48 protein-coding genes and 1 pseudogene (1 of these 49 only partly in view) are annotated in these 57,671 nt (G+C 51.0%); 24 read left to right on the top strand and 25 right to left on the bottom strand.

What is annotated here, in order from left to right; genetic code table 11:
• Window positions 1-81: 81 nt before the first annotated feature.
• Complete coding sequence (locus BUE76_RS18925) at window positions 82-723, bottom strand: O-methyltransferase (RefSeq protein WP_073045614.1); 642 nt, start codon at window positions 721-723, stop codon at window positions 82-84.
• Window positions 724-844: 121 nt separating this feature from the next.
• Complete coding sequence (locus BUE76_RS18930) at window positions 845-2,320, bottom strand: sodium:solute symporter (RefSeq protein WP_073045613.1); 1,476 nt, start codon at window positions 2,318-2,320, stop codon at window positions 845-847.
• Window positions 2,321-2,546: 226 nt separating this feature from the next.
• On the opposite strand from BUE76_RS18930, the gene BUE76_RS18935 reads away from it, so the two are divergent.
• Window positions 2,547-3,083, top strand: coding sequence for an LOG family protein (locus BUE76_RS18935; RefSeq protein ID WP_073045610.1), 537 nt, complete (start codon window positions 2,547-2,549; stop codon window positions 3,081-3,083).
• Window positions 3,084-3,156: 73 nt separating this feature from the next.
• On the opposite strand, the gene BUE76_RS18940 is transcribed toward BUE76_RS18935, so the two are convergent.
• Window positions 3,157-3,933 (bottom strand): DUF3108 domain-containing protein, encoded by a 777-nt coding sequence (locus tag BUE76_RS18940; protein WP_073045607.1) that lies wholly within the window; start codon window positions 3,931-3,933, stop codon window positions 3,157-3,159.
• Between the two features lie 367 nt (window positions 3,934-4,300).
• Window positions 4,301-4,852 carry a hypothetical protein gene (locus tag BUE76_RS18945; RefSeq protein WP_073045605.1) on the bottom strand — a complete coding sequence of 184 codons (552 nt, stop codon included), beginning with the start codon at window positions 4,850-4,852 and terminating at the stop codon, window positions 4,301-4,303.
• Between the two features lie 16 nt (window positions 4,853-4,868).
• Between BUE76_RS18945 and BUE76_RS18950 the strand changes: the two genes are divergently transcribed.
• Window positions 4,869-5,048: a hypothetical protein gene (locus BUE76_RS18950; RefSeq protein ID WP_073045602.1), complete on the top strand. Its 180-nt coding sequence runs from the start codon at window positions 4,869-4,871 to the stop codon at window positions 5,046-5,048.
• A 15-nt stretch (window positions 5,049-5,063) separates the two neighbouring features.
• Here the strand turns inward: BUE76_RS18950 and BUE76_RS18955 are convergent, their stop codons facing one another.
• From BUE76_RS18955 to BUE76_RS18975, 5 genes are all read right to left on the bottom strand, one after another.
• Window positions 5,064-6,446, bottom strand: a complete 1,383-nt coding sequence (locus BUE76_RS18955) for an FAD-binding oxidoreductase (protein WP_245798396.1) — start codon at window positions 6,444-6,446, stop codon at window positions 5,064-5,066.
• A gap of 331 nt (window positions 6,447-6,777) precedes the next feature.
• On the bottom strand, window positions 6,778-7,818 hold the full coding sequence (locus BUE76_RS18960; protein WP_073045597.1) for a PorP/SprF family type IX secretion system membrane protein: 1,041 nt from the start codon (window positions 7,816-7,818) through the stop codon (window positions 6,778-6,780).
• Window positions 7,819-7,832: 14 nt separating this feature from the next.
• Entirely contained in the window at window positions 7,833-11,438 is a 3,606-nt protein-coding gene (locus BUE76_RS18965; RefSeq protein ID WP_073045594.1) for a DUF7948 domain-containing protein, read from the bottom strand.
• 238 nt (window positions 11,439-11,676) lie between these two features.
• On the bottom strand, window positions 11,677-13,788 hold the full coding sequence (gene recG, locus BUE76_RS18970; protein WP_083596627.1) for an ATP-dependent DNA helicase RecG: 2,112 nt from the start codon (window positions 13,786-13,788) through the stop codon (window positions 11,677-11,679).
• Window positions 13,789-13,877: 89 nt separating this feature from the next.
• Window positions 13,878-14,090: a hypothetical protein gene (locus tag BUE76_RS18975; RefSeq protein ID WP_073045588.1), complete on the bottom strand. Its 213-nt coding sequence runs from the start codon at window positions 14,088-14,090 to the stop codon at window positions 13,878-13,880.
• Between the two features lie 155 nt (window positions 14,091-14,245).
• Between BUE76_RS18975 and BUE76_RS18980 the strand changes: the two genes are divergently transcribed.
• Window positions 14,246-14,449 (top strand): hypothetical protein, encoded by a 204-nt coding sequence (locus tag BUE76_RS18980; protein ID WP_073045585.1) that lies wholly within the window; start codon window positions 14,246-14,248, stop codon window positions 14,447-14,449.
• Window positions 14,450-14,548: 99 nt separating this feature from the next.
• Here BUE76_RS18980 and BUE76_RS18985 read toward each other — a convergent pair whose 3' ends face one another.
• Window positions 14,549-17,389 carry a M16 family metallopeptidase gene (locus tag BUE76_RS18985; RefSeq protein ID WP_073045582.1) on the bottom strand — a complete coding sequence of 947 codons (2,841 nt, stop codon included), beginning with the start codon at window positions 17,387-17,389 and terminating at the stop codon, window positions 14,549-14,551.
• 168 nt (window positions 17,390-17,557) lie between these two features.
• Between BUE76_RS18985 and BUE76_RS18990 the strand changes: the two genes are divergently transcribed.
• Entirely contained in the window at window positions 17,558-18,259 is a 702-nt protein-coding gene (locus BUE76_RS18990; RefSeq protein WP_073045580.1) for a phosphatase PAP2 family protein, read from the top strand.
• 97 nt (window positions 18,260-18,356) lie between these two features.
• Here the strand turns inward: BUE76_RS18990 and mfd are convergent, their stop codons facing one another.
• Window positions 18,357-21,818: a transcription-repair coupling factor gene (mfd, locus tag BUE76_RS18995; RefSeq protein WP_073045578.1), complete on the bottom strand. Its 3,462-nt coding sequence runs from the start codon at window positions 21,816-21,818 to the stop codon at window positions 18,357-18,359.
• A 95-nt stretch (window positions 21,819-21,913) separates the two neighbouring features.
• On the opposite strand from mfd, the gene BUE76_RS19000 reads away from it, so the two are divergent.
• A complete protein-coding gene (locus BUE76_RS19000; protein ID WP_073045575.1) occupies window positions 21,914-24,928 on the top strand; it encodes a T9SS type A sorting domain-containing protein in 3,015 nt (1,004 codons plus the stop codon).
• A gap of 375 nt (window positions 24,929-25,303) precedes the next feature.
• On the top strand, window positions 25,304-26,041 hold the full coding sequence (locus BUE76_RS19005; protein ID WP_073045573.1) for a ferredoxin--NADP reductase: 738 nt from the start codon (window positions 25,304-25,306) through the stop codon (window positions 26,039-26,041).
• A gap of 276 nt (window positions 26,042-26,317) precedes the next feature.
• Here the strand turns inward: BUE76_RS19005 and BUE76_RS19010 are convergent, their stop codons facing one another.
• The 6 genes from BUE76_RS19010 to dtd all read right to left on the bottom strand — a co-directional run bounded on the left by BUE76_RS19010 (window position 26,318) and on the right by dtd (window position 31,207).
• A complete protein-coding gene (locus BUE76_RS19010; protein ID WP_073045571.1) occupies window positions 26,318-27,784 on the bottom strand; it encodes a glycine--tRNA ligase in 1,467 nt (488 codons plus the stop codon).
• 93 nt (window positions 27,785-27,877) lie between these two features.
• Window positions 27,878-28,996: a YihY/virulence factor BrkB family protein gene (locus tag BUE76_RS19015; protein ID WP_073045568.1), complete on the bottom strand. Its 1,119-nt coding sequence runs from the start codon at window positions 28,994-28,996 to the stop codon at window positions 27,878-27,880.
• Window positions 28,997-29,135: 139 nt separating this feature from the next.
• Window positions 29,136-29,462 (bottom strand): nucleotide pyrophosphohydrolase, encoded by a 327-nt coding sequence (locus BUE76_RS19020; RefSeq protein WP_073045566.1) that lies wholly within the window; start codon window positions 29,460-29,462, stop codon window positions 29,136-29,138.
• An 81-nt stretch (window positions 29,463-29,543) separates the two neighbouring features.
• Window positions 29,544-29,930 carry a group III truncated hemoglobin gene (locus BUE76_RS19025; protein ID WP_076026747.1) on the bottom strand — a complete coding sequence of 129 codons (387 nt, stop codon included), beginning with the start codon at window positions 29,928-29,930 and terminating at the stop codon, window positions 29,544-29,546.
• A gap of 83 nt (window positions 29,931-30,013) precedes the next feature.
• Window positions 30,014-30,667, bottom strand: coding sequence for a hypothetical protein (locus BUE76_RS19030; protein WP_073045561.1), 654 nt, complete (start codon window positions 30,665-30,667; stop codon window positions 30,014-30,016).
• A gap of 87 nt (window positions 30,668-30,754) precedes the next feature.
• A complete protein-coding gene (dtd, locus tag BUE76_RS19035) occupies window positions 30,755-31,207 on the bottom strand; it encodes a D-aminoacyl-tRNA deacylase (protein WP_073045559.1) in 453 nt (150 codons plus the stop codon).
• Between the two features lie 174 nt (window positions 31,208-31,381).
• Here dtd and arfB point away from each other — a divergent pair.
• The 3 genes and pseudogenes from arfB to BUE76_RS19050 all read left to right on the top strand — a co-directional run.
• A pseudogene (arfB, locus tag BUE76_RS19040) lies at window positions 31,382-31,759 on the top strand (alternative ribosome rescue aminoacyl-tRNA hydrolase ArfB); the annotation flags it as partial.
• 127 nt (window positions 31,760-31,886) lie between these two features.
• On the top strand, window positions 31,887-32,561 hold the full coding sequence (locus BUE76_RS19045) for an MbnP family protein (protein ID WP_143157383.1): 675 nt from the start codon (window positions 31,887-31,889) through the stop codon (window positions 32,559-32,561).
• 35 nt (window positions 32,562-32,596) lie between these two features.
• Window positions 32,597-33,598, top strand: coding sequence for a cytochrome-c peroxidase (locus BUE76_RS19050; protein ID WP_245798395.1), 1,002 nt, complete (start codon window positions 32,597-32,599; stop codon window positions 33,596-33,598).
• Window positions 33,599-33,800: 202 nt separating this feature from the next.
• On the opposite strand, the gene BUE76_RS19055 is transcribed toward BUE76_RS19050, so the two are convergent.
• From BUE76_RS19055 to gpmI, 3 genes are all read right to left on the bottom strand, one after another.
• A complete protein-coding gene (locus BUE76_RS19055) occupies window positions 33,801-35,993 on the bottom strand; it encodes a TonB-dependent receptor plug domain-containing protein (protein ID WP_073045818.1) in 2,193 nt (730 codons plus the stop codon).
• Between the two features lie 101 nt (window positions 35,994-36,094).
• A complete protein-coding gene (locus BUE76_RS19060) occupies window positions 36,095-36,595 on the bottom strand; it encodes a hypothetical protein (protein WP_073045548.1) in 501 nt (166 codons plus the stop codon).
• A gap of 102 nt (window positions 36,596-36,697) precedes the next feature.
• The gene (gpmI, locus tag BUE76_RS19065; RefSeq protein ID WP_073045545.1) at window positions 36,698-38,221 is read right to left on the bottom strand and encodes a 2,3-bisphosphoglycerate-independent phosphoglycerate mutase; all 1,524 of its coding nucleotides are present in this window, start codon (window positions 38,219-38,221) and stop codon (window positions 36,698-36,700) included.
• A 125-nt stretch (window positions 38,222-38,346) separates the two neighbouring features.
• Here gpmI and BUE76_RS19070 point away from each other — a divergent pair, with 125 nt between their 5' ends.
• The 4 genes from BUE76_RS19070 (at window position 38,347) to BUE76_RS19085 (ending at window position 40,696) form a co-directional block, all read left to right on the top strand.
• Window positions 38,347-38,730 carry a DUF4783 domain-containing protein gene (locus tag BUE76_RS19070; protein WP_073045542.1) on the top strand — a complete coding sequence of 128 codons (384 nt, stop codon included), beginning with the start codon at window positions 38,347-38,349 and terminating at the stop codon, window positions 38,728-38,730.
• Window positions 38,731-39,106: 376 nt separating this feature from the next.
• A complete protein-coding gene (gene nadC / locus BUE76_RS19075) occupies window positions 39,107-39,967 on the top strand; it encodes a carboxylating nicotinate-nucleotide diphosphorylase (protein ID WP_073045539.1) in 861 nt (286 codons plus the stop codon).
• A 187-nt stretch (window positions 39,968-40,154) separates the two neighbouring features.
• Window positions 40,155-40,502: a translation initiation factor gene (locus BUE76_RS19080; RefSeq protein WP_073045536.1), complete on the top strand. Its 348-nt coding sequence runs from the start codon at window positions 40,155-40,157 to the stop codon at window positions 40,500-40,502.
• Window positions 40,502-40,696, top strand: coding sequence for a hypothetical protein (locus BUE76_RS19085; protein WP_073045534.1), 195 nt, complete (start codon window positions 40,502-40,504; stop codon window positions 40,694-40,696). The genes BUE76_RS19080 and BUE76_RS19085 overlap by 1 nt, the downstream gene beginning before the upstream one ends.
• A gap of 211 nt (window positions 40,697-40,907) precedes the next feature.
• On the opposite strand, the gene BUE76_RS19090 is transcribed toward BUE76_RS19085, so the two are convergent.
• Window positions 40,908-42,359 (bottom strand): NADP-dependent isocitrate dehydrogenase, encoded by a 1,452-nt coding sequence (locus BUE76_RS19090; RefSeq protein ID WP_073045531.1) that lies wholly within the window; start codon window positions 42,357-42,359, stop codon window positions 40,908-40,910.
• A 112-nt stretch (window positions 42,360-42,471) separates the two neighbouring features.
• Here BUE76_RS19090 and apaG point away from each other — a divergent pair, with 112 nt between their 5' ends.
• A complete protein-coding gene (apaG, locus tag BUE76_RS19095) occupies window positions 42,472-42,858 on the top strand; it encodes a Co2+/Mg2+ efflux protein ApaG (protein WP_073045528.1) in 387 nt (128 codons plus the stop codon).
• Between the two features lie 174 nt (window positions 42,859-43,032).
• Here apaG and gldB read toward each other — a convergent pair whose 3' ends face one another.
• A complete protein-coding gene (gldB, locus tag BUE76_RS19100; RefSeq protein ID WP_073045526.1) occupies window positions 43,033-44,034 on the bottom strand; it encodes a gliding motility lipoprotein GldB in 1,002 nt (333 codons plus the stop codon).
• 245 nt (window positions 44,035-44,279) lie between these two features.
• On the opposite strand from gldB, the gene BUE76_RS19105 reads away from it, so the two are divergent.
• The 6 genes from BUE76_RS19105 (at window position 44,280) to rsgA (ending at window position 51,115) form a co-directional block, all read left to right on the top strand.
• The gene (locus BUE76_RS19105) at window positions 44,280-45,980 is read left to right on the top strand and encodes an NAD+ synthase (RefSeq protein ID WP_073045523.1); all 1,701 of its coding nucleotides are present in this window, start codon (window positions 44,280-44,282) and stop codon (window positions 45,978-45,980) included.
• Between the two features lie 244 nt (window positions 45,981-46,224).
• Complete coding sequence (locus BUE76_RS19110) at window positions 46,225-47,226, top strand: AAA family ATPase (protein ID WP_073045521.1); 1,002 nt, start codon at window positions 46,225-46,227, stop codon at window positions 47,224-47,226.
• A 148-nt stretch (window positions 47,227-47,374) separates the two neighbouring features.
• Entirely contained in the window at window positions 47,375-48,247 is an 873-nt protein-coding gene (locus BUE76_RS19115) for a DUF58 domain-containing protein (protein ID WP_073045518.1), read from the top strand.
• Window positions 48,244-49,122 carry a hypothetical protein gene (locus BUE76_RS19120; RefSeq protein ID WP_073045515.1) on the top strand — a complete coding sequence of 293 codons (879 nt, stop codon included), beginning with the start codon at window positions 48,244-48,246 and terminating at the stop codon, window positions 49,120-49,122. The genes BUE76_RS19115 and BUE76_RS19120 overlap by 4 nt, the downstream gene beginning before the upstream one ends.
• Window positions 49,123-49,184: 62 nt before the next feature.
• Window positions 49,185-50,186, top strand: coding sequence for a vWA domain-containing protein (locus BUE76_RS19125; protein WP_083596624.1), 1,002 nt, complete (start codon window positions 49,185-49,187; stop codon window positions 50,184-50,186).
• On the top strand, window positions 50,186-51,115 hold the full coding sequence (gene rsgA, locus BUE76_RS19130; RefSeq protein WP_073045513.1) for a ribosome small subunit-dependent GTPase A: 930 nt from the start codon (window positions 50,186-50,188) through the stop codon (window positions 51,113-51,115). The genes BUE76_RS19125 and rsgA overlap by 1 nt, the downstream gene beginning before the upstream one ends.
• 156 nt (window positions 51,116-51,271) lie before the next feature.
• Here rsgA and BUE76_RS19135 read toward each other — a convergent pair whose 3' ends face one another.
• Both BUE76_RS19135 and BUE76_RS19140 read right to left on the bottom strand, forming a co-directional pair.
• On the bottom strand, window positions 51,272-51,613 hold the full coding sequence (locus BUE76_RS19135) for a hypothetical protein (RefSeq protein ID WP_073045510.1): 342 nt from the start codon (window positions 51,611-51,613) through the stop codon (window positions 51,272-51,274).
• Between the two features lie 263 nt (window positions 51,614-51,876).
• Complete coding sequence (locus BUE76_RS19140) at window positions 51,877-52,416, bottom strand: gamma carbonic anhydrase family protein (RefSeq protein ID WP_073045507.1); 540 nt, start codon at window positions 52,414-52,416, stop codon at window positions 51,877-51,879.
• A gap of 281 nt (window positions 52,417-52,697) precedes the next feature.
• Between BUE76_RS19140 and BUE76_RS19145 the strand changes: the two genes are divergently transcribed.
• The 4 genes from BUE76_RS19145 (at window position 52,698) to creD (ending at window position 56,358) form a co-directional block, all read left to right on the top strand.
• Window positions 52,698-53,876 carry an aspartate aminotransferase family protein gene (locus BUE76_RS19145; protein WP_073045505.1) on the top strand — a complete coding sequence of 393 codons (1,179 nt, stop codon included), beginning with the start codon at window positions 52,698-52,700 and terminating at the stop codon, window positions 53,874-53,876.
• A gap of 61 nt (window positions 53,877-53,937) precedes the next feature.
• Complete coding sequence (locus BUE76_RS19150) at window positions 53,938-54,576, top strand: hypothetical protein (protein ID WP_073045502.1); 639 nt, start codon at window positions 53,938-53,940, stop codon at window positions 54,574-54,576.
• Between the two features lie 24 nt (window positions 54,577-54,600).
• Entirely contained in the window at window positions 54,601-54,906 is a 306-nt protein-coding gene (locus tag BUE76_RS19155) for a winged helix-turn-helix domain-containing protein (protein WP_073045501.1), read from the top strand.
• A gap of 75 nt (window positions 54,907-54,981) precedes the next feature.
• Window positions 54,982-56,358, top strand: coding sequence for a cell envelope integrity protein CreD (gene creD / locus BUE76_RS19160; protein ID WP_073045498.1), 1,377 nt, complete (start codon window positions 54,982-54,984; stop codon window positions 56,356-56,358).
• Window positions 56,359-56,836: 478 nt separating this feature from the next.
• Here creD and BUE76_RS19165 read toward each other — a convergent pair whose 3' ends face one another.
• Window positions 56,837-57,671, bottom strand: partial view of a hypothetical protein gene (locus tag BUE76_RS19165; RefSeq protein WP_073045496.1) — the 3' portion only. Its footprint extends 2,591 nt past the window's final position; 835 of the gene's 3,426 nt are visible here — the last part of the coding sequence; its start codon lies beyond the right edge, outside the window; its stop codon occupies window positions 56,837-56,839.

Below are 57,671 nucleotides of genomic sequence, written 5' to 3' on the forward strand. Positions count from 1 at the left end.
GTTTTTGGGTTTTACAGTTTAAGGTTAAAGGTTTCATTCACACACACTATTCCTGCTTCACTGCCTGTTGAACCATCCAACTTATGCAACCTTTCTAATCATCGTTAATCCATCCCGAAGGGGTAGCAACACATACTCGATGCCGGGTACCTGTTGCAGTTGTTCGTTGAAAGCCTGTATGGCCCTGGCATTCTTGCCTTTGATTTCGGGTTCCAATACCTGTCCGTGAAAGAGTGTATTGTCCACGAAAATAAAACCGTTTACCCGCACTTTGGGTAGAATTTCGGTTAAATAAGCCAGGTACCGGGTCTTGTCGGCATCTATGAAGACCAAATCCCACTCCTCCTCCAGTTCTCCAAGCTTTTCCATTGCATCACCTATATGCAGTTTTATCTGCTGGCGGTACGGGGAACGGTTGAAAAAGCCTAAAGCCGTCTGCGCATCGGTTTCCCTTAGTTCTAACGTATGCAGCTCGCCATCTATTGCCAACCCCTTGGCAAGGCAAAGTGCACTATAGCCCGTAAAGGTGCCAATCTCCAGCACCCGCCGCGGCCTGATCATACAGGAGATCATCTTCAGGAACTTGCCCTGTACCTTACCGCTGATCATATGCGCCTTGGGATGGTTGGCCACCGTGAAGGCATGCACTTCCTGCAACAGCTCGTCCTCCGGCGAAGAAAACCGTTCGGCGTATTGCAATACAATATCGGGAAGGATGTCCATGGGGTAATAGGTATTGGTGATTGGGTACTGGTGATTATTGCTTAGTGATTGGTGATTGGGTATTAGGAATTGACTACCAGCAATACCCAAAACCCATTTCCAAATACCTAATATCCAATACCTAAATCTCCTGCTTTCCTTTTCTAGAAATCAGCAAAAGGCCGGCGAAGGTAAGCAAGCCATTGATGAGGATCAACTCCAAACCAATTTCAAAATCTCCGAAAAGCGTTTTTTGGTATTTGTCGATGAAAAAACAAATGAGGGGAGCGGCTACCGCCACATAAGGTACCAGCCTGTCGGCAACCTGGCGTTTGGTAACCAGGCCAAACGTAAAAAGACCCAGCAGCGGCCCATAAGTGTACCCTGCCACTTTAAGGATTACCCCAATCATGCTGGAAGAATTGATCCATTTAAATACCATCACAAGGGCCAGGAAGATCAGGGCAAATACCAGGTGCACTGTTTTACGGGTACGTTTTTGCGCTTTTTCATCCAGGTCCTCGCGTCGTTTTAGGCCCAGTATATCAATACAGAAAGAAGAAGTAAGCGCGGTTATGGCGCCATCGGCAGATGGGAAAAGCGCCGAGATAAGGGCAATGATAAAAATGATGGAAATGATGGCCGGAATGCCTTCACCCAGGGCAATGGTGGGAAAAAGTTTGTCGGGAGCCGTAGTGATGCCCCGCTCGGCAGCATAGAGGTACAGCAGTCCACCCAGGAAAAGAAACAGCAGTACCACCGCAGCCTGTATGAAGGCAAAGCTCAGCATGTTCTTGCGCGAGTCGTGGAGGGTTTTTACACTGATGTTCTTTTGCATCATCTCCTGGTCCATACCCGTCATGGTGATGGTAATAAAAGCTCCCGCCAGCATTTGCTTCAGGAAGAACAGGCGGCTGGATGGGTCAAATACAAACATGCGGGTAAGTCCTTTTCCGGAAAGGGTCTGCAGGCCTTCTCCAAAGCTGATGTTGAGGGATTTGAGGATGTATATCACGCAAATTACCAGGCCCACCAGCATACAGGTGGTTTGCAGGGTATCGGTGTACACAATGGTTTTCACCCCGCCTTCAAAGGTGTACACCAATATCATAATGAGGATGATGAGTGTAGTCAGCCAGAAGGGCACCCCAAAAGAGGCAAGGATTGCTTCCTGGAGAATGGCCACCACCAGGTACAAACGGGCCGTAGCACCAAGCGTGCGGGACAGGATAAAGAAGGAAGCACCGGTTTTATAGGACACAAATCCCAAGCGGGTGCTCAGGTAATTATAGATGGATGTGAGATTGAGCCGGTAGTACAGCGGCAGCAGCACATAGGCAATAACAAAATAGCCCAGCACATAACCGATCACGATCTGGAAATAGGTAAATGCCTCAAAGCCGCCGGCAAAAGGTTTCCCTACCGCTCCCGGAACGCTCACAAAAGTTACCCCACTGAGCGAGGTACCGATCATGCCAAAAGCCACCAGCATCCAGTTGGAGCTTTTGTTGCCAATGAAGAAAGAATCGTTATTGGAGTTGCGCGAAGTAAACCAGGCCACCACCAGCAGGAGCAGGAAATAACCGATTACAAAGGAAAACAGCAGGGTTGCAGACATAGGCCGCAAAGTAAGGAATAAGCGGTTTAGTGTTTGGAGTTAGCGAATAGCGGGTTTTGTGTTTTTGTTTTTTGAAAAGTTTTGAAGTTGGCGGCGGTTCAGGCGGGTCATTCTATGTGTGCTTGCTTAGAATGTCATTCCGGTAACCAAAAAATAAAAACCAAAAACAACAAACACCAAACGCTCCTGCTTTCCCTTTTCTTTGCAAGCAAACAGATGAAAACCAATGGCATTTAATTCAATAGCAGTGTTTTGCGGTTCCAAGCCAGGCGCCAACCCGATGTATGCGGAACAGGCCAGCCAGTTGGGTGGCATCATGGCTGCCCGGGGCATTACCATGATTTATGGCGGTGGCAAAAATGGGTTGATGGGCAGCGTGGCCGATGCCTGCATGGCCGCCGGCGGTACCGTGCGGGGCATTATTCCCACCCGGCTGATTGAGTGGGAGGCACAGCATACGGGTATTTCAGAGCTTACCGTGGTGGAAAACATGCACCAGCGCAAACGCCTGATTTACGAACTCTGCGATGCAGCCATTGTGCTGCCGGGTGGCTTCGGCACCCTCGACGAACTCTATGAAGTGCTTACCTGGAATCAACTAGCCCTGCACGATAAAAAGGTATTTATCCTCAACACGGCTGGCTTTTACAACCACCTGATTGCCCATATGGAAATGCTGATGCGGGAGGGCTTTTTGCACAGCAATCTTTCCGAACAGGTAACGGTGCTGAACAGCCCGGAGGAAATTGCCCACTACTTTTAAATATAAAACCCCGCCTGAAGCGGGGTTTTATATTTAAGTTTTACCTGCTTTTTGCCTGCAATCGCCATTCAATTTAGCGCAGCGCTACCAGGGAGCTCAGCGGGTGTTTCAGGTTCTTATAATGCATCAGGTCTACCTTGATGGTGCCAACTGAAATAGGGCTTTCGATCCGAACGGGTATGCGGTTGGCATCATCCGACACCCAGATGGACATGTCCTCGCCACCATTAAAGGTTTGCCCCTTCAGCAGCAGTGGCTTTATTTTGATGGCCCTGAAAGTGCCGTAGCGGGTTTTTACCTTTTCGTATCCCACAAAGCGGATGTACATATTGTACACTTCATTATCGAGGTACATGCTGAATGGCACTTTATCGCCGGGCTTCATCCTCGAAAAATCAATATTGCGGGCGTAATAGATAGAAGAGATCACATCCTGCACATGGTGGGGCAGCTTTACCTTTCCTTTGCTGGAAACAGCCACCTTGTTGTCGTGGTCGAAAGTTACTTCTTCGTACTTGCGGTAATCGCCTTCCTGCACATTGCGGATAAATTTGACCGGGCGCTGGTTTTCAAGGTCATAATAGCTTTCGTACCGGTCGCGCACCTTGAAGATCCAGTCGTACCGCGAGTTGGTTACCCCCTCGCCTACCAGGTGGTACACGCTTTCGGGTCCCCCGTTTTTTTGCAAAGCGGAAAAAGTGGCACTACCCGCATTTACATAAAGGCCAATAACATTGTAGAAGACGGTATAGGATATCTTTTCTCCCGACTGGAAAGCCACCTCCTGTGCTGCCAGCGGCTGCAACAGTGCGGTGATCCCCACCAGCATTAAACATAAAATTCGCTTCATATCCTGTATTGAATTAACCCGAAACAAAGAGGCTCCGGGACATTTTAGTTACGAAACAACTGAAGAGCAGGTTTGGCTGCAACTCTAATAACGACATTAAGACCGCACTGCCGTGTTTTCGTTTAATAGACCAATCACAGCCGTATTTCGTTGCAATTCAGAGATCAAAGTTAATCGTACCGGCAGGCTAACACCACGGTATTTTCCCCCTTTAACTTCCAGTTGACAATACAAAGTAACAGCGCGACCAACCCATTAAAAGCACTTATACTACGAAACCATGTATAATGCGGATGAATGGAAGAAAGCAGCGGTTCAGTTGCCTGCAGCGGGGCATTTTAAAACAGTACCAATTGCCAGGGATACTTTAAAAGCCGAGGTTATAACCAAAATTGACGATGGGCCTGCGGCCATATGGCGCATCGGGGTCCTGGATAACATCATAAAAAGCCGATATGATGAGGGCATTTCGGCCGGTAGGCAACACAAGTCCGCCACCCAGCAGCAGGCTGGGCACCACCCTGGGATCGAAACGAAACTCCTGGTTGTTGATGAAGTCCTTGTCCTTTCCCCACACATAATTGGCTTCGGGTTGTACCTGTACCATGAACTGCGGTACTGGGTAAAACCGGCCAAATACATTCAGGCCACCCACACCCCTATTGGTTCGGTAAACGGTTTCGCCATTTACCCGGGTGCGGTCCGAAATGTACTGGAAATTAACCCCGCCACCGGCAGCAACCTTGTCGGTAAAGCGGTAACCTATCTGTGGCGAAATATTGACAAACGTATAAGTACCAAAAGAAAGCCCGAAGTTTCCCCCGGTGAACCAGCGGTTTTGCATGGGCTCGTCCTGTGCCTGCACAGCAACACCAACAAAAAGCAGGAAAAAACCAAGAATCAGGTTAAGGTGTTTCATAGGGTAAATCTACTGCATGGAATCGGAGTATTTCAAGGCAGGTATACCTCCGTTTTTACCAGCCCAAATTTCTTTTGTGCACACTTCCATTCTAAACGAAAAAGGTAAAGGCTTGGTTGGTGCTAAAAACAATGCGGCAATCCTTGGGATTGCCGCATTTACAAAATTTAAGCAGGTACTATTAAGCTGGGCTTAGTGACCCCATTTATTCTTAATTAAAAATCTTTCCTGCATTCAGGATGTTGTTGGGATCGAAAGCCTTCTTGATCTCACGGAACAAGCGGAACTGAGCTTCCCTGAACATGATATCCATAAAACCTTTTTGTACCAGTCCAATGCCGTGTTCACCGCTGATGGTACCACCCAGTTCGCGTACCAGTTCAAATAAAGCGCGGATAGCGGTTTGAATTTCCGGATCTTCCTGGCTGTTTTGGGTACCGGGCTTTTTGATGCGGATGTGGAGGTTGCCATCGCCGGCATGGCCATAACATACCGAATGGAAGTGGTACTGTTTTCCCAGTTCCTTTACCCCGTGAATGAGGGCGGGCAACTCGGCGCGGGGTACCACGGTATCTTCTTCGATGGTATAACCTTCCAGTTTTACGGCTTCAGCGGCACGGCGACGGAGTTTCCACAACTCTGCCTTTTGCTGGGCGTCATCGGCAAAATACACTTCACCGCCCTCATACTGCACCATCAATTCGGCAATGGCTTCCATTTCCTGCATCAGCACGTCCACGTTATTGCCATCCACTTCAATGATCAGGTGGGCGGCCGTATCTTCGGTAACAGCCACCACCGAAGCACCTACCATAGCGGCTGTAATCTTCAGTGCGTCAATTTCCACCAACTCCAGTGCACTGGGTGTAAAACCAGCGCGGAAGATGGCACTTACCGCCTCGCCGGCCTTTTCCAGGTTCTGGAAAGGCACCAGCATCAGCAGGTCGTATTTTGGCAGGGGAATCAATTTCAAAACGATCTTGGTGACAATACCCAAGGTTCCTTCCGATCCCACCATGAGCTGGGTAAGGTTGTAACCGGTAGAGTTTTTCAGCACATTGGCACCGGTCCAGATGATCTCACCCGTAGGCAGCACTACTTCCAGGTTGATCACGTAGTCTTTCACTACGCCATATTTTACTGCCTTTGGGCCACCGCTGTTTTCGGCAATATTGCCACCAATAAAGCAGGAACCTTTGGAGGAAGGGTCGGGTGGATAGAACAAACCTTTTTCTTTAACGGCGTCCTGCAATACCTCGGTGATCACACCAGGCTCGGTAGTTACCTGCAGGTTGCGCTCGTCTATTTCCAGGATGGTATTCAGGCGTTCCATGCTCAGCAACACGCCACCCAGGTGGGGCAATGCGCCGCCACTCAGGCCGGTACCGCCACCACGCGGTGTTACAGGAATGCCATACCTGTTGCAAATTTTCATGATGGCGCTGATCTCTTCCGGCGTACGGGGTTTGATCACCACGTCGGGCAAAAAGCTCAGGTGCTCGGTTTCATCATGGCTGTAATTATACAGTACTTCTTCATCCACAAATACATATTGAGCACCTACGATCTGGCGAAAAGTTTCCAATTGTTCCAAAACCGGAAGGGTTTGCGTGGCTGTAGTCATATTGATGGGGAAAATGATCTATGGCGAAGTTCGGGAAACCGCAGATTTGTACGATTATAATTGATAAAAAAGATACCTAATTATTGAAATTTTTCTAAAAACATGGGGCACATAACCGAAAAGAACAAAATTTATAGCCCAAAACCTAAACAAAACCCAACACATCGGCGCAAAGCTTTTTATTAGCTCATTCACCAACAACTGCCTATTTACCTAAAAAAACCTCCAGTCACAAAAACAAAAAGGCGTCCTTATCAGACGCCTCTTCTACAAATCATTTATTAACTATACACATCACTGGTTACATGTTTTTAAACGAAGGACAGATGGTTGCCCTCCTGTCGCCCTGCCACTTATTAAACACCCCTTGTTTTACCAGCGAAAACTCGAAGGCGCCACGGGTATTATTGAAATTGCGCAGGGTAGAGATGGTAGCGTCGTAACTGAAGGTAAAAGCATAGTCCTTATACCCCAGCCCGATCATGGGGATCACCGCTTCCTTGTGGCGGTAGTAGAGGCCACCGATCAACACATTCTCCCCATCGCCTGAAAGGTTGTAGTGCGCATTTGCACCCACCACTAACTGGCTCACCTTGGCCTGTGAAGTAAAGTATGCGTTGGGGTTGATGATCCACTGCTCGTTGAGCAAAAAGCTGCCATTCAAAAATGCAATATACCGGCGGGGCACCCGGTTGTCGATGGAGGGGCCTTCATTGTCAAAGAAGGATTCCCTTGGCTTATTGATGTGGTGCACCGAAAAGCCGGTATTCAGGTAAATTTTATCGGTCGGAAAATAGGCATAGTTCAAACCTGCCTGCAGATCGAGGTAACCTACGTTTGGACGGGCCAGAGAAACAGCTGTTGGCAGTTTATTATCAAAAAAGCGGCCGTCGAACTGGTCGGGAAACTTCAGGTTGGTAACATTGATCTGCTTGCTGGCGTACCCCACGTTAAAGCCCATACTCAACAGGCTGGCTAGGCCCAGCATCTGGTGGTAGGCTATGGAGCCATATACTTTATTGGAAGTAAGGTTGCCACTGCCGGCCACATCGCGCAGCATCACCGCACCAATACCCACCCAGCCATTCTGCATGCGGTCTTTCAGGATTTGCACATCGCCAAATGCGCTCATGGTTTTGTAGGGCACGGTCATCACCGACGACCATTGGTCGCGAAACTGGGCACCCAGCCGGTAGTCGCCATCGGGGATAAAACCCGTATTGGCAGGGTTGGTGGTGAGCGGCGAGTTGAAAAACTGGGAAAAATGCAGGTCCTGGGCCTTTGCCCCAAGCGCCAGCCCCAGCCCCAACAGCGCAATGAACGATTTTAAAATTGAGCTCATATCCAGTTCCTCCTTTATCTGATTAGGGTGATATCGCCTTTCTTCGACAGTTTGGTGCCATCAAAAAATTCAACATTCAGTGTGTAGGCATACACATCTGTAGGCAGCAGGGTGCCTTTGTATTTTCCATCCCAGCCTGTATTGCGGTCATTGGTCTCAAACACTTTTACACCCCAGCGGCTCCAGATGGTAAAGGTCATTTTGGCGATGCCAAAACCACGCACATAAACCACGCTGTTCACATCACCGCTGGTGGGGGTAAATGCCGTGGGCACATCGGCGGCAATACGCACCAAGGTTTCCACGGGCACACATACCGTATCGGAACAACCAACGGCATTGAACACAATCAAGCAGGCATTAAAGGTGCCGGTGCTGTTGTACTGGTGCTGCACCTGTCCGCCCACATTGGTTACCAGGCTGTCGCCATCACCAAAGAGCCACTTGTATTGCACCACATCGGATGAAACACTGGGCGAGAACGTAGTGGGTGTGTTAGGTGTAGGCGGTTGGGGCGATGTAGTGAAGTTTGCAGTGGGTACGCCTGCTACCGTTATGGTGGTAGTAGCCGTATCGAGCACATTACAGGTTGCCGAATCGGTAACCAGCAACCGCACGGTGTAGGTACCCGGAACGGTATAAAGATGAACCGGGCTGCTTTCTGTAGATGTTGCGCCATCGCCAAAACTCCACTGGAAGCTTTGCCCCCCTGCGGAAGTATTGTTGAATACAGCAGTATATGGCGCACAACCTGCACGTGGCGTTTCAAATGCGGCATCCACAAGGGCTGCAACCCGAAGGGTGCGCACTACCGAATCGCCGACATTACAGAAGTTGGAATCTACCAGGAACATACGGACGGTATAGGTGCCGGCATTGGCATAAGTATGGAAAAGCGGTTCGGTACCAGCCTTAACCCTTGGGGTATTGTCGCCAAAATCCCATTCAAACGAATTGGGGCCCAGCGGTATACCTGCCAGTCCTATGGATAGGTTATCGAAGCGGTAGCGGAAAGCTTCACAAGGCTCCAGCTTTACCGGGTTGAAATCAATCCGGGCCTGGTTTTCGGCTACCCGCACAGTCATAAAAGAAGTATCGCGGATATTACAGGTGCTGGAGTCGATGGCCACCAGCATCACCTGGAAGGTACCTACCCGGTTGAACGTATGCGCTACGGTAGGGATGGCGGTAGTTACCTGCGGCGAGCCATCGCCAAACTGCCACTCGTAGCTGAGGGCATTGCGCACTGTATCCAAAAAGTTAACGGTAAAAGGAACACAACCCACAATACTGTTGGACGTACCGGTGAGGCCAGCTTTTACCCCAGAACCTACACCCGAAAAGTTCATTTCAAATTTGATCATCCCCAGGTTACAACCTTTCGATGGGTTGGTTTCGGCCCATGCACCCGGTGTGGTGGGAAAAGGCACCGAACCCAGCTGGAGACAGTTGGCACACATAGCCTGATAGATCACGCCATTGCGGTCAAACCGGCTGGTACCGCCATCCACGTGGTCTGCACCACCGCCGCTTTGCCCGAAATAAGAACCGAACAGTTGGGCAGTAGCATTTTTGCGCAGCACAAAAAAGTAAAAATCGGCACCATCGGTGGTGGGCTGAATAGCATCGCCGGTGATAGGCAATCCACCGGTACCCGAATTGGGATAAGAATTACGCCCCAGCGATCCGCCCCAACCGGAAACATACACGTTTTCGCAGCGGTCTACCAGGAATGCAGTAGGTGAAATACTGGGTTCTGCAGCAGCCTTGCCAAATACTGTGGAGTAAACATAGGCCGACAGATCGGGTTGCAGTTTGGCTATAAACTGCTTGGCGCCGGCGTTATTATAAGTTGCATTTATGATCGGCCAGTTACCCGTTGTTTGCCCCATGATATAAGGAAAACCAAAACGGTCGAACTGGATACCATAGATCTGGTCGATGCCGGATGTACCGGCGTAGGTGGTGCGCAGCAGGTTACCGCCCGGTGTAAAAATGGCTACATAGCCATCGATATTGCCCTGGCTGCCAGGATAGATACTGCCACTGGTATTGCCCGGGAGGTTATTGCTGCCCGTGCCGCCGGCCACATAAATATTACCATCCATGGGGTTGATGGAAAGCACATAAGCCGCATCGTCGCCGGTACCACCAAAGAGGGTGCAAAACAGCACATCACCCAGGTCGGGAGTCATTTTTAATATTACTGCATCCTGGGAACCACTCAATGTTGTTTGCCCGGCATTGCGGGTAAACATATCGGCAGAGCGGCTGCTGGAAGCAACATAAACGTTGCCAGCGCCATCCAGGATCACTTCGCTGCGGCCATCGTCGCCGTAGTTGCGTTGCAGCGAGTTGGCGCCATCACGGCTGGCGTTGATATTCACGCCATCGTCGCCACGACCACCAATACGGCGCGAGCCTACCAGGCCAGTGCCGGTGGCATTGAGCTTGGTTACCACAATATCATATTGCTGGGCAGCACCGAAGTTGGCGCCAGTAGTCGGGTAGTTAACAGAATTGGTACGGCCCGCAATCACAAGGTTGCCTTGTGCATCCACGATCAGGCTGTGTGGCTGGTCATTGCCCGAGCCACCGATATAAGTAGCGTATGCCCGTTGGCTACCGTCGGGGGTCAATTTTATGATGGCAATATCGGAAGGAACAGGATTGCTGCCGCCGGCATAAGTTTGCTGGAAGGCACCCACAGATACGGGAAAGCCGCCTTCAAGGGCGATACCACCGCCGTAGAGCGAACCATCCGGACCATAAGTAGCGGTGAAACCCCAGTTGTCGCGGGTACTGCCACTCAGGGAGCAGAAGATAAGCGTGGGATCTATTACCAGCGGTTGTGCCCGGTCGTAATTGCGGATGTCGAACCGAACCGATTTGTTTTCCACGATGTATTTGTTGGCAATTTCCTTACGGCCTGCGGCCCCAGCCTGGTAGGTATAAGGCGCCATTTCCTTCAGGGTACCAACAGAAGTAGGGATCAGCAGCTCTTTGTTTTTCAGCAGCAGCTGCTCTACACCATCGTACTGCATTTTGATACGGGAAGGATCGCCACCGGGTTTTACAATCAGGTCATATTTCAGCCGTCCTTTCTCCGAGTAATACCGGATATCGATATTGGGATAGAGGTTCTCAATGGTAATACCCTGGTAGATTTTGCAATCAAAAGCCCATTTGGAAGGGTCATTACCGAGAATGTAGTTGTTGAAGGTTTTGATGGCCTTATCTGCTTTCAAGGCTGCTACCGGCGAGGCACCGGCAAAGGCAACACGGTAAGCATGCGACCGAAGGGTAAGGCCACCTGCCTTTACAGCTCCAGGCTTGCCACCTGGGTATTCTCTTCGGGGATCATCCTTATCGTTGCCATGGTTGTGCCCATGTACCAGGCTGGCCATTTCTTCCCAATCCTGCGGGTTGTGCTGCACAACGGTAAAGCCATTGTTGTGGATATAAATTTCACCTGCCGGCACTTCGGCCCTGAACCGGACAGAAGGATCCCACTGCCCCCGGTTTTCCACAAACTGTACGGCTTCATTGTACTGTCCCCAGGTCAGTAAAGTGGAGAGGCAGGCAATCAGGAGGCTAAATATGTAGCGCTTAGGTTTCAAGGTACTTTTGAAATTAACTTAATAATTCGGCAAATATTGCATAGCCTGGCATCCGCTCCTGTTTAGGAATTGCAAATCTTATCCTTTTGCCAAAACTTACCCGTACCCGCCACTAACCCGCAGCACAATAACAGCAAACTGGTACAAGCACAAATGAATAAATTATAGAATGACAGGGATAAAAAACCGGCGAACCGGCAGAACAGGTAAGGCGTTTCAGGGGGTATAGACCAGGACATCAGGAGATCTTGCTCCAAACGGTTTTCCCTTTCAAGGACATCAGGTATTGTTTCAACCGGATGTTCTCGGGGGCTTCCAGTTCGGCATCGGTGCTCACTATTCTTTCGGCGGCTTCTCTGGCCGCCTCCAAAATGGCTTTGTCTTTCAGCAGGTCGGCCAGCTTCAGGTTGAGGGCGCCGCTTTGGCGGGTTCCTTCAATATCACCGGGACCACGAATCTCCAGGTCTTTCTCTGCAATTTCAAAACCATTGTTGGTAGCCACCATGGTCTTGATTCGTTCCCGGGCATCATTACTCAATTTGGGCCCGGTCATCAGGATGCAATAGCTTTTTTCGGCACCCCGGCCTACCCTGCCCCGCAACTGGTGCAGTTGCGATAGACCAAATTTTTCCGCATTTTCAATCACCATCACCGAGGCATTGGGCACGTTCACACCCACTTCAATCACCGTGGTGGATACCATGATCTGCGTATCTCCGGTTACAAAACGTTGCATGTTCCACTCCTTCTGATCGGCGGGCTGGCGGCCGTGTACCATGCTGATCCAAAACTTAGGCTCAGGGAAGAATGCTTTTACATGCTCGTAGCCTTCCATTAGGTTCTCGTAATCCAGCTTGGCACTTTCCTCAATCAGCGGGAAAATGATATAAGCCTGACGGCCCTTGTCAATTTCCGTTCGGATAAAATCCATTACGCTCACCCGGTGATCATCATAACGATGAACCGTAGTAATTGGTTGGCGGCCGGGTGGCAATTCATCCATTACGCTATAATCCAGGTCGCCATAAGCCGTCATGGCCAGGGTACGGGGAATGGGTGTTGCGGTCATCACCAGCACATGCGGCGGGACGACTGCTTTTTTCCAAAGCCTTGCCCTTTGGGCTACGCCAAAACGGTGTTGTTCGTCGATCACCACCAGCCCCAGGCTTTTAAACTGCACTACTTCTTCTATCAGGGCATGGGTACCTACCAACAGGCTGATGGAGCCATCTGCCAGCTGGGGCAACAGCTTCTTTCGGGCAGCCGTCTTGGTAGACCCGGTAAGCAGGGCCACACCAATACTCATTTCCTTGAGCAGTGCGCTGATGGCGGCAAAGTGCTGTTGGGCCAGGATTTCGGTAGGCGCCATCAGGCATGCCTGGTAGCCGTTGTCGGCAGCAAGCAGCATGCTCAGCAACGCAACAATGGTTTTACCCGAGCCCACATCACCCTGAAGCAGGCGGTTCATCTGGTGGCCGGTGGCGGTATCCTGCCTGATTTCCTTGAGCACCCGCTTTTGGGCGCCGGTAAGCTGGAAGGGCAGGTGCTTGTTGTAAAAGTCGAGGAAATGATCGCCCACTTTGTCGAAGATCACGCCACGGGAGTAGGAATGCCTTTGCTGGCGCAACATGGCCAGCCTCAGTTGCGCAATAAACAACTCCTCGAACTTGAGGCGACGGATAGCGCCCTCATATTTTTCGGTACTGGTAGGAAAATGTACCTGCCGGTATGCTTCAAAACGAGGCGGGAAGCGGTAATGCTGGATCAGGTCATCCGGCAGGTTCTCGGGCAGATCGCGCTCCGATATCAGGTTGAACAGGCCAACCGAAAGGGTAGCAATCTGGCGGCCGCCCAACCCGCGGCTCTTCAGCTTTTCAGTAGTCGAGTATATAGGCTCCAGGAAATTCTTTACCGGAACGGCCTCGGTTGCACCCGCCTCTATTTCGGGGTGCACCATCTGGGGCTTGCCCATAAAAAAGCCCAGCTTACCAAAAACTACATAGGTGGAGCCTTCGTATAACGACTTCTGCACCCAGGTGAGGCCCTTGAACCAGGTAAGTTCAATGATGCCGGTTTCATCGCGGAGCTGAGCCACAAGGCGTTTGGCGCTCTTCTCCCCTATTATTTCGTACGAAAGCAGGCGGCCCTTTACCTGTGCAAACTCCACCGATGGGTTAAGTTCCACGATCCGGTGAATCCGCGTACGGTCGAGGTGGCGATAGGGGAAATGGTGCAGCAGGTCGTTGAACGTAAAAAGCCCCAGCTCTTTTTTGAGCAGTTCGGCCCGCTGGGGGCCAACCCCTTTCAGGTATTCAATGGGATGTGATAATATGGCTGCGGAAGGAGCGATGGCTAATTTCTTTAGCGCAAAATTAAGGGCCGGAAGCCTCCCATCCCAATATGCCGTTCAGCCTGTTGTTCTAAACCCGGTTTCAAGGCTCAGTAATTGGGCTCGGGGCCATCCTCTTCCTCATCTGCCTCGTTGGGCAGCTTCTCATCATTGCGCCCCATGGACCCCAAACCAGCAGCATGGGCATTGTCGATATGGGTATGCTGCTGGTTAGTTTGCAGGCTTCCGGCTTCTTGATGCCCTTCCTGCTCCTCCCCCTTTTCCTTAGGCCTGTTGTCCTGGTTCTGAGTACGGTTATCCATGATTATTTGTTTACATAAAAGATAAAAAACCGATACCACACCTTCCGCCACCGCTTGTTACCCCGCCCTGACAAAGGGCTGCGTGGAGAACTTTTGGCCCCTGTTTTGCCGTAATCCTGTAGTTTTAGCCTTTACTAACCATAAAATTTTGTGATATGGCAGAGATCCAACTTACCGCCTACAATGTAAAAACCAAAGAGAAGAATGTACCCATCCTGGACGCAGTGGTAACCAAAACCGCTAAAGGTGCTTACATGGTACAGGGCAACGACGGTAAAGGAAACAAACTCACCACCCTGTGTGGTGAAGAAAAGGCACTCGCCGCTATCAAAGCCGGCATTGCCAAACAAGGCTGGTAATTACCAACTGCTTGATAAAACTGCAAAAGGCGCCAATTGGCGCCTTTTGCTTTGATACAGATCCTCCATTTCTTCAAGAAATGGAGGATCTGAGTAGTATTAAAATGCTTTTACAGGCTGTGCTTCCGTTTTAGCCTGCTCGGGATACAACACGGCCTGCACATAGTTGTTCATATCCAAATATTGCTGCGCGGCCTGCTGCACGGCCTTGGCGGTAAGCGCATCTACCATGGCCTCGTACTGCAACAGCTTTTCCGGGTCGTTCCGGTCTATCCAGGCCCCCGACAGGTAGGACAACAGAAAGTCATTTTCCTGCAGGTTGGTACGGTACTGCTTGCGCCAGGTTTCTTTCACCTTGTCCAAATCTTTCTGTTCCGGCCCTTTTTGCTGCAGCTCGGTGATCAGGCCCTTGAGTGCTGCCGTGAGCTTGTCTACATTCTCGGGGCCGCAGGGCATACTGGCCGAAATGCTGTAATGCTCGTAGGGCCTGCGGATGATGGAGCCATAAAAGCCGCCGCCATAAATACCGCTCATCTCTTCTCTCAGTTTTTCGGTCACCCTAATGTTCAGCACTTCCAGCATGGCCCTGAAAGCGAGGTCCGCTTCGGGTGTATACCTGGTATCGCCGGCAAAGGTGAGGGTGATCAGGCTTTGAGGTTCCTTGCCCCTGCGGATGGCTGCATTCACTACGCCCCGCACCGGCCGCATGCCATTATCCTTATAAGCTATCTCCTCTTTTGTAGCAGGCAACGAACCCAGGTATTTTGCCAGCAGGGGCTTTACAGCAGCTTCATCCAGGTTGCCCACAAAAGTGAAATGCATGCCATTGGCATTGTCGAAAATGGTGTGATAGGCAGCCAGCACCCCATCCAGGCTCAGTTGGTTGTACAATTCCTCCGAGGGGAAATCGTTGGCCCAGGGGTGGTTGGCGTACAGGATCTTGGTAAGCGTGTCCTGGAAGAAAGCCCTTGGGTTTTGCTTGAGGAACTGCACCATGCTCTTTTCTTTCGACACAAAGGCATTGTACAAGCCCGCATCTTTCCGGGGCTGGGTAAAATACAGGTGCGCCAGTTGCAGGAAGGTTTCAAAATCCTTCACGTTGCTGACGCCTTCAATTCCTTCCTCGTGGTTGTTGATATAAGGCCTGATGGACACCGTTTTACCGGAAAGGAATTTCTGCAGGTCGGTGGGCGCCATATCCTTTACCCCCATGGCCGCAACAATGGATGCTGCGTTCTTTGCATTTTCTTTATTGGCCAGGTCAAATCGGTGGTAACCGCCATGCCGCCAGCCGTCCATCATTATCTGGTCGTTTTTGAAGGTGGTAGGTTTCAGTGTGACGGTAATGCCGTTGCTTAAAGCCAGTTCGGTGATACCCAGTCTGGCGTTCTTTGTTTCCTTTACAATGGTACCGGCTACCGGTTCCTGGTCCATCAGTTGTTTGGCCACCGCCTTTTCCTCGTAAGGGGTAACAGGCTTATTGGCGGCAACTACAACGGCATTCAGCAAACCCGCATTGTCGGGCAGTTGGTCCTTCATTTTTGCAGGTGCGGTGATGAGGGCAAAGGCATTATCGTTGGAGGGCATGCCCTTGGCAAATGCATTCACTTCTTCCAGCGTGATGGTGGGCAGCACATTTTGTACATACTTGTACCGGTCGGCAGGATCGAGCACAGGGCGGCCTTCGAGGAAATGTTGTACATAGCCCTGCACAATGCGGCCCGATTCCATTTTATCACGTTCCTTATTCATCTGCTCCACACCATTCATCAGGCTGGCCTTGGCTCTTTCCAGCTCCGCTGGCAGGAAACCGTACTTGCGGGCCCTTTCTGTTTCCAGCATCAGGGCATCTACAGCCTGCTGGGCGGTGCCGCCGGCCAGCACGGCAAAAGAGTTGAAGGCCCGGTAGCCCCTTACAAATGAGCCAAAGCTGGTAGCCGCAAACACAAAGGGCGGGTTTTCCTTTTGCGATAATTCATCCAGTCTTTGGTTGATCAGGGAAGTGGTGAGGTTTTCCACCATGTTCTTCCGGTAGTCGGCCCAGGTGGTCACTTTCTCGTCTGGCTTTACATAGTTGTACACCTGTAATATGGTATTGGTAGCTTCCTCGTCGGTGAGCACGAGGGCTTCGGGTGCCTTGCGGTTTTGTATGGGTATAATAGCCGGCCGCTTGGGTGCACCTGCCGGGTTTTTGGCTTTGCCAAAATGGGTTTTGATCTTTTGCTCGGCTACCGCGGGGTCGATATCGCCCACCACCATCACGGCCATCAACTCGGGGCGGTACCATTGTTTGTAAAAACGCTGCAGTGCCTCCGGTTTAAAATGTTGCAGGATGGAGTCTTTGCCAATGGGCAGGCGGCTGGCGTATTGGGAGCCGAAAAACAGTTTGGGAAAATACTGGCGGCTCATCCGCTCATTGGCGCCTTTGCGCAAACGCGACTCCTCCAGCACCACGCCCCTTTCCTTTTCAATCTCCGCCTTGTCCATCAGGTTGTTGAAAGCCCAGTCTTCCAGCACCATAAACCCTTTTTCAACCGTCTCGGGATTGTCGGAAGGAATGGGCAGGATGTATACCGTTTCATCAAAGGAAGTATAGGCGTTGAGGTCGGCGCCAAACTTTACGCCGGTCTTTTGCAGGTAGTTGACCAGTTCGTTTTTAGGAAAGTTCTTGGAGCCATTAAAACCCATGTGCTCCATGAAGTGGGCCAGCCCTTGCTGGTCCTCATCTTCCAGCACCGAGCCAGTATTAACTACCAGCCGGAGTTCTACTTTCTTTTCAGGCTTTGGGTTCTTTTGGATGTAGTAGGTAAGCCCGTTGGACAGCTTGCCCACCTTTACCCGGCCATCCATGGGTATGGGCGATTGTGGATTGAACTGTGCACATAAAGCGGTACTGAACAGCCAGCCGCAAAAGGTTAGCAGTAATTGGTTTCTTTTCATTTGTTGCAGTTGTTGGGTGATGTTGCATTAAGATAATCATCATTATGTATAATAAGTTGACCCTTATGGATAATTATTGCAACCTTAAACTCCCCTTTTTACTGCCTGAAAACAACCCGTTGGCGGCCACTGCTACCCTTCCGTTATTTTTACGGCAAATACCTATTCTTGAACCGACTTTTAGTAGCTGCTGCTTTATGGATTTCCGGATGGCATGCCGCACAGGCGCAGGCCCAACCGACTTCACTTACAACTGTTGATACTTCCCAACTTTCCATCCTGCACTGGCAACAGGCTGCCCTGCCTGTATTGATGACGGCTTATGGCATCGCCGCACCATCCATTGGTTTTTTACACAATGCCGATACCAAAACCAGCCAGCACTTTGCACCCGCTGCTGCAGGCCGCGGCAACTGGGACAGTTACCTGCGCTGGGCACCGGCAACGGGCATACTGGCACTGAAGGCTGCCGGGGTACAAACCACGCACACCCTAAGACAGCAGTTGCTGTTGCAGGCATCGGCACACCTCGTTATGGCAGGTGCGGTGTGGAGTGGCAAACAATTATTTAAACGAGAAAGACCCGACGGCTCAGGCAACAACAGTTTTCCTTCCGGGCACAGCGCTATTGCTTTTACCGGCGCCACCATTTGGCGGCTTGAGCTAAAGGAAACTCATCCCGTACTGAGTTGGGGCGGCTACCTGCTGGCCGGCATTACCGCTGCGCAAAGGGTACGGCACAACGAGCATTGGGTGAGTGATGTGGTGGGCGGCGCCGGTGTGGGCATTCTGTCGGCACAAGCGAGCTACTGGCTCTTGGAACGGTACCGGGCTGCGAGGATGAAAAAGCAGTTGCCCAGCTTTTATTGAAACAAAAGCAAAAAAAAACACGGAGTCACAGCGACAGGGAGGTACACAGTTTCTCTGTGATACTCCGTGTCAACATGTCTCCGTGGTTCCAAAAAACCTATGCGGCAACGCCCACTACCTGCTTGTGCATATGCTGCAGGAAACGCAGCAACTCGCCCATGCCTTTTACCGGCTCCACTACCAGCAAAAAGTTCTTACCCGATTGTTTCAGGCGGGCCTTGTTGGTGCCCGTTTGCACATAATCAAGTATAGCCTTAAAGGTATCCGATTCAAAATACGGCGAGTCGGGGCGGTTAATAAAGAAGCAACGCAGGGTATCGTCTTTCAACGACATTTTTTCAAAACCCAGCTCCACTGCCAGCTTGCGGCAGCGTACGGTGATAAAGAGGTCCTTAACAGGCTGGGGCACATCGCCAAAGCGGTCGTGGAGTTCGGCCTGCATGGCCTCCAGTTCTTCTTCCGTTTCGCAGTTGTCGAGGCGGGTGTATAGAGAAAGGCGCTCCGTGATATTCTCCACGTAGCTATCCGGGATCAGGATCTCCAGGTCGGTATCGATGGTACAGTCCTGCACGAAATCATCCTGCTTGGAAATTTCCTCTTTGAACAGGTCTTTGAACTGGGTGCGCTTCAGTTCGCGGATAGCTTCGTTCAATACTTTCTGGTACATCTCAAAACCGATCTCCGCCATAAAACCACTTTGCTCACCACCCAGCAGGTTACCGGCACCACGGATGTCCAAATCGCGCATGGCGATCTGGAAACCGGAGCCCAGTTCCGAGTGCTGCTCCAGGGTCTGGAGGCGCTTGCGGCTGTCGTTGGGAAGGGTGCTCATGGGCGGCGCCAACAGGTAACAGAAGGCCTTCTTGTTGCTGCGGCCTACGCGGCCCCGCAATTGGTGCAGGTCGCTCAGGCCAAACTGGTGCGCGTTGTTGATGATAATGGTATTGACGTTCGGAATGTCCACACCGCTTTCTACGATATTGGTACACACCAGCACATCGTATTTCTTATCAATAAAATCGAGGATATGCTCTTCCAGCTCGTGGCCTTCCATTTGGCCATGGGCAAAACCAACGGACAGGTCGGGGCACAAACCCTGTATGAGCGAAGCCATTTCCGGCAAACCGTTTACCCGGTTATGGATAAAGAATACCTGCCCGCCCCTTTCGGTTTCAAAGTAAATGGCATCACGGATAAAATCTTCCTGGAACACCTTTACCTCTGTTTGAATGGGCTGGCGGTTGGGCGGTGGCGTGTTGATGATGCTTAGATCGCGGGCACCCATCAGCGAAAACTGCAGGGTACGCGGAATGGGCGTTGCCGTAAGCGTCAGTGCATCCACGTTGGTGCGGAAGGTCTTGATCTTTTCCTTGTGGGCTACGCCAAACTTCTGCTCCTCATCCACGATGAGCAGGCCGAGGTCTTTGAACTGTACATCTTTGGCCAGGATGGCATGCGTACCCACCAGGATATCGATCTTGCCTTCCTTCAACTTTTGGAGGGTTTCCTTTTTCTCCTTGCTCGTTTTAAAACGGTTGATAAAATCCACCGTCACGGGGAAATCTTTCAGGCGGTCCTTAAAGGTTTTGTAGTGCTGGAAAGCCAGGATGGTAGTAGGCACCAGCACGGCGGCCTGCTTGCCGTCGAGACAGGTTTTGAAGGCGGCACGAACGGCCACTTCCGTTTTACCAAAACCCACGTCACCGCACACCAGGCGGTCCATGGGCGAAAGCGATTCCATGTCCTTCTTCACATCAGCAATGGCCTTGCTCTGGTCGGGCGTGTCCTCGTAAATAAAGGAAGCCTCCAGCTCGGTGTACATATAGTTGTCCGGGCTGTGTTTGAAGCCTTCCTGCGCCTTACGGGCGGCGTATAATTTAATCAGGTCAAAGGCAATTTCTTTAACCTTGGCCTTGGTCTTGTCCTTGAGTTTTGTCCAGGCATCGGAACCCAGTTTGTTTACCTTGGGTACGGAACCTTCCTTGCCCGTGTACTTGGCAATTTTGTGGAGCGAGTTGATGTTTACATACAGGATATCGCTGTCCTTATAAATAAGGCGCACGGCTTCCTGCATGCGGCCGCCCACTTCTATTTTCTGCAGGCCGCTGTACACGCCTACCCCATGGTCGATATGCGTTACGAAATCGCCGGGCGATAGTTCGCGGAGGGCCCGCAGCGTGAGCGCCTTATTCTTGTTGTAGGCCTGCTTTACCTTGTACTTGTGGTAGCGCTGGAAAATCTGGTGGTCGGTATAACAAACCACTTTCAGGTCTTCATCGATAAAGCCTTCGTGGATGGCCGTGGCAATGGGCTGAAAAGTAATCTCCTCTTTAAGGTCGGTGAAGATGCTGTAAAGCCGCTCCAGCTGCTTGGGATTTTCGGCAAACAGGTTAAGCTGAAACCCTTTGCTTTCCCAGCTTTTTAGGTCGGCCATCAGCATATCAAACTGCCGGTTGAAAGCGGGCTGCGGGCGGGTGTTGAACACAACGGCCCCTCCCCGGCCCTCCCCGGTGGGGAGGGAGGAAGGCGAAGACCCAAAATGGACTTTATGACGTTCTTCAAGCTGGGCTACCCATTCTTTTGCAGTAGTAAATTCATCAAGGGTAACATTGGGTTTTATATGGGCGACATCTTCCTCTTCCTGCGGACGCCTGCCTTTACCTCCCCCTCCACCGGAGGGGGCCGGGGGGAGGCTTTGCAGTTCCTTTTGTAGTTCGATAAAAAACTGGAGGTTCTCTTCTTCCAACTCCAACCTTTCCTTTACCAAATCGGCATCCTGCATCCATACAACGGTGTTCTCGGGCAGGAACTCCAGCAGGGACACTTTATCCTCGTCTTCAAACTGCGTATCCACATTGGGAATGATGCTTACCTGCAAAAGCCTCCGCTCCGACAATTGGGTCTCCGGGTCGATGATGCGGATAGAATCTACATCGTTGCCAAAGAGCTCAATCCGGTATGGTTTTTCATTACCAAAGGAGTAGATATCGATGATCCCACCCCGTACTGCAAACTGACCAGGTTCGTAAACAAAATCTGTCCGCTCAAATCCGAATGAAACCAACTTTTCGAACAGTTCGTCCGTATTTATTACATCATTGGTCTTAACCTGGATAATGTTTTTGGCAATGGCCTTTGAAACGACCACCTTTTCGAACAAGGCTTCAGGATAGGTAACCAATGCGCCAACCCGTTGACCCGTTGGTGCCGAAAAGCGGGTAAGCGCTTCGGTACGCAACATCACATGCGAGGGGTTGAGCAGGCGGTAGTTCTTTCGGTTTTTGAAAGAAGAAGGAAAGTAAAAAATGTTGAGGGCGCCGGTGAGGTTTTCCAGTGTGTTGTGGAAATAGGCCGCATCTTCGGCATCGTTGCACACAAACACGTGGTTGAGCTGGCTGCAACTGGGATGCAGGAACGCCGCTGCCGCCACAAACTGTGTGGAACTGCCCTGAAGATTTTTTACGTAGATGTTTTGGGGGGCGGACATAGTAAGCCTGTCCGCTAAAGAAAAAAGACGGGGGGTATTGATCCAGCCGTTCAGTAAGTCCGCTGTCGTCATGAAGGTTGCAAAGATAGCCCGCGATTTTGACCATCTGCTGATGGAAACAATCCGGAACCTGTTTTATCGTTATTTTACCACACAAATACTTGTACATGCATTGGAAGCAGATTGCCGGGAGCATTATTACCGCGGCATTGTTGGGCAGTCCTTTCTTTTTTACCCGAACCTTACCTGAAACCCGTTCCCTTTCCGTTGGCAACTGGCAGCAAATAAAGGGCCTCAATGAGGCAGAGGATGAAGAGGAGGAAGCAGAGGAGCGCGCCGAATTTGGCAGGGAGCGCCTGGAGCATGAATTCAGGATGTTGCGCAACCCCATCACCGGCCGCATTCCGGCCGATTACCGCCAGATGGAACTAAAGATCGCAGCAATGATTCCTGCACGCAGGGCCGCACGCTATCCCTGGCTGAGCGGCATCGCAGGCATTGAAGGCAGCAATACAAACAACAACTATGTAAGCATTGGCCCCAACAACGTGGCTGGCCGTAGCCGTACCCTGGCATATGATCGCCGCAATACCAATATCCTGATCAGCGGCGGCACTACCGGCGGCATATTCCGCAGCACCAACGGGGGCGCCGACTGGACCTTTGTGGCGCCAGAAAACGATATCCGCAGCGTAACTTCCATTGTGCAGGATCCTACCGCACCGGACATCTGGTATTGCGGTACCGGCGAAGTGTACTACCCTACCTCGCAGGCCGATATCGCCGGCACTTTTGGTTATGGCATTTTTAAAAGCACCGACAATGGTGTCAACTGGACCAAGCTGACCGCAACCATCCAAAATGCCAGTGGCGCCACTACCAGCCAGAACCGCTTTGACAACAACTTCGACCTGGTACACCGCCTGGCCGTGCACCCCCTCACCGGGCATGTGTACGCAGCGGTGCACAACCGCATTATGCGCAGCACCGACAAAGGCACTACCTGGACTACCGTGCTGGGAGGCACCCAACCCAATAACGTGTTTGGTGGTCTTACCGAAATCTATATTCCCGCTAATGGCAACCGCATCTTTGCAGCCTTTAGTGGTGGGGGCCCCGACCAGGACAACCTGAACGCCGACCGCGGAGTAGCTGGTATCTGGCAAAGCGGTTCGGGCGATGCCAACGCATGGACCCGCATTGCGGGTGGCTCACAGGGGCAGACCGATTCGGTAGGTGGCTGGCGCCCCTGGGGACAGTGGGGCCGTATTGTGCTTACTTCCAACTCGGCAGGCAACCAGCTTTTTGTGCTGTATAAAAACGGGCAGGATGCCGAAAACGGCAATCCCGAAGCGGACCTTTTTCGTTGCAACCTGGCTGCAACCCTGCCCAACAGGGCTGCATGGACCAACCTGAGCGCCTGGGTACCCGACGAGCCCAACTTTGATGCGGCAGGGATCGACCCCTATACTACCCAGTTTGAGGGTTTCAACATGAGCATTGATGTAAAACCCAATAACGACAATATCATCTTTATTGGCGGCACCAACGTGCACCGCGTTCACCTCAACGAAACCGATCCCGCCCGCAAGTTCCGCCGCATAGGAGGTTATGGTGGCGGCTTTTTCCCAGGCGTACAAACGGCTGCCATTTACGATGGCCACCGCCAGAGCGAAGACTTTGATCCGCACCACCCCGACAACCATTATATCCTGCACATACCAGGTAATGACAATACCATTTATACGACATCGGATGGCGGCATTCACCGCTCTGCTACTACGGATATTGCCGATACGGTTAGATGGCGTGCACTTACCAACAACCTGCAAACCCTCCAGTATCAAAGCATCAATATCATTCCCGATCCTGAAGCTTCCTGGGTGATTGGCGGTGCACAGGATAACGGCACCCATGCAAACCTGGATGTACCGGCCAGCAAAGACCATATCCGCATTGGATCGGGTGATGGCGCGGCTGCTGCCATGTCGGACTTTACCAAAACAGGTAATAACTGGAAACAGGCCTGGTATTACAGCACGCCCAACGGTAATATTTACCGGAGCAATTTCGACTGGCGGGTTACCAACAATACCCTGGACTATGTAAACAATACCAATACGGAAATTACCCCCAACGGGCTGAACGATGAGGGGCAGTGGCTGACGCTTTTTGCCCTTGACCCCGACAGTACCAACCACCTGTATTATACCAACGAAAACCGCCTGTTCCGCACCAAAACCGCAAATGCGGTTACCAGCAATGGCTGGACGGAAATCACCGGCGTTCGGGGTACGGTTGCTGGCTCATCGAGTTTCTCGGCAATGGCTTTAAGCAAATTGTCAGGCAAACCCAATATCAACAACAAGCGGCTCTTCTTAGGTACCAGCAATGGCAAGGTTTACCGGCTGGACAGTGCCGATGTAAAGGGTCCTACCAACCGCCCCCTGGATATCACGCCTACCACCATGACCCCGGGTTCTTATGTTGCCGGTATTGCCGTCAACCCCCGCAATCCGGATACGGTGCTGGTAGTGGTTTCCAACTACGACGATGCCAACAATACCATCAGCAATATCTTCTGGACGGGCAATGCTACAGCCGCATCGCCCAACTGGCAGGTGATTGATGGCGCACTTGGCGCGGTATCATCGCAGAGCTGTGCCATCGTGGTAAAAAGCACCGGTGTTGAATATTATGTGGGTACTTCCATTGGCCTGTACAGCACTACTGCCATCAATGGCAACAGCACCAGTTGGTTCAATGAAGGATCGGGTATGTTAAAAACCGCCATCATCCGCTCCATGGTGGTACGCCCCGAAGACAATGTGCTGGTAATAGGCACCCATGGCAATGGCGCATTTTACACCGAAATAGGCAATCCTATTTCTTATGACGGCAGCCCGGTAGTTCCGGGAGGCTCCGGCTTTATTGCCTATGTAAGGCCAACTGTTACCAGTGGCAGCAATACCACCATCAACTATGCTGTAGGCAACAGCACCACGGTTACACGTATTTCAGTGCAGCTGTTCAATGGCCTTGGCCAGCAGGTGTTCCGTGAAGAAAGGGGCTACACCAATGGTACCCTGTACCTGGGCAACCTTGCCGCCGGGGTGTATTACCTGCGCATCATGAGCAGCGATGGCAAACAAAAATTTGTGCAAAGGGTGGTGCGCCAGTAACCGCAGATTTGTATGATTTTGAAGTGATTTGTATAATCTCCCTCTATAAAACAAAAGCCCTGCGCAATGCAGGGTTTTTGTTTTATAGAGGGCATTTTAGATCGGACCTTAATTACCTAAGAAAATAAAGAGGAAATAAGAACTGCCAAGCTCATACAAATCACTTCAAAATCGTTTGAATCCGCGGAAAATAATAAGGGCTGGTAGGAATACCAGCCCATTAAGCCTAAACCGTCCGACAAAAAATATGTTGAAGTTTTACTGTCTATTTTGCCAAGAAAACTTCAACTACTATGCCAATATGCTGGCTTAAGGGCTTTTACGATGAAAATCGCGTATTAACCCTTTTTCGTACTTTGGCCCAAACTCCACCTCATGGCACTCCAACCCTGGCGCAAAGGCATTGTGACGCAGATCATTCAGGAAACGCCTCAAACCAAAAGGTTTTTCATCCAGCTACCCGAGCTTGAAAGCTTTGATTTTATACCCGGGCAGTTCATTTCCCTAGACCTGCCCATCCACGAAAAGCCGCACAAAAGGCTGCGCTCCTATTCTATTGCCTCAGCCCCCGATGGCGGCAATACCATTGAACTGGTAATTGTAAAGCTGGAGGGCGGCGCCGGCACCTCTTACCTCTTTTCCTCGGTAAAGGAAGGCGACGAAATCACCTTACGAGGCCCCATGGGCGTATTTACCCTTCCCGGTGACCTGCAGCAGGATGTTTACTTTATTTGCACCGGCACGGGCATAGCGCCTTTTCGCAGCATGTTGCATTATATTAATAACAACAACCTGCCGCACCGCAACATCTACCTGATCTTCGGTACCCGCACCAAAACCGACCTGCTGTATTACGAGGAAATGCGGAAACTTTCGGAGGAACTACCCCAGTTTCACTACCTGCCCACCCTCTCCCGAGAGCAGTGGGAAGGCTGTTGCGGCTATGTGCACACCGTGTACCAACAACTGGTGGAACAAAACAAAAACGGCGACATCTTACCCAATTCCCTTTTCTATCTCTGTGGGTGGAAAGACATGGTGGATGAAGCCAAGCACCATATACTGGATATGGGTTTTGATAAGAAGGCGGTGCATCTGGAACTGTATGGATAAGGAGTTAATGAGCTAATTGGATAATGTGCTAATGTGCTAATGTTCCAACAATGCCAGCGAGTTGAACCAGCTAAAATTAGAATTAGGATCTCTGTAGTCAGAATCCTGTCATGCCGAACTTGTTTCGGCATCCCCTTCTTTTCACAGACACCCCAAAGATCGCAGGAGATTCCACAGGCATTAAGCGGGCCATCTAAACTAAAAAGCGCATGAAAAAGCGGGAGTAGCATACCACTACTCCCGCTTATCATATTAGCACATTATCAAATTAGCATATTACCCTATTGCTCCCAGCACCATCGCCTTTACCTCATTCATATGTACCCGCTCTTGTTGCATGGTATCGCGGTGGCGGATGGTAACGGTACCGTCTTCCTTGGTCTGGTGATCGATGGTAACGCAGAAAGGCGTACCGATGGCATCCATCCGGCGGTAGCGTTTACCGATGGTGTCTTTCTCTTCATAAAAGCAACGGAAGCTGCCTTTGCACCCATTCATCAGTTCGCGGGCTATATCGGGCAGCCCGTCTTTTTTCACCAGCGGCAAAACGGCGAGTTTAATGGGGGCCAGCTTTGCGGGCAGCTTCAGCACCACGCGGCTGTCCTGGCGCTCTTCGGTGCTCAGGTCCTGCTCTTCGTAGGCCTGGCTCAGCACCATCATCACGGTACGGTCCACACCAATGGAAGTTTCAATTACATAAGGAATATAGTTGCCGTAAGCCTTGCCGGTTTCGGGGTCGATATCCGCATCGAAATACTGCATCTTCTTGCGGCTGTACTCCTGGTGGTTGCGCAGGTCAAAGTCGGTGCGGCTGTGTATGCCTTCCACCTCTTTGAAACCAATGGGGAAGTTGAATTCAATGTCGCAGGCGGCATCGGCATAGTGGGCCAGCTTCACGTGGTCGTGAAAGCGGTACTGGTCGGCAGGGATACCGAGGCTCAGGTGCCACTTCATGCGCTCTTCTTTCCAGTACTCGTACCACTCCTTCTGCGAACCGGGACGGATGAAGAACTGCATTTCCATCTGCTCAAATTCGCGCATGCGGAAAATAAACTGGCGGGCAACGATCTCGTTGCGGAAAGCCTTACCAATTTGTGCAATACCAAACGGGATCTTCATCCGGCCGGTCTTCTGCACGTTGAGAAAGTTCACGAAGATGCCCTGTGCCGTTTCAGGACGCAGGTAGATCTTATTCTCTTCGCTGCCATCGGAAATAGCACCGTATTCGGTAGAGAACATCAGGTTGAACTGGCGCACATCGGTCCAGTTGGCAGTGCCGCTGATGGCGCATACGATCTTATTGTTCTCGATCAGGGTTTTAAGCCCGTCGAAGTCGCTGTTGGCAAGCAATTGATCCATCTGCTGTTGCAGCAGGTCGGCCTGGTCCTGCTGGCCGGCTTTTTCCAGCTCATCGATCCGGGCTTCAATGAGGTGATCGACCCGGTAGCGTTTCTGGCTGTCCTTGTTGTCGATCATGGGGTCGGAAAAATTATCAACATGACCCGAAGCCTTCCAGGTGGTGGGGTGCATAAAGATGGCCGCATCGATGCCCACGATGTTTTCGTACATCTGGATCATGCTTTTCCACCAGTAATCCTTGATGTTCTTTTTCAGCTCGGAGCCCCACTGGCCGTAATCGTATACCGCCGCCAGTCCGTCGTAAATTTCGGACGAAGGGAAGATAAAGCCATACTCCTTGCAGTGCGATATGATTGCCTGGAACCTGTTGTTATCTGTTGCCATAGTGGGGGCAAATATAGTTTATGGTTGTTTGTTTAAAGTTTTTGGTTGCCCCAATAGGTTCAACCAAAAACCAAAAATGGCAACCACAAACCCTTAATGCCGCTCCTTTGTCCAGCCCACCAACCTGCTTACAGCCAGCACAGCCAGTGAACGGAGGGTTTCCGCCGATCCCATACCCTCGGGCTCGGGTGCAGGCTGGTTGAGGGGTTCGGCCTTGGGCAGGGTAAGCGAACCACTGGTTTTAGCGTTCTCCATGGAACGTGCATGGCTGCGCAACGATTGCTGTCCGCCTTCCACGGTAACCGCCTGCACTACTACTGCGTATTTGTTGGGCCGTATATCGGAGCCATATTCCAGCGCATAGGCCTTGGTAAACTCGGCACCGAAATAAAGAATGATGGCGGAATAATAGACCCAAAGGATCAGCACCACCAACGAACCTGCAGTACCATAGGTGCTGCCTACTTCACTTTTACCGATGTACAGACCAATGGCAAATTTGCCGATCATGAACAGGATGGCTGTGGCAATGGAGCCTGCCCATACATCGCGCCAGCGGATGGCAGCATCGGGCAGCACTTTAAAAATAACGGCGAATAATAAGGTGATAACGCCCAGCGTAATTACCAGGTTGATGACGTACATGAGAATAATCGATACATCGGGGAAACGGGCCAGCAGCCGCTCGTTAAGACCTTCAATGATGGCCGTCACCGCCAGCGACACCAGCAGCAGGAAGCCCAGGGAGCCGATAACGCCAAAGGAGAGCAGCCTGTTTTTGAGCATTATCAGCACGCCCTGCTTGCCGGGTTTCGCCTTCAAACCCCAAATGGTATTGATGCTGTCCTGTATTTCGGCAAATACAGAGGTGGCACCCACCAGCAGGGTGATAACGCCGATGGTGGCAGCCGTGGTGCTTTTACCACTTAGGGATGCACTTTTTACAATCTGCTGTATTTGGGCTGCCGCATCGGCGCCCACAAAACCGCGCAACTGGTTGAATATGCTGCCTTCAATGGCTTCCCGCCCCAGGAACACACCCGCCAGTGAAATGATCACCAGGATGAGGGGGCCTAAAGAAAAGATGGTATAATATGCCAGCGAAGCACTGAGTTTGGGCACTTTATCTTCTCCAAAACCGGCAAATGATTTTTTCAGGATATGCCACAATCCGGTCAAATTAAAGCGTTTGCTTTTGTCCTTTTGCACCATAGGTCAGCTTTTGCTGCTAGGGTTGCAAAAAAACGGCCACTTACATGCAGGAGTTGGGATTTTGGATTTTGGAACTTGCCGGCACCCATCAATTGGCTACTGCAATAAGTTCCCGAAATCCGGAATCCCACAACCGAAATCACTTCAGCTTGGGGTTCTCCTGGTGGCGGCTGGCATCGCGGATATTCTTTTTGTCGAAATTCTTTTGCAGGGCGTCGGTAAGGTTCACGCCAGTTTGGTTGGCAATGCAGATGAGCACCCACAGCACATCGGCCAGTTCGTCGGAGAGCTCTTTGCCTTTATCGCTTTCTTTAAAAGACTGCTCGCCATAGGTGCGGCTCATCAGCCTTGCCACTTCGCCTACTTCCTCGGTGAGGATGGCCATATTGGTGAGTTCATTGAAATAGCGCACACCAGTAGTATTGATCCACTGGTCTACTTGGTGCTGTGCTTCTTCTAAGGTCATTAGTGGGTTATTTGTTTTTGGTTTTTGGTTGGAATTATCTTTTGCCATTACAGCCTGCAACAATAAATCAAAAACCAAAAACTACAAACCGATCATGCCATGGTTCAGCTTCAGGTGCATCATGGTAGCAATAGAGGTAGCGCGCTGTGCCATCAGGGTGGCATTGGGACCTTCAAAATGTTGGTGAATGGTTTGGGTAAACAGGGCTACCCAGCGGTCAAGGTGTTCTTTTTTAATGGCGGAAAGGTGGTGGATATTGCGGTGGAGCTCCATCACGTTTTTACCATACCCCCGGTTACCCAGCACCACGGATTCCCAGAAGTCGGTGATCAGGGACAGGTGCCTGCTCATATCGAGGGGCACCACCTGGGTAAAGAAAAATCCGATCACTTCATCCTGCAAAGCCTGCTCGTAAAAATGGGCCAGCATGGTTTCCAGTTGGCTCCTCGTTGTCACATCGGGTTTCATGCGGCGAAGCTAAGCTTCTTGCCCAACGGCTATCCCAAGCATTACCAATCAAGCACCTGATCTTCATCAGGAATAACGAGGGTTTAAAGACCCAGTTTGTTGATAAGGGCATGCATGGCTACCAACTTGCTAGCCATCATGTCCACCAATTCATTATCGGTAGGTACGGTTGAATTTACCAACCCATTTCTTTGCCGCAACCCAAACGCTCTGTTTTCATCGATGATGCCCGAGTTGGGATTGATATATTTATCCTGTAAAAACACAACCGGTACAGAGCATTTTTTCCGCAAGGAATACTCCGATTCTGCTACCCGGTAAACCTGTGGCTCTTCCGGATTATTCACCACCAGGCGGGCCACTTCATCGCCAGTGTTGTTCCAAACCGACAGATAAGATTTGAATTTGTAGCTCACCACCTTTTGATAACGTTCGGTATTAACTATACTAGTTGTAGGTTCCTTGCTGATCAGGTCGGCTTCTACAATAAAAACGGTATCCAGCCGGTGGGTGATAGAATATTCAGCTTTACAACGGGTACAGGAACGTGCATCGTTGAGTTGTCTGATGGTTGCAGGCAGCAAAGCATCGATGGCCTTGAGTATACGGGGCTTCTTCAGCCAGGCTGTTGGAAGCGCATCCAGGGAATAGCTGGTAAACCTGTGCGCTTGTTGCGCTTTGGCCGGAGCTTTTGCAAACAGGAAGATGATAAGGGTGAGCGGAAGGAACTTAAACATAAAGCAGTTTTTGGTGGACTGTACCAGGATTGTAATTTACCGGATTAACCTTTGGCTGAGGTTAAGCCTTTGCCAACAATAATTGGGTTATTCTTTGTTTTGGGAATCCACGGTAATCGTTACCGGCCCATCGTTGAGCAGTTCCACCTTCATGTCGGCGCCAAAGATGCCGGTAGCAACGGGTTTGCCCAGGTTTTGGGTCAGTTGGGCAATCATTTGTTCGTACAACGGAATAGCCACCGGCGGTTTGGATGCTCGGATATAAGAAGGCCTATTACCTTTTTTGGTGGATGCATGCAGGGTAAACTGGCTTACGAGCAGAATGTCGCCGCCCGCATCGAGTACCGAACGGTTCATGACACCAGCATCATCGTTGAAGATGCGCATGTTTACAATTTTCCCACTGAGCCACTCTACATCTACTGTGCTGTCGGCGTCTTCTATGCCTAAAAGCACCAGCAGCCCCTGCTTAATGGCCCCGGTAATTTGTCCGTCTACAGTTACACTTGCCCTGCTTACCCTTTGAATTACTGCCCGCATAAAGATTTAAAAAAGTATGATGTAGTAAGTACGAAGTTTGTAGTGCGAAGTAAAGGGCTGAATGGATAAGGCGCATAAAAGAAAGAATAGCGAACGAACAAAAAATTCAGCCGGCAGAACGCCACAAAACGGGCCACAAAAAGAACGAGCATGGATGTACGATCTGAATTGAAGCTGACCACAAGCCGCAGCGGCGGTGCCGGTGGGCAAAATGTAAACAAGGTGGAAACAGCCGTACAGGCTTCTTTTGATATTGCCGCATCGCAACTGCTCACCGATGCTCAAAAAACTTTGATAACCGAAAAGCTCGCCAACCGCATCAATGCCGAAGGCCTGCTGCAGGTAAAAGCTCAAACCTACCGAACCCAAATTCAAAACAGGGAAGAAGCCATCCGCAAGATCAATGAGCTGCTGCGCAACGCCCTCCACCGCAAAAAGGCAAGGATCGCCACCCGCCCTACCAAGGCATCGAAAGAAAAAAGGGTGGATACTAAAAAGAAAAAGGCTTCCGTTAAAGAAAACAGGAAAAGGATCAGGCCCGGGCAGTTTTAGCCTTTGTGCAGGTTTTTCGTAGATTGGTCCCTATCCCGCTGATGCTATGAAATCATTTTTACTCCCACTGCTGTTTTTCATCCTCCTGCTTTCCGGCTGTAGCAAAGAAGTCAGCCAGCAAGGGAGTATGGCACCGACCGCTACCCTCAAGATCAAATTCGAGCACCAATTCAAAGGCCAGCCCCTGGAGCTTAACACCAACTATCAAAATGATTTCGGCGAGGCGTTCAGCATCGGCCGCTTCAAATACTATATCTCCAATATCGTCCTATACCGGGGCAGCAATGCAAGTGTCCTCCCTGAAACGTATTTCCTTATTGACGAAAACGATACAGCTTCCAAAACCCTGCGCATACCCATAGCGGCGGGCAACTATGACCAGATGCATTTATTGCTGGGTGTGGACAGTGCCCGCAATGTAAGCGGTGCACAAACCGGTGCCCTCGACCCCCTCAACGATATGTTCTGGACCTGGAATACCGGCTATATCATGGTGAAGCTGGAAGGCAGCTCGCCGCTATCTACTCAACCCAACAACCGCATCCAGTATCATATTGGCGGCTTCAGCGGCGCCTACAGTGCGCTGCGCCAAATGGAGACCGGCTTTCCTAGCTCCGTGGAGGTAAAGAGCGGCCAAACGCTTACCGTAACTTTTAATGCCGACCTGCAGCGCTGGTTCAACGGTGTACACGATCTGCCCATTGCGGGACAAACCGTGGCCATGACACCCGGACCTTTGTCGGCCCGTTATGCCGATAATGCCGTAAGTATGTTTTCGGTAAAAGATGCCCGCGTACAATGAGGTGGCGCTGCACCATATCAACCCTTGTTTTTTGTGTGGCGGCTGCCAGTATGCTTATAAATGCCTGCAACAAAAAAGACGTGGAAAAGGGCACAACGTCCGTGTCTTTTGAAGTGCCCGCCGGTTTTCCGCAACCGGTTTACGACTTTTCCAAAAACCCGCTCACCAGGGAAGGTATTGCCCTTGGGCGGCAGCTTTTTTACGATGGCATCCTGAGCAAGGACGGCCAAACACCCTGTGCTTCCTGCCACCAGCAGTTTGCCGCTTTTGCCACCTTCGACCACGACCTGAGCCATGGTGTGGACAATGGTTTTACCACCCGCAACGCACAGGCCCTGAGCAACCTGGCCTGGCAGCAATCCTTTCACCACGATGGCGGCATCCTGAACCTGGAAACCCAGCCGCTGGCGCCGCTTACCGCCGCTAATGAAATGGGCGAAACCGTGGCCGGTGTGGTTGCCAAATTGAAAGGTAGCGGCAAGTACCAGCAGGCTTTCCGGGATGCCTTTGGCGAAGGCGAAATCACCAGCCAGAAGATGCTCAAAGCCCTTACCCAGTTCATGGTGACCCTGGTTTCGGCCAACAGCAAATACGATCAGGTAAAACGCGGTACAACCAGTTTTACTATTGCTGAACAAGCTGGCTATGCTACCTTTAAGGCCAAGTGCGCCAGCTGTCACCAGGAGCCGCTGTTTACCGATGGCAGTTTCCGCAACAATGGCATTGGCATCAATCCTTTTCTTAATGATGGCGGCCGCATCCGCATCACCCGCAATGCCGCCGATTCGCTCAAGTTCCAGGTGCCTTCGCTCCGTAATGTGGACCTCTCTTTTCCCTATATGCATGATGGCCGGTTTTACACCCTGCAACAGGTGCTGACGCATTACAGAACCGGCATTCAACAAACCCCAAATCTGGATCCAGCACTTCAGTTTGGCATCAGCCTATCCAATACAGAAGCCAGTAATGTGCTTGCTTTCTTGAAAACGCTCACCGATTCGGCCTTTGTAAAAGACCCGCGGTTTGCTGCACCTTAACCAAGAGTGCGGCAGGTGATCCTACTAACACTTGATTTATCACTAAGCTTTCCAGTTGGAGATTATAATGTTTCTCAAAAACTCTTTTGCGCCTTTGCTCCGCTGCGCCTTTGCGTAAAAAAAACCCCGGCAACGCCTTAACGCTGCCAGGGCAAATGCAAATAACTAAGTATAGAGGCCTGCTACAATTTTACCTGCAATCCTAAATTTTCACCCGCACCGATACCACCACATTGCGGCCGGGCGCCGAAAAGCCTGATGCAAATACCCGGTAGTTGCGGTCGAGGATATTCTCCACACCCGCCTGCAGGGTAACAAATGAAACAGGCGACCAGCTGGCATTCAGGTTGAGGGTATACCACGAGGGCATGCCCTCAGGGGTAGCGTATTGCTGGTTGTCTTCACCCGAGCTGTTGTAGTCCCTGATCTTTTTCCAGCCATTGTACAGGGCAAAGGCTTCTGCCTTCCATTTGGCAGCAGCATAGCGGATGCTGGTGCGGCCATATACCGGCGGAATATGGTCGAGGGGCGTTTCCGATTTGCCGGGCTGCTGCAACCTGCCGTAGGTATAGGTGAGCGTAGAGAAGAACGATAGCGCCTGTGTGAAATCGGCGGTAACGCTTGCCTGTGCACCGTATAGGTAGGCCTTGTTCACGTTCTGGTTGGCAAATACCGGCACCAAAGCACCATTGTACTGAACCTGCGACTGGCCGTTGAGGCTAAAAGGCGCCAGGGCAATGGCATTGCGGAACCAGGTATAAAAACCATTGGCTTCAATTTTCACCGCCGATCCCAGCTGCTGGGCAAAGCCCAGGTCAGCAGTATAGGTGTACTCCGGATCGATATCCTTATTGGGAACGATCAGCTGGTTGTTGCCCGATTCAAAGATCCGCACCAGGTCGTCCACATTGGGCGAGCGGAAACCGGAAGCAAGGCTTGCCGTAATGCGGCTGCCCGCACGGGGCGTGTACGCCGCGCCGATATTGCCCGTCAGCGCCAGGTTGTCCTGCTCAATGCTGTTAAACGGCAGGTTGAAAAAGGAGTTATCGTTGATTTGGCTGCGCAGCGAAACTGCCTGCAGGCGCAGGCCATCATTGATCACCCATTTGCCGCCACCCAGCTTCCAGAGGTGCTGGGCATAGGCCCCGTAGTAGTTCATGGTATTTTGACCATCGGGGTAGCGAGCGTCCAGTTTGGTACGCACGCCGGTAGCGATGTCTGTGCGGTTGGCTTTCGAGTTCACGCCATTCAGCTGGGCATCCAGACCAAGGGTCAGTTCGTGCTGTTGCCAGAACTTCTTACCATCCAAAGTAAAATTGCCGACGTTCACTTCCTCCAGGCGATTGTCGAGGTTATTGCTGCGGTAAGCCCGCTGGTGCCGGCTTTCTTCAATGTGCTGGTACGATGCATTCAACCGCAGGTTGTCGAAGAAGCCCAGTTTGGCCACATTCAGCTCGTAAGCGGCCAGCCCACGTTCCTGGGGACCGTAGTACCACTGAGCCCAGCGGAGGGCGCCGTTGCGCACATCCTGCAGGCGGTCGTACCGGGGAATATCGGTACTCGAGGACCATTGCAGGTTGAGGGTGTGATTCACCCTTTCGCTGGGACGGAACAACAGCTTTTGCATCAGGTCCCACTGCCGGTAGGCAGAGTTGCGCTGGATGCGGTCGTCGGAATTTTTTACAATGGAATCAATACCGCCGATGCGGGTAATATACTGGCTGCGGCGCCCAAAGTTGGGGTACTTGTCGGGGTAGTGGTCGCCCATGCGCAGGTCGCCAAAGTCGGAAACCGTGTACGACTGCAGCCAGGCCCACTTGCGGCCGCCTACGTTGAAGTCGGTATGCACCGTGCGTTCGTTGGCCGCGCTGCCATAGCGTATCAGGGTATTGGCATTAAAACTGGTCTTACCACTAACCGACAATTGCGGCTGGCGGGTACGCATCAGCACGGCGCCACCCAAGGCATCGCTGCCATAGAGGGTGGATGCAGGCCCATACAGCACTTCCACGCGGTCCAGCATATTCTGGTCTACGGTAATCAGGTACTGGTGGTGGCCAGCGCGGTAAATGGCATTGTTCATCCGGATGCCATCCACCACCAGCAGGATGCGGCTTGCTTCAAAGCCCCGGAGTACCGGCGAGCCGCCACCCATCTGGCTTTTTTGCACAAATACCTGCCCGCTGTTTTGCAGCAGTTCGGCCATGGTAGGCGCATTCACTTCGGCGATGCGCTGTGCGGTAATGAGGTCAACTTTTTGTACGATGTATTTTTTACGTTCTGCAAATTTGTTGCTGTACAGTACCACCTCGTCCATGTTTCGGGTGGTATCGTTTTGGGCATAGGTATCCTGTAAAAGGCCCAGCGCAAGGCATAAGCCAGCTATGTATTTCATATAAATTGAAACAATAAAGTAAAGGCTGCACTGCACCAATGGCAGCATAGCCAAAAAAGGGCAATGGTCTCCCGCATGTGGGAAAAGAACAACAGAAAGACTTAGCAGGAACCAGTATTGCGTGGAGGAGCCAACAGCACTTTTGGGGGCGGCGTAGGTAAAACGTCAGTCTTGGCGCCTTGCCAACAAAGGGGTATGGAAGGAGCACTTAAATGGAACCGGATCCATGCAATGGGCAGCAACATCTGTAACAGCAATACCAGCTGGTAACCATTTGCCCGGCTGTGGCGCAGGGCATGTTTCAGCAGTTGCCAGACAGCTGTTTCGGTGTCGTCGTAATGACCTTGCAGCACCAACTTGCTGCCTGCTTCCTTTATGCTGCGCACATCAAAATAGCGCCCCCCGATTTGTAGTTCGCGGCCTTCTTCTTCCCACACAATGCTTGCCTTGTCCACAAGGATGGTTGTGGCCGTTTGGGGCGCCAGCCTTTGCTCCCAACTCTGTTTCAACAGCAGCTGCGCCAGCTGGAGGCTACCCACCAGCACCAGCGGCAATAGTATCAACACAGCCCAGGCAAAAGGAAGAAAGATTTTGTTGCGCAAAATGAAATAAAAATGGCCCTAAAGTTAGGGCCGCTGCAAATGCAAAACCCAATAATTACCAGGCCTTTGCAGGGTAATTATTGGGTTTGCAGCAAATGATGCTTAAACCAGGATATTCCCGGTCATATCGATGGGTACGGGCACGCCCATCATGGTGAGGATGGTGGGCGCCACATCACCCAGCTTACCGGGTTTCACTTCCCCTTTCCACTCCTTATCGATAATGAAAAGCGGTACCAGGTTGAGGGTATGCGCCGTGTTGGGCGATCCGTCGCCGTTGATCATAAAATCGGCATTGCCATGGTCGGCGGTAAGGAAAACGGTGTAGCCGTTGGCAAGGGCGGCGGTCACCACTCTTTCCACGCATTTGTCTACTGTTTCAACAGCTTTGATGGCAGCAGAAAACACGCCGGTATGACCCACCATATCAGCATTGGCATAGTTGAGGCATACAAAGTCGGGATTGCCGGCTTCAATTTCCGGAACAATGGCATTGGTGAGCTCAATGGCGCTCATCTCGGGTTGCAGGTCATAGGTAGCTACCTTGGGCGAGGGCACCAAGATACGGCTTTCGCCAGCAAATTTCTCTTCGCGGCCACCACTGAAGAAGAAAGTAACGTGGGGGTACTTCTCCGTTTCGGCAATACGGATTTGCTTTTTGCCTGCATTGTCCAGCACTTCGCCCAGCGTGTTGGTGAGGTTATCATTCTGGAAAATGATGTGCACGTTTGCAAAAGTGGAGTCGTACTCGGTGATGGTGGTGAAATACACGTCATTGAGCTTCTGCATGCCAAATTCGGGCATATCGGCCTGCGACAGCACTTTTACAATTTCACGGCAGCGGTCGGTGCGGAAGTTGAAGCACAACACAGCATCGCCATCCTTGATGGTAGCCACGGGCTGAACGCCTTCCTGGATCACTGTTGGTTTGATAAACTCGTCGCTTACGCCTTCGGCATAAGCCTGCTCCACGGCCTGGATGGCGGTGGAAGCCACCTGTCCCTCGGCTTTTACCAGGGCATTATAGGCCAGGGCTACCCGTTCCCAGCGGTTGTCGCGGTCCATGGCATAATAGCGACCGCTAACGGTTGCGATCTTACCAATGGATTTGTTGATATGGTTTTGCAGCTCGGTGATAAAGCCCAGCCCGCTTTTGGGATCGGTATCGCGGCCATCGGTAAAGGCATGTACATACACTTCGGTAAGACCCGCAGCTTTGCAGATATCCAGGATGGCTTTGAGGTGGTTGATATGCGAATGCACACCGCCATCGCTCACCAGGCCTACCAGGTGGAGGGCTTTCCTGTTTTCCCGGGCATAAGCCATGGTATCAATCAGGGTGGCATTGTTTGCCAGCAATCCTTCGCGGATGGCAACATTGATGCGCTGCAGCTCCTGGTACACCACGCGACCCGCGCCCAGGTTGAGGTGGCCCACTTCGGAGTTGCCCATCTGGCCTTCGGGAAGGCCTACGGCTTCGCCACAGGTGGTGAGGGTAGTATGCGGAAATTTGTTGTACAGCGAGGATACAAAAGGCACGTTGGCATTCTGGATGGCGTCGGCATTTTTGATCTGGCCAAGGCCCCAGCCGTCCATGATGACGAGGATTACTTTGCGTTGTTGCATTACGGTTATTAATTGATGATCGGGTACAAATCTATGAAAACGTGAAGGTTTTGTTTATTTTGCCTTTGTAGTTATGGTACAGGTGCAATGGCATATTTTTAGACCTTAAGGCGCAAAATCCCTATATGAAACAAATTGTACTCTTAATAACCCTTGCCTCTACCCTTATTGCTGCCTCAGCCTTCAAGGCTTTAAGCATCGATAGTGTAATCAGCGCCCTGCGCACCGGCAATGCCACAGAGCTTGCCCGTCACATGGACGAAACCGTTGACCTTTCCCTCCCCGACCGTTCAGATAACTATAGCAAGGCACAAGCCGTGCTGATCCTGAAAGACTTTTTCACCCGCAATGGCGTGAATGGTTTTGATGTAAAACACAAAGGGGAAAACGGTGGCAACCAGTTCTGTATCGGCTTCCTGCAAACAAAGGCCGGCCAGTACCGTACTACGGTATTTATGAAAGCCGAAGGCGGAAAGCATTTGATTAAAGAAATCAGGTTCCAACCCTAACCGGAACCGCAGATGATTATGATTTAGGAAGGGTTTGTATGATTGGAGCCCGAAAGATGTAAATGTCTTACTTGGTTGTAAGACTTTTTTTTGGCCCTGTACAACTGCAGTATGCATTTTTTGTATTGCCTGAAGCCCTTTGCACCGTGTTTATACCATGCAAACTATCGCCTGATTTCTTGTGATCGAGGTTTTGCCAAAACTGTAACCTCTTCGAACTTCTGCATAGCAATCATTTAAAGTCATACAAATCTGCGGTTTGCCTTTCCTTTGTAATCGACGGCCATTATTTGCAGGAAAGAAGAATAGCCAGTTGGCAAGCTCTTTGGCCTTCACTCCTACAAATCATTAAATAATCATAGTAATCTGCGGTTCCATGCGTGATTTTGACGAACAACTCCGCCGCCTGGTAGATGCGGCCATTCTGGAAGATGTAGGCGATGGCGATCATTCTACCCTGTGCTGTATCCCGGCAGGTGCCAGAGGCAAGGCAGTATTAAAAATTAAACAGGATGGCGTGCTGGCTGGTGTGGATGTAGCCGAAAAAATTCTGCGCTATAAAGTGCCTTCGGTTGTTTTTGAAAACCATAAAAGTGATGGGGATGCCATGCAGGCTGGAGAAACGGCATTTCAACTGGAAGCGCCCATACATGCCATTCTGCAACTGGAGAGGCTGGTGCTGAATATCATGCAGCGCATGAGCGGTATTGCTACTCTTACCCGCACCTATACCGATAAACTCCAGGGCTACCCAACCAAACTCCTCGATACCCGCAAGACCACCCCCAATTTCCGTTTGCTTGAAAAAGAAGCCGTACGCATTGGTGGCGGTGTCAACCATCGCTTCGGGCTTTTTGATATGATCATGCTCAAAGACAATCATATTGATTATGCCGGCGGACTGGAAGCAGCCATTGACAGAGCGCACGATTATGTGACCCGCAATCATCCGCACCTGAAAATAGAAGTGGAAACACGCAGCCTAGCAGATGTGCAAAAAGTAGTAGCCATTGGCAAAGGCAAGGTGCTGCGCATCATGCTCGACAACTTCAGCCCTGAACAAATCAGGGAAGCACTTACCTACATTGGTACGGACTTCGAAACTGAAGCAAGCGGCGGCATCAACCTGGATACCATTGAAGCTTATGCCGCAACAGGAGTTACCTATGTTTCTGTTGGCGGGCTAATCCATCAGGCCCGCAGTTTGGACCTGAGCCTGAAGGCCGTGATTATTTAGGGATTTCGGAGGTGGGATTTGGGATTTCGGCAGCTCGATTCTATGGCAGGATTCCGGTGTAAAATGTTGCTGTGGCATTCAAAATATTTGCGCCTTTGCTCCTCCGCGTCTTTGCGAGCAACCAAACTGCCGAAATCCCACATCCGAAATCTATTATCCCCATCTTTGCACCTTAATTGCATTTTTCGTGAGCAAGAAAAACAAAGGCGACCGAAACGGTTTTGTATACAGCACTGATCCCAACTTCAGGTTTGAATCGGATGATGATGGCCCACAGGAAACCCTGCTTCCTGCACAGCAAAAGCTGCGGGTATGGCTGGAAACAAAACAACGGGGCGGCAAGGCTGCTACCATCGTAAAAGGCTTTGTGGGCCAGGATGAGGACCTGGAAGACCTGGGAAAAAAACTCAAAGGCTTCTGCGGTACCGGTGGTTCGGTAAAAGATGGCGAGGTGATCATCCAGGGCGACCAGCGCGACAAGGTGCTGCAATGGCTGCAGAAGAGTGGTTATACACAGGCAAAAAGAGCAGGCTGATGCTGCCCATCCTGATTGGCACCGCAGCCACCAGCGGACTCCTCAGCATTGTATTTTTCATATTGTATGTGCGTGCCCGCATGAAAGAGCAACCCGAAGAGGAGTTTTACCAGCGGGTACATTTCCTTTCGCTTTTTATACTATTTGCATTGGGTATCGTGATCATGTTTTATATGTCGGCAACCTTTGATTAATGGATGCAAAACCGATGAAACGGTTTTGCATCCATTTCACCATCTCTCCCACGGTTAAAACCGTGGGCTTGAAAAATGCATAAACCTATTATGGATTGCAGGCGGTGATTATTTGAGTTGCAAGGAATCTTAATAAAGAAAAAGGAAGTGCACAAAGCACTTCCTTTTATATAATGGGCTATCTATCTATAAACTCCAAACCCCTAACCACTTACTGGCCTTGTGCGAGGCTATAGCTACGCTTGTCGCCCCACATGTTCAGCACTTCGGTAGAACATACCTTGAACTCGGTAGCTACGCGGCGGTACAATTCAATGATATCGGTTTGGGTTACCGCCATATCGTTGGTCGTTTCAAAACGGCAACGGTACTGGTTTACCAGGTTGGTAAACACCGAACCCTTGGGCCAAACCTGTGTGCCGCGGTTGGAAATGGTTACCAGTTTAAACAGGTCGCCGGTTTGCCGCAGTGCTCTTTCCGCAACAGCGTTGGGCTGTTCCGAGCTTTCAACAAAGAGGTCAACACCAACGATCTTTTCCTCTTCCTGCTCCTTGCTTACCAGCATGGGGTTTTTGTCCAGGTGGCAAACGGCAGAAGTATAAGGCGTATTCTCGCTGGTAGCTTTAGCACCTACTTCGGGTTGCTTGCCAAAGTTGGCAATGATTGCTTCTGCAAATTCAGTGGTGTTCAGTGCAGGTTTGCTGCGGTCGCCAAAGTCGCCGGTGCGGGTACCCTGCTCAAGGGTATAAAGCAATGCATTTTCAATCACGGCTGCGTTCTCAGTAAAGCCCAGGTGGCGCAACATGCCCAAACCACTCAGCAGCAAAGCCGTTGGGTTGGCGATATTTTTACCGGCAATATCCGGCGCGGTGCCGTGTACGGCTTCAAAAATGGAAATATGGTCGCCGATATTGGCGGAGGGCGCAAAGCCCAAACCACCTACCAGTCCTGCGCATAGGTCGGACACGATATCGCCCTGCAGGTTGGTGAGCACAACCACATCGAACACATCGGGGCGGATAACCAGCTGCATGGCAAGATCATCCACAATTTTATCATCGGCATTCAGCTCGGGGTATTCTTTTGCGATCTCATAAAACACCTCCAGGAAGAGGCCATCGGTAAGTTTCATGATATTGGCCTTGTGTCCGCAGGTGATGCGGCGGGCACCTTTCTGGCGGGCCATTTCAAAGGCATAGCGGATCACCTGGGCAGAGCCGGGACGGGTGATAAAGCGGCGGCTGAGGGCCACATCGTGGGTAAGCATGTGCTCAATACCACCATAAGTGTCCTCAATGTTTTCGCGTACAATGGTTACGTCGATTTTGATACCTGCCTTGCTGAAAACCGTGTCCACGCCATGAAGTGTCTGAAAGACGCGTTTATTGGCGTAAGTATTCCAGGTTTTGCGGGCCGTAACGTTAACGCTTTTAACACCCTTGCCTTTGGGGGTTTCCATGGGGCCTTTGAACAGGATTCCCAATTCCTCAATAGTTTGCTGTGCTTGCGGGGTCATACCGTTTGAGTATCCCTTATCGAAAACCCATTTCCCCATTTCTACAAAATCATATTGCAGTCCTACTCCATTGGCATCGAATATCTTAAGTACCGCATCCATTATCTCCGGTCCTATTCCATCGCCTTTTGCTACCGCTATTTTCATAATTGGTATAGTTTTTTGCTTGTCAAAAATAGGTTGGTTGTAGATGCGATGCACGAAATGAAAAACCTTTCTACAAGCAAACCGCATATTTTTACCCATAAAGGAATGTGTTATGATCTCGAAAATTTCGGAAGGCGTGGAAGTGAGCGTGGAGACATTCTACCAACAGGATTATTCCAATCCCTTGCTCTCAGAATATATGTTTGCGTACCGCATCACTATTGAAAACCACAACCGTTTCCCCGTGAAGCTGCACAGCCGCCGCTGGCATATTTTCGATTCAAACGGCGAATACCGCGAAGTGGAAGGCGAAGGCGTGGTAGGCGTACAGCCCACCATCAACAGCCACGAACATTACCAATACGTTAGCGGTTGCAACCTTAAATCCGAGATGGGCCGCATGCACGGCACTTATGTAATGGAAAACCTGGACACCAAGGAAATATTCGAGGTGAACATTCCTGCATTCGAGATGGTGACACCGTTTAAATACAATTAAACCCCCTGTCCCCCTAAAGGGGGAACTTAGGTCCAGCAACCCTTTTATTAACAAAGCCACTCTTTGCGGAGTGGCTTTGTTATAAATGCAATTATAACCTAGAGCATTGTGGTGTGATGGCGGACGCTCCAGCCTAAGTTCCCCCTTTAGGGGGACAGGGGGTGTGAGTGGTTTTCACTTCGGCTTATACTTCGCTCCCTCAAAAACCGCACGGGGTGCGGTTTGCAGCACCTGCTGTACGGTTAGCTCAGGGTTCTTTTGGGCAAATTCCTGCACAATACGCCAGCCGAGCCACTGCCCGATATTACCCGGTGAACTTTCAGGCATGCCCTGCGTGTAGGGCGCTTCGCCTAAATAGGTTTGCATAACGGAAGGTTCGATGGAATAGAGGTTTTCATTTTTGACCAGGTATCCCCACACATTGCCTTCGTTTTCTGCGGCCCACTGCAGTTGTTTGGTGGTAAAACCAGTCTTCACACTATCCGGGGCATCAGGCAAAAAATGATCGAGCAGGTACCATTGTTTTCCCTGCTCCACCATCTGCTCCACCAGGGGCTTTCCGGTGGCGCGGTCGGGGTAAATATCATCCACGATGGCCTTGATTGCGTTGGCGGCCATATACTCTTTATCAAAGCGACGGGAAATATAAGTGGGATACAGCTGTTGCACTTCGGGGATCTGGTAACCGCCAAAGTTCTTACCTGCAAACTGCTGCAGACCGATGGCAAGATATTCATTGGTTAATACCACACCGGGAGCATCGAGTGTGCCCACAAAAGTGATGATATTGGGAACACGGTACTGGGGATAATAGTATTTCACATACTGCATCCCTTCGGCAATGTCTTTGCGCAGCCACTCGATATCGCCATACTTTGGCGCAATACTATCGTAGAAGCTGGCATAGCTGCCGATGATTTGTTTTACTATACCCAGCGATGCAGGATCGATGGGGTTGAGTTGCAGGATGTCCTGCATAAAGGTGGGAAAGAAATGCGGGTAGGCATTGCGGAGTCCCGCAAGACCAGATGCGATATTATTGGTGTCCAGTTTAAAGAAAGCGGGCTCAAAGCGCTCCACTTTCATATCTACCTTGATATTGGAAACATCAGGCTTGTCTTTACCACCGGAACAGGAAAGCAGTAAAAACAATACTATGGGAGCGAGATACTTCATCATGGATGGCTAAACGAACGGGTTCAGGAATTATTACAGAAATTAGCGGCGTAAACCTACGAAGTTTAACAAGGGAAGTGGCATGGTAAGTTTAATAGGTTTAATGAGTTCAATATGTTCAATAAGTTAAGGGGTATGGGAATGCGTAAAGTGCTTAGTTCATTGTACCCATTAAACTTAGTGAACCATTGAACGGATTAAACGCATCAAACGCCTGAAACGCACTTTATCAACAGCGCACACACATGAAGATTTTCCTCGCACAGCAGAACTATCATATCGGCAATTTCGAATACAATACCAACAAGATCATTGAAGCCATTGGCCGCGCCAGGGCGCAGGGTGCCGACCTGGTGCTGTTTTCGGAACTGGCCATTTGCGGTTATCCGCCCCGCGATTTTTTGGAGTTCAACGATTTTATCAGGCAGTGTTATGAAAGTGTGGACCAGATCAAAGCACACACACAAGACATTGCCGTACTGGTGGGCGGCCCTGCCCACAATCCACGTAAGGAGGGCAAGGACCTGTTCAATGCAGCCTTCTTCCTGTACAACGGCGAAGTAAAAGCCGAAGTACACAAAACCCTGCTGCCTACTTATGATGTGTTTGACGAGAACCGGTACTTTGAGCCAGCCTTCGACTGGAACGTGATCGAATTTAAAGGCAAGCGTCTGGCAGTAACCATCTGCGAGGATATCTGGAACCTGGGCGACAACCCACTTTACCGGCAGTCGCCACTGGAGGTTTTAAAAGATCAAAAGCCCGATGTGATCCTGAACCTTTCCGCCTCGCCCTACAACTATGCACAGGATGTGGTGCGCCGCAGCATCGTGGAGGCTACTGTTGCCAAGTACGGCCTGCCCATGGTGTATTGCAATACCATCGGCTCGCAAACCGAGATCGTGTTTGACGGTGGCAGTCTCGTGTACGACATTAACGGGCAGCAGGTAGCCGAACTGGCTTATTTCGCCGAAGATGAAGCGCTTGTTGACCTGGACACCTTGTGTGAACGCAAGCCTAACCCCGAAGTAGCGCACAAGTACTACTACTCGGCCAACGAAGTGGGCAAGGAAATGCCTACCCTCGAATACCTCAATAACGAGAAGAATATTTCTGAAATACACCAGGCACTGATCCTGGGCATCCGCGACTATTTTGGCAAAATGGGTTTTAAAAAATCAACCCTTGGCGCCAGTGGTGGTATCGACAGCGCAGTGGTGCAGGCCCTTGCCGTTGAAGCATTGGGTAAAGAAAATGTACACGTGCTGCTGATGCCCTCCGAATTTTCTACCGGCCATTCTGTAGATGATGCCGTGCAGTTAAGCAAGAACCTCGACAACCGCTACGACATTGTGCCCATCCGCGAGGTGTACGACAAGTTCATTAAAACATTGAACCCGCTTTTTGGCGACCTGCCGTTTAGCCTGGCGGAAGAAAACATACAAAGCCGAAGCCGCGGCAACCTGCTCATGGCGGTTGCCAATAAGTTTGGCTATATCCTGCTGAATACTTCCAACAAAAGTGAACTGTCTACCGGCTATGGTACTTTATATGGTGATATGGCCGGTGGCCTCAGTGTTTTGGGTGATTTGTACAAAACACAGGTCTATGCCCTTGCCCGATACATCAACCGCAATGGTGAGATCATCCCGGGAAACATCATTACCAAGGCGCCCTCTGCCGAACTCCGTCCCGGCCAGAAGGACAGCGACAGCCTGCCCGAATACGATGTACTCGACCAGGTGCTATACCAGTACATTGAACTGCGCCAGGGTCCACGCGAGATCATCGGTGCGGGCTTCGACGAAGCCCTGGTAAGCCGCACCCTGCGCATGGTAAACATGAACGAATACAAGCGGGCACAATTCTGTCCCATCATCCGCGTTAGCAGTAAGGCTTTTGGCGTGGGCAGAAGGCTGCCGATTGTGGCAAAATACCTGGGTTGAGCCGGAACCGCAGATTTGTATTGTTGGAAATGATTAGTATGAACGTGGTTGCTGATTACATTAGATAATCAAAGTAGGTATATACGCAAGTTTATTGCTATTGTATCCGGGCAATCAACAACCTATGCATAAACGCAGTGTACAGCCTTAAAGTCATACAAGTTATTTCCAATCCTACAAATCTGCGGTTTGGTTTTTGCTAACTGTGCCATACCCGTCTTTTTCCTGATTTCATCCTGATATTATGCTCAGAACCTCCGACGATATCCGCCTCCTCAACGATCGTATTGCCACTGCCGGCCGCTTCCTCGATGGGCTGCGTGCCGAAGTGGGCAAGGTGATCGTGGGCCAGTCTTATATGCTTGACCGACTGTTGATCGGGCTGCTTTCGAATGGTCATGTGCTGCTGGAAGGCGTGCCGGGACTGGCTAAAACATTGACCATCCGGTCACTTTCGGATGCCATTCAAGCCAAGTTCAGCCGCATACAGTTTACCCCCGACCTCTTGCCCGCCGACGTGATCGGCACCATGATCTACAACCAGCAAAAGCACGAGTTCGTGGTGCGCAAGGGACCCATCTTTGCCAATTTCGTGCTGGCAGATGAGATCAACCGGGCCCCTGCCAAAGTGCAAAGCGCCCTGCTGGAAGCCATGCAGGAAAGGCAGGTAACCCTGGGCGATACCACGCACAAGCTGGACGAACCTTTCCTGGTGCTGGCCACCCAAAACCCGCTGGAGCAGGAAGGCACCTATCCCCTGCCCGAAGCACAGGTGGACCGCTTTATCATGAAAGTGGTGGTGGGCTATCCAAGCCGCAGCGAGGAGCAGCTGATCATCCGCCAGAATGTGCAGGGGATTAAACCACCTACCATCAACCCGGTGGTATCGATGCAGGACATCGTTACTGCGCGTAATCTTACCCGTGAGGTGTATATGGATGAAAAGGTGGAACAGTACATTTTGGATATCGTATTTGCTACCCGCAATCCTGCCGAGTACAAACTGGATAAACTCAAAGGCATTATTTCATACGGCTCCTCTCCGCGTGGCTCCATCAACCTGGCCATTGCTGCCAAGGCGGTAGCCTTCCTCAACCGGCGTGGTTATGTGATCCCGGAAGATGTACGCACCATCTGTGCCGACGTTTTGCGCCACCGCATTGGCCTGACTTACGAGGCAGAAGCCGAAAACATCAGTGCCTTGAATGTGATTGAACAAATTCTCGCTAAAGTGAATGTGCCTTAACAAGCATATGCCCGCAAAGGCGCTGTGGCGCAAAGTTTTGACAAAGGAAAACATAGGATGTTGAGCATTTAGCATACTTTATCAAATATCCAATACCTAATAACCCAATACCTAATCACCAATCACCAATCACTAATCCCCACTCACCTTGCTTACCACCGCCGAAATACTCCGCAAAGTGCGCGACCTGGAGATCAAGAGCAAGCACCTGGCTTCCGACCTGTTCTCCGGCGAATACCACAGCGCCTTCAAGGGTAAGGGTATGTCCTTTAGAGAGGTGCGGGAGTATTACCCCGGCGATGATGTTCGTTTTATCGACTGGAACGTATCGGCACGATTCAACCATCCATTTTCCAAGGTATTCGAAGAGGAAAGGGAACTGACGGTGATGCTGCTGGTGGATGTAAGTGCTTCTTCGCTGGTGGGTACCGTGGGCGGAACCAAAAAAAATATCGCTACCGAAATTGCCGCGGTGCTGGCCTTTGCTGCCGTGAATAACGGCGATAAGGTAGGCGCGATCCTGTACAGCAATAAAATTGAAAAATTCATCCCACCCAAGAAGGGAAAGCAGCAGGCCCTGTTCCTGATCCGCGAACTGCTGGGAATGGATGCCACCGGACGCGGCACAGAGCTTAAAAAGGCATTGCAGTATTTCAATAATACCAACCGGCAGAAAAGCATTGCCTTTATCCTGAGCGATTTTTTGGATGGAGGCTACGAAGACGCCCTGCGCATTGCCGGCAACCGGCACGACCTGATCGGGCTAAAGTTGTACGACAAGCTGGACCAACACCTCCCCGACCTTGGCCTGGTACAAATCAGGGACCTGGAAACCGGCGGACTGCAGTGGATTGACAGTGGCAGCAAACAGGTAAGGACACAGCATGAGCAGGACTTTTTCCGCATCACCGAAACAGCCAACCAGGCTTTTAAAAAAGCGGGCTCCGACCTACTGCACCTGCGCACCGATGAAGATTACATGAAAGTATTGCGTCAATTTTTCCTGAGCCGTAACCGATGAAGCGCACCTTTTTGTTCATATTGTTTTGGATTGCAGCAGGCGCATCTGCCCTGGCGCAAAAGATCGTGGTGTCCGCATCGGTGAGCCAGCCGCAAATACTGATCGGCGAACCCTTGCAACTAACCCTGCGGGTGCAAATGCCGGAAGCTGCCAGTATCACCTGGTTTGTAACCGATACCTTTCCGCATTTTGAAATACAGCACCGCTCGGCAATCGACACGGTACGCAGCGGCGCCGGCGAGCAGATACTGGTACAAAATATCCGCATCACCAGCTGGGATTCCGGTCGTTGGAACCTGCCTTCGTTTTCGGTAAATGGCAGCAACCGCACTGCCCCTATTGCTATTGGGGTAACCTATTCGCCCATGGACCCTGCGCAGCCTTACCACGATGTAAAGGATGTACTGGCGGTACAGCGACCCGGTGCCCAAAACTGGATCTGGTACCTGGTGGGTGCAGCGCTGTTGCTGGTGTTTTTCCTGCTGCTCTTTCCCGGCAGGAAAAAGAAAGAAAAAGCCACTACAGCCTCTCCTGAAACAGCCTACCGCGAGGCCATCAGGGGGCTGGACATGCTGCAAAAGCGGAGCGGAGAACTGCCTGTAAAAGAGTTTTATACCGAACTGGTGGGACTTTTCCGCAACTACCTGGTGCGGCGGCAGGACTACCAGTCCTCTTCCAAAACCACCAGCGACCTGCAGCAGCAGCTACCCGAATGGGGTTTACAAAAAGATGCAGCAGCCCGGCTGCTGGAATCCTTACAGCTCAGCGATGCCGTAAAGTTTGCCCGCTTTGAAGCCAGCGCTGAAGAGCGAAAAGCTTCCGTGGCCCATATCCGGGAAACCATTGTGGAGCTGGAGCGCAAGAAGCCTGGCTGATGATTGGTACAAGACAAGCAACATTTTCACAACCGCATAGCCGGTAAACGCAACCGCAATAAATGGTGTACGAGTGGTTCCGACAGATTGAATTTGCTTACCCCTGGGCTCTGCCGGCCCTGCTGATGCTGCCGGTGATTGCCTGGCTGCACTGGCGTATGCGCCGCAGCCTGCAGCCCACTGTTCCCGTAAGCAGTGTAAGCACCTTCTCCCGCAAAGGTGGACGGGCCGCATGGGTCCATTTTCCATTCTGGCTGCTGCTGCTTTCCCTGGGTTTTGCCATACTGGCGCTTGCCCGGCCACAAATCCGCAATGTATCGAGCCGTGCGAGGGGTGAAGGCATTGATATCGTATTATGCATGGACGTGAGCGGCTCCATGCTTTCCGCCGATTTTTACCCCAACCGCCTGGAAGTGGCCAAGGAGATGGCTATTTCTTTTGTGCAGGCCCGCCCTGTGGACCGGTTGGGGCTGGTAATCTTTTCGGGAGAAAGCTATACGCTTTACCCGGTAGCTTCCGACCACGCCTCGCTGGTAGAACAGGTGCGGGGCCTGCGCAGCGGCATGCTGGAAGACGGTACCCTGATTGGGGAAGGGCTGGCAACTTCTGTAGATCGCTTATCGGACAGCAAAGCAAAAAGCAAGGTAATCGTGTTGCTCACCGATGGTAAGGAGCAGCCGCCTGAAAATCGCCTCATCGATCCACAAACGGCACTACGCATCGCCAAGGCCGCAGGGGTAAAAGTGTATACCATTGGCATGAGCGCCGGTGGCGAAGCAACGGTAGCTGAAGGGGGCACCCGTGCCAGGGTGGGCACCGGCGGGCTGGATGAAGCCCTGCTGCGCCGTATTGCCAACGAAACCGGGGGCGAGTACTTTAGGGCGCTGGATAAAGAAGGGCTGCAAAGTATTTATGCCCGCATCGATAAACTGGAGCGGTCGCAGGTGGAAGTAAGTACCCGCACTCGCTATGCCGAGCAGTTTCAATGGCCGCTGGGCCTTTCCCTGCTGCTGCTTTTTTTAGCCCTACTTTTGCGCAACACTGTTTTACGAATATTTCCCTGATGGCTGAAGGACTGGTATATAAATCGACGGGTAGCTGGTATGTGTTGCAAGACGATGCCGGAAAGATGTGGAATGCCCGGATCAAGGGGGTGTTCAAAATTGGGAATATCACTTCCACAAACCCGCTTGCCGTTGGCGACCGCGTGGATTTTGAAGTGGAAAATGAAGGCGAGCAATCGGTGATGATCAATGGCATCCACGATCGAAAAAATTATATCAACAGGCAATCACCCCGGCATAAACACCAGCACCATATTGTCGCCGCCAACCTCGACCAGAGCCTGATGATTGCCACGCTCAAGGATCCCCGCACATCACAGGGTTTTATCGACCGCTTTCTGGTGGCCTGTGAAATGTACCATGTACCTGCCGTGATTGTTTTCAATAAGCTGGATGTGTACCGCGATAAAGAGTTGGACAAGCTGGCCGAACTGCAGGCCATTTATGAAGAGATCGGCTATAAGGTGGTAGCCATGAGTCTTCGGTTGGGTACCGGTGTGGAGGAAGTAAAGGCATTACTGCACAACAAAACCACACTGATCAGCGGGCATAGCGGCGTGGGCAAGTCTTCTTTCATAAATGCTATCATGCCCAACAGCACCATCCGTACCCGCGATGTAAGCGAATGGAGCGGCAAGGGCCAGCACACCACCACATTTGCCGAGATGTACGACCTGCCTGAAGGCGGCCGCATCATCGATACGCCCGGAATGCGGGAGTTTGGACTGGTGGAGGTGCAAAAAGCCGAACTCTCCGGTTATTTCCCCGAAATGCGCCAGCGCCTCAACGACTGCCAGTTCAATAACTGCCAGCACCTCAACGAACCCGGCTGCGCCATCAAACAAGCCGTTGTAGATGGGGAGATTGATGAGGACCGGTATGTGAGTTATTATAATATCCTGGAATCCCTAAACGATAAGAAGTACTAAACCCCTGTTAACGCCCCCTGTCCCCCTAAAGGGGGAACTTAGGTCAAACATACCTTCAATGAAAACGCCCCTCCTAAAATGAGGGGCGTTGATGTAATATCGTTTATGAAAAAGAATGTGGCAGAGATAGCGGACACTCCGGCCTAAGTTCCCCCTTTAGGGGGACAGAGGGTGTTGTTTTTGCATTTTCAGGTTTAGTAATTTTCCTTCCAGCACGCTGGCCAGCTCTACTACTGCTTTATTTTCTTTTTTGCGGGCATGCTGCTCCCTTGTGGGAAAAAGGCTGATGCCATTATAAATGCTGTACTGGAGCGTGAGGCTGCTTTTCCCAAGGGAAAAATTCCAGTTGATGTTGTCAAAATCGTCTTCTTTACCTGTGAAACTGACCTGGAACTGGTCGGTAAGAATGCTTGCAATTTGGTAAAAGCGGGAGAGTCCGCCATCGCTGTCAATAACGGCTTCGGTGCAGCCCAGGTCGGTGCGTAGGGTGAGGCTCATAGTGCAACAGTTATACAGGTAAGACAATTAAGTTCTGCCGTATGTTGCACATGCAATCCTTATGCCCTGAACTTTTTTACTTTTTTAGGTGGATCACTCAGCACGCGCTCAGCACCAACATTGGTCCCGTTTGTAGGACAGCCGTATTTGGGCTTCATCAACGAGCAGGAACTAAGTACTAAAACACCTAAAAGCAGCAATGGTATGATCTTACGGTAAGTCATACCCGAAGTTATAAAAATGACTGCAGCTAAAACAAGGGGTTATTTCCCGTTTTCCGCTTCGTTTACATCACCAAACCAGCCTGCATACCGCACATAGTTATTGGCAATGCGGTTGATTTCGCCGGACACTTTCTCCGGGTCAATGGTCTTAACTTTTTTGGCAGGCACACCGGCATATACCGAGTTAGCTTCGCAAACAGTGCCTTCCAGCACCACGGCACCGGCTGCAATGATGGTGTTGGAATGAATAACGGCCTGGTCCATCACAATGGCGCCCATGCCAATCAACACATCGTCGTGCACTGTGCAGCCATGCACAATGGCATTGTGCCCGATGGAAACATTATTGCCCAATACCGTTTGCGACCGCAGGTAGGTGCAATGGATCACGGCGCCATCCTGCACGTTCACCTTATTGCCCATGCGGATGGCATTTACATCGCCGCGCACCACGGCATTAAACCATACACTGCACTGGTCACCCATCACTACATCGCCTACAATAGTGGCGTTGGGTGCAATAAAACAATCGGCGCCCCAAGCGGGAAATTTTCCTTCTACAGGTAAGATAAGTGACATGGATGCGAAGATAGGGAGGACCATGGATGATGGACGATGGACCATTAGTGACCTGGAGGCTGAAGGCGATACGGCTCTGACAACCGGGGACAATAGTGCATAACAGACAGCTACAGGAAACCTAAACACAATACCAGTACTTATTTGTGCATCCTTTTAAAACCATGATTACAAAACCCTCATTCACTATTCACCATTCAGAGCATTTGCTGTTCCAGTCGTCTGCCGGCTGTTGTCCGATCCATGTCCTATCGTCCATCGTCCTCCATATCTTCGCATCCATGAACCTGAGGCAATTGTTTTTGCAGCATGTGGCCCAAACATCCACGGCGCCGCTGGCCATTGAAATTGTGAAGGCAGAGGGTTGCACCCTTTGGGATGGAGCCGGCCAACCGCATATCGACCTGATCGGCGGCATTTCGGTGGCCAATGTAGGACACCGCCATCCAAGGGTAGTTAAAGCCATACATGACCAGCTGGATGCCTACATGCATGTAATGGTGTACGGCGAATTTGTACAAAGCCCGCAGGTTCGGTATGCCCAAAAGCTGGCAGCGAACCTGCCCACTTCCCTCAACTCAGTTTATTTTACCAACTCGGGAGCCGAAGCCGTTGAAGGCGCCATGAAACTGGCCAAGCGGGTAACCGGCCGCACCGAAATCATTGCCTTTGATTTTTCCTACCATGGTTCCACCCAGGGGGCTTTAAGCATTCTGGGTGATGAATACTGGCGCAATGCCTACCGCCCGCTGTTGCCGGGTATCCATCATTGTACCTATAACGATTTTGAAATGCTGGACCTGATTGGTCCCCATACAGCCTGCGTCATTGCCGAAACGGTACAGGCAGAGGGTGGCATCAGACCTCCTTCCAAAGAATGGCTGCAGGCCCTGCGCCAGCGCTGTACCGAAACGGGTACACTGCTTGTACTCGATGAAATACAAGCGGGGTTTGGCCGTACCGGCAAGCTTTGGGGATTCCAGCATTTTGAGGTGGTACCCGATGTGTTGTTGCTGGGTAAGGCCCTGGGCGGCGGTATGCCCATGGGGGCCTTTGTTGCCAAGCGCGACCTGATGATGCAGCTGGCCGACAATCCCGTGCTGGGGCATATTACAACCTTTGGCGGCCACCCGGTTTGCTGTGCCGCTGGCCTGGCTGCCTTTGAAGCCCTGCTGGAAGAAAACATGGCTGCTGAAGTGGCTGCCAAGGAGCAACTGTTTCGCAGCCTGCTGGTGCATCCCCGTATCAACCAGGTTACTTCATTTGGGTTGTGGATGGCCGTTTGGTTCGACGATTTTGCAACCAACAAAAGCATCATTGATGCCTGTATCGAAAAAGGCGTGGTGACCGACTGGTTTCTTTTTGCATCCAATTGCCTCCGCATCTCTCCTCCCCTCACCATTTCAGAAGCGGAAATCCGCAAAGCCTGCGCAGTGATTTTGGAATGTTGCGAAAAATAATACGGCCTGAAAGCGGACGACTTGTATAATTACACTTACTTTGACACACAAAGTGCTTTTTATGGGCAGAGTTGATGCACCGCTTGACGCCTTACAGGATATACGCCGCATGATGGAGCGGTCTAACCGCTTTATTTCCCTCAGCGGAATCAGTGGTATTGCCGCCGGCATTTGCGGGCTGGCTGGCTCCTGGCTTGCCCATCGCCGGATTTCCGAAAACAGCCTTGCTACAAGTGCCGGTGAATACGGAACAGCAACTTTTCAACCATTAAAGACCGACCTGGTGCTGCTGGCATTGGGTGTACTGGCAGTTGCGCTCCTTTCGGCCTGGTACTTTACCTGGCGCAGGGCCCGGCAGGCCAACCAGCCGCTTTGGAACCGTTCTTCCCGCTTACTTGTTGAAGGATTGGCTGTGCCCCTGGCTACAGGCGGTATCCTGATTGCCATTCTTTTATTTCAATCCGATGCCTGGCTGCTGGCAGCACCGCTAAGCCTGATTTTTTATGGACTTTCCCTGGTTAACGGCTCCAAGTTTACTTTGAGTGACATCAAATACCTCGGTTATTGCGAAATCATCACAGGTTTGTTGTGTACGCAGTTTCCGGGTTATGGCCTGTATTTTTGGGCTTTCGGGTTTGGCCTGCTCCATATCATTTACGGCTCGGTAATGTGGTGGAAATACGAACGCAATCCCCAATAATACTTACGGACGCTTTTCGCAGCCATGAATGCAAAAAATCCCATAGCAGGCCTCAACAAATTGTTCGACAACCGGATCAGGTTGGGCGTCATGAGCATCCTGCGTGTAAACGAGGAGGTGAGCTTCAACGACCTCAAAGGCCTGCTGGAAGTTACCGACGGCAACCTGGCTACCCACCTCGTAAGCCTGGAGGAAAACGGGCTGATCAAAGTGCATAAAGGCTTTGTGGGCCGTAAAACCAATACTACCTATACCATTACCCCTTTGGGTGCCCAAACCTTCAACGATCATATTGCGGCGCTGGAGCTATTGCTGAAAAACAGCAGGTAATTTTTTTTGCCCTTTTACTTTGAAACACAAAGTGCTTTTAAATTCACTTTCCCAAAACCAATTAAAATACCCCACATGAACAAGGAAACAACAACTGAAAACATCTGGCAAAAAAGTAAGCTGCTGGTAAAAGGTGTTATGATACTGGTACTGGTGCTGGTGCTGCTGGTACCCACTGTATTCATAGCCAACCTGATTGAAGAAAGGGAAGCCCGCCAGGAGGAAGCTGTTAAAGAAGTAAGCGCCAAATGGGCCGGGCGGCAGAACCTCGCAGGGCCTGTTTTGGTACTGCCTTATATGAGTACTACCCAGGGAGATTCGGCTGGTAAAAAGCAGGCACAAAGACAGGAAGCCTATTTCCTGCCCGACGAACTGACTGTTGATGCCACCATCAACCCACAGGAAAGGTCGAGGGGCATTTTTAAAGTAATCCTGTACGATGTACAAAACAAGCTTTCCGGCCGCTTCGATTCGCTGCCCTTGCAGAAACTGCAACTGGACACGGCTTCCATACTCTGGAAAGAGGCTTATGTACAGTTCTCCCTTTCTGATCCAAAAGGGTTGAATGAAGAACTACGGCTGAAATGGAATAACCAGGAACTGGTTTTTGGTGCCGCAGCTCCGGGTACCGGGGGTGAAAGCAGGCTGGTGGCGCCCCTGCGTCTTTCAGGTCCGGCCGATGTGCAGCGGGTGCAGTTTAGCGGGCAAGTGCACCTAAATGGGGCGCAAAGCCTGTACCTCACACCCGTAGGCAGGTCCACAACTTTCAAGGTGAACTCCACCTGGCCGCATCCCAGCTTTGATGGTGCCATCCTGCCCCAGCAGAGCAGCATTGCCAATAACGGATTTACCGCCAGTTGGAAAAGTTTGGGCCACAACCGGAGCTTCCCGCAACAATGGCTGCATACCCGATTCCGCACCGCCATCAACGATCCCAGCACAGAAATCTACAGGCTACCGGATACAACCGGAGAAACAGTGTACCAGTTGGGAAAAGACGCTTTTGGTGTGCAGCTCTTTGTGCCGGTTAACGGCTACCAGAAAACCATGCGTTCCATCAAGTATGCCGTGCTCTGCATCCTGCTTACCTTTTGCGCCTTTTTTCTGGTGGAGACGGCCAACAACCGCTCCGTGCATCCCTTTCAGTATGCCCTTATTGGTGTTGCTTTGGTTTTGTTTTATCTGCTTTTGTTGTCTTTTTCCGAATACATCGGGTTCAATTGGGCCTACATCATTGCCGCCACTGCCACCGCAGCACTCATCGGATGGTTTGTTCGTGGACTACTGGCATCCGGCAGGCTGGCTTTTATACTGAGTATGATCCTGGTGTTGTTGTACACTTATGTGTTTACCATATTGCAGTTACAGGATTACGCCCTTATACTGGGTAGTGTTGGCCTGTTTATCACCTTGGCAGTGATCATGAAATATGCACGCAAGTTTCAATGGTAACAATGAAATTTCAGGATTTAAGAACAGGACAATAGCACACCGTTTCAACAATGTTTTTTTAAAACCGTTGAAACGGTTTGACATCAATTTCAGATATGTCGCCGTTCCCACGGTTAAAACCGTGGGCTAACATTGGGATTGTTGTAACCATTGCCATTAAGTTGAAGAGATGTTATTTCAGGTGTTCTTTCGGTTTAAATGTTTCAACAAAAATTAATGACAACTTGCTTTCAAAATGGATGTTTGCTAGCCCACGGTTTCAACCGTGGGATTGAGACTCCATATTACACATTAAACCGTTTCAACGGTTTCCGAACCCGCCCGATGTCTGCTCCATTAAAATTGAATTGGCACCACCACCAAACAAAAAAGACGCTCTTCTGGAGCGTCTTTTTTGTTTATCAGCAATGTTGTATTCTTTTCATTATCAATAATGTCCAATCTCAAAAAATAGCAACTGGAAAAAAAGCTACCCTTTTTAAAAATCCAATCCCAGCGCCAGGTAAGTCTGGGGTTTGCCGCGGAACACACCATCCATCTGCCAGGCCACATCAAAGCGAACAAAGTAACCGAGCAGGGTACTGCGGGCACCAAAGCCATAACCACCTGCCAGGGGCCCAATGCCACCCGCTTTCAGCTTCACCACCACGTTGGGGCTAACCGGGTCGCTAAAGGTTTGCGAAGGACGGGCAATGCCGTTGTAGGTACCATTCCAGGCCGAACCCAGATCTACAAACTGCACCAGCTGGAAGTTGCGCAGGAAGGCATTGTTGATGGGACGGTTGAGAAGGCTGCTAAACACCGGCACCCTGATCTCGCTGTTGATAGTTACCGCGTTATTGCCATTGGCGATGTTCTGCTTGAAACCGCGGAGGTTCAGCGCCAGGGTTTGGTACGCATAGTTCGCACGGGGGTCGGGGCGGTTGTTGGGATCAAAATAACGGTAAGTGGTATTGCCGTCATCATCGGTCTTTTGGTTGCCGCCAAACATCAGCCAGCCATCTACGCCACCCAGGAAGTAAGCCACCTTGGTAGTACCCCAGGAGAAGTCGGCAGCACCACGTACCGCCCAGATGATGTTGCGGTAAATGGGCAGGTAATGCCTGAAATCAATACCGGCATTGAACATAAAGGGACCATCTTCCTTGCTGCGGTTGCTCAACTTGCTGAAGGCATCAATATAGGCTTTGTACCGCATGCCATGCCAGATGTTCATGGTCGGGTTGATGGTATTGTCGTGCACATATTCCAGCGACAGTTGTCCAAAGGTCAGTGTGCTGTCTTTTACTTTCAGCGAAGCAGGATCGACGCCG

This window comes from Cnuella takakiae, from assembly GCF_001953305.1.
Lineage (GTDB): Bacteria > Bacteroidota > Bacteroidia > Chitinophagales > Chitinophagaceae > Flavisolibacter > Flavisolibacter takakiae.

Coding starts and splice junctions, on each gene's coding strand:
- BUE76_RS19145 (WP_073045505.1), top strand. CDS start 52,698: ATGAACCTGAGGCAATTGTTTTTGCAGCATGTGGCCCAAACATCCACG.
- creD (WP_073045498.1), top strand. CDS start 54,982: ATGAACAAGGAAACAACAACTGAAAACATCTGGCAAAAAAGTAAGCTG.
- BUE76_RS18960 (WP_073045597.1), bottom strand. CDS start 7,818: ATGAGCTCAATTTTAAAATCGTTCATTGCGCTGTTGGGGCTGGGGCTG.
- gpmI (WP_073045545.1), bottom strand. CDS start 38,221: ATGCAACAACGCAAAGTAATCCTCGTCATCATGGACGGCTGGGGCCTT.
- BUE76_RS19085 (WP_073045534.1), top strand. CDS start 40,502: ATGCTGCCCATCCTGATTGGCACCGCAGCCACCAGCGGACTCCTCAGC.
- BUE76_RS19110 (WP_073045521.1), top strand. CDS start 46,225: ATGCTCAGAACCTCCGACGATATCCGCCTCCTCAACGATCGTATTGCC.
- dtd (WP_073045559.1), bottom strand. CDS start 31,207: ATGCGGGCAGTAATTCAAAGGGTAAGCAGGGCAAGTGTAACTGTAGAC.
- BUE76_RS18985 (WP_073045582.1), bottom strand. CDS start 17,389: ATGAAAAGAAACCAATTACTGCTAACCTTTTGCGGCTGGCTGTTCAGT.
- BUE76_RS19120 (WP_073045515.1), top strand. CDS start 48,244: ATGAAGCGCACCTTTTTGTTCATATTGTTTTGGATTGCAGCAGGCGCA.
- BUE76_RS19000 (WP_073045575.1), top strand. CDS start 21,914: ATGCATTGGAAGCAGATTGCCGGGAGCATTATTACCGCGGCATTGTTG.
- BUE76_RS19155 (WP_073045501.1), top strand. CDS start 54,601: ATGAATGCAAAAAATCCCATAGCAGGCCTCAACAAATTGTTCGACAAC.
- BUE76_RS19135 (WP_073045510.1), bottom strand. CDS start 51,613: ATGAGCCTCACCCTACGCACCGACCTGGGCTGCACCGAAGCCGTTATT.
- rsgA (WP_073045513.1), top strand. CDS start 50,186: ATGGCTGAAGGACTGGTATATAAATCGACGGGTAGCTGGTATGTGTTG.
- BUE76_RS18945 (WP_073045605.1), bottom strand. CDS start 4,852: ATGAAACACCTTAACCTGATTCTTGGTTTTTTCCTGCTTTTTGTTGGT.
- BUE76_RS18930 (WP_073045613.1), bottom strand. CDS start 2,320: ATGTCTGCAACCCTGCTGTTTTCCTTTGTAATCGGTTATTTCCTGCTC.
- BUE76_RS19090 (WP_073045531.1), bottom strand. CDS start 42,359: ATGAAAATAGCGGTAGCAAAAGGCGATGGAATAGGACCGGAGATAATG.
- BUE76_RS18975 (WP_073045588.1), bottom strand. CDS start 14,090: ATGGATAACCGTACTCAGAACCAGGACAACAGGCCTAAGGAAAAGGGG.
- apaG (WP_073045528.1), top strand. CDS start 42,472: ATGATCTCGAAAATTTCGGAAGGCGTGGAAGTGAGCGTGGAGACATTC.
- BUE76_RS18935 (WP_073045610.1), top strand. CDS start 2,547: ATGGCATTTAATTCAATAGCAGTGTTTTGCGGTTCCAAGCCAGGCGCC.
- BUE76_RS19150 (WP_073045502.1), top strand. CDS start 53,938: ATGGGCAGAGTTGATGCACCGCTTGACGCCTTACAGGATATACGCCGC.
- BUE76_RS18950 (WP_073045602.1), top strand. CDS start 4,869: ATGGAATCGGAGTATTTCAAGGCAGGTATACCTCCGTTTTTACCAGCC.
- BUE76_RS19140 (WP_073045507.1), bottom strand. CDS start 52,416: ATGTCACTTATCTTACCTGTAGAAGGAAAATTTCCCGCTTGGGGCGCC.
- BUE76_RS19045 (WP_143157383.1), top strand. CDS start 31,887: ATGGCACCGACCGCTACCCTCAAGATCAAATTCGAGCACCAATTCAAA.
- BUE76_RS19070 (WP_073045542.1), top strand. CDS start 38,347: ATGAAACAAATTGTACTCTTAATAACCCTTGCCTCTACCCTTATTGCT.
- BUE76_RS18980 (WP_073045585.1), top strand. CDS start 14,246: ATGGCAGAGATCCAACTTACCGCCTACAATGTAAAAACCAAAGAGAAG.
- BUE76_RS18925 (WP_073045614.1), bottom strand. CDS start 723: ATGGACATCCTTCCCGATATTGTATTGCAATACGCCGAACGGTTTTCT.
- BUE76_RS19105 (WP_073045523.1), top strand. CDS start 44,280: ATGAAGATTTTCCTCGCACAGCAGAACTATCATATCGGCAATTTCGAA.
- BUE76_RS19015 (WP_073045568.1), bottom strand. CDS start 28,996: ATGGTGCAAAAGGACAAAAGCAAACGCTTTAATTTGACCGGATTGTGG.
- BUE76_RS19025 (WP_076026747.1), bottom strand. CDS start 29,930: ATGAAACCCGATGTGACAACGAGGAGCCAACTGGAAACCATGCTGGCC.
- BUE76_RS19055 (WP_073045818.1), bottom strand. CDS start 35,993: ATGAAATACATAGCTGGCTTATGCCTTGCGCTGGGCCTTTTACAGGAT.
- mfd (WP_073045578.1), bottom strand. CDS start 21,818: ATGACGACAGCGGACTTACTGAACGGCTGGATCAATACCCCCCGTCTT.
- nadC (WP_073045539.1), top strand. CDS start 39,107: ATGCGTGATTTTGACGAACAACTCCGCCGCCTGGTAGATGCGGCCATT.
- BUE76_RS19005 (WP_073045573.1), top strand. CDS start 25,304: ATGGCACTCCAACCCTGGCGCAAAGGCATTGTGACGCAGATCATTCAG.
- BUE76_RS19020 (WP_073045566.1), bottom strand. CDS start 29,462: ATGACCTTAGAAGAAGCACAGCACCAAGTAGACCAGTGGATCAATACT.
- gldB (WP_073045526.1), bottom strand. CDS start 44,034: ATGAAGTATCTCGCTCCCATAGTATTGTTTTTACTGCTTTCCTGTTCC.
- BUE76_RS18940 (WP_073045607.1), bottom strand. CDS start 3,933: ATGAAGCGAATTTTATGTTTAATGCTGGTGGGGATCACCGCACTGTTG.
- BUE76_RS19010 (WP_073045571.1), bottom strand. CDS start 27,784: ATGGCAACAGATAACAACAGGTTCCAGGCAATCATATCGCACTGCAAG.
- BUE76_RS19125 (WP_083596624.1), top strand. CDS start 49,185: ATGGTGTACGAGTGGTTCCGACAGATTGAATTTGCTTACCCCTGGGCT.
- BUE76_RS19030 (WP_073045561.1), bottom strand. CDS start 30,667: ATGTTTAAGTTCCTTCCGCTCACCCTTATCATCTTCCTGTTTGCAAAA.